At 63.1% G+C, this 54550-nt stretch carries 45 protein-coding genes, 1 tRNA gene and 1 pseudogene; 19 read left to right on the plus strand and 28 right to left on the minus strand.

The window, feature by feature from the left end:
• Positions 1 to 193 precede the first annotated feature (193 nt).
• The 3 genes from RIE53_02185 to RIE53_02195 all read left to right on the plus strand — a co-directional run bounded on the left by RIE53_02185 (position 194) and on the right by RIE53_02195 (position 2142).
• Positions 194 to 715 (plus strand): hypothetical protein, encoded by a 522-nt coding sequence (locus RIE53_02185; GenBank protein ID MEQ9103487.1) that lies wholly within the window; start codon positions 194 to 196, stop codon positions 713 to 715.
• A gap of 143 nt (positions 716 to 858) precedes the next feature.
• Positions 859 to 1038, plus strand: coding sequence for a hypothetical protein (locus RIE53_02190; GenBank protein ID MEQ9103488.1), 180 nt, complete (start codon positions 859 to 861; stop codon positions 1036 to 1038).
• 648 nt (positions 1039 to 1686) lie between these two features.
• Entirely contained in the window at positions 1687 to 2142 is a 456-nt protein-coding gene (locus RIE53_02195; protein ID MEQ9103489.1) for a hypothetical protein, read from the plus strand.
• Positions 2143 to 2183: 41 nt separating this feature from the next.
• On the opposite strand, the gene RIE53_02200 is transcribed toward RIE53_02195, so the two are convergent.
• The 5 genes from RIE53_02200 to atpD all read right to left on the minus strand — a co-directional run bounded on the left by RIE53_02200 (position 2184) and on the right by atpD (position 8988).
• Positions 2184 to 4601 carry an ABC transporter permease gene (locus RIE53_02200; GenBank protein ID MEQ9103490.1) on the minus strand — a complete coding sequence of 806 codons (2418 nt, stop codon included), beginning with the start codon at positions 4599 to 4601 and terminating at the stop codon, positions 2184 to 2186.
• Positions 4602 to 4689: 88 nt separating this feature from the next.
• Positions 4690 to 5943: an alanine racemase gene (locus tag RIE53_02205; GenBank protein ID MEQ9103491.1), complete on the minus strand. Its 1254-nt coding sequence runs from the start codon at positions 5941 to 5943 to the stop codon at positions 4690 to 4692.
• A gap of 7 nt (positions 5944 to 5950) precedes the next feature.
• Positions 5951 to 6931 carry a hypothetical protein gene (locus RIE53_02210; protein MEQ9103492.1) on the minus strand — a complete coding sequence of 327 codons (981 nt, stop codon included), beginning with the start codon at positions 6929 to 6931 and terminating at the stop codon, positions 5951 to 5953.
• A gap of 107 nt (positions 6932 to 7038) precedes the next feature.
• Positions 7039 to 7461, minus strand: a complete 423-nt coding sequence (gene atpC / locus RIE53_02215; GenBank protein MEQ9103493.1) for an ATP synthase F1 subunit epsilon — start codon at positions 7459 to 7461, stop codon at positions 7039 to 7041.
• Positions 7462 to 7494: 33 nt separating this feature from the next.
• Positions 7495 to 8988 carry a F0F1 ATP synthase subunit beta gene (atpD, locus tag RIE53_02220; GenBank protein MEQ9103494.1) on the minus strand — a complete coding sequence of 498 codons (1494 nt, stop codon included), beginning with the start codon at positions 8986 to 8988 and terminating at the stop codon, positions 7495 to 7497.
• Between the two features lie 185 nt (positions 8989 to 9173).
• On the opposite strand from atpD, the gene RIE53_02225 reads away from it, so the two are divergent.
• Positions 9174 to 11612, plus strand: coding sequence for a zinc-dependent metalloprotease (locus RIE53_02225; GenBank protein ID MEQ9103495.1), 2439 nt, complete (start codon positions 9174 to 9176; stop codon positions 11610 to 11612).
• Between the two features lie 3 nt (positions 11613 to 11615).
• Here the strand turns inward: RIE53_02225 and thiL are convergent, their stop codons facing one another.
• From thiL to miaB, 7 genes are read right to left on the minus strand one after another with little or no spacing between them, the layout of a single operon-like run.
• Positions 11616 to 12686 carry a thiamine-phosphate kinase gene (thiL, locus tag RIE53_02230; protein ID MEQ9103496.1) on the minus strand — a complete coding sequence of 357 codons (1071 nt, stop codon included), beginning with the start codon at positions 12684 to 12686 and terminating at the stop codon, positions 11616 to 11618.
• Positions 12683 to 13858, minus strand: a complete 1176-nt coding sequence (locus RIE53_02235; protein ID MEQ9103497.1) for an anhydro-N-acetylmuramic acid kinase — start codon at positions 13856 to 13858, stop codon at positions 12683 to 12685. The genes thiL and RIE53_02235 overlap by 4 nt, the downstream gene beginning before the upstream one ends.
• On the minus strand, positions 13855 to 14505 hold the full coding sequence (locus RIE53_02240) for a hypothetical protein (protein MEQ9103498.1): 651 nt from the start codon (positions 14503 to 14505) through the stop codon (positions 13855 to 13857). The genes RIE53_02235 and RIE53_02240 overlap by 4 nt, the downstream gene beginning before the upstream one ends.
• A complete protein-coding gene (locus RIE53_02245) occupies positions 14502 to 15956 on the minus strand; it encodes a glycosyltransferase (protein ID MEQ9103499.1) in 1455 nt (484 codons plus the stop codon). Before RIE53_02245 ends, RIE53_02240 begins: the two co-directional genes overlap by 4 nt.
• 23 nt (positions 15957 to 15979) lie before the next feature.
• A complete protein-coding gene (locus RIE53_02250) occupies positions 15980 to 16501 on the minus strand; it encodes an LptE family protein (protein ID MEQ9103500.1) in 522 nt (173 codons plus the stop codon).
• The gene (locus RIE53_02255) at positions 16498 to 17844 is read right to left on the minus strand and encodes a sigma-54 dependent transcriptional regulator (protein ID MEQ9103501.1); all 1347 of its coding nucleotides are present in this window, start codon (positions 17842 to 17844) and stop codon (positions 16498 to 16500) included. The genes RIE53_02250 and RIE53_02255 overlap by 4 nt, the downstream gene beginning before the upstream one ends.
• Positions 17845 to 17848: 4 nt before the next feature.
• Positions 17849 to 19267, minus strand: coding sequence for a tRNA (N6-isopentenyl adenosine(37)-C2)-methylthiotransferase MiaB (gene miaB / locus RIE53_02260; GenBank protein ID MEQ9103502.1), 1419 nt, complete (start codon positions 19265 to 19267; stop codon positions 17849 to 17851).
• Positions 19268 to 19396: 129 nt separating this feature from the next.
• Here miaB and RIE53_02265 point away from each other — a divergent pair, with 129 nt between their 5' ends.
• Positions 19397 to 20143, plus strand: coding sequence for a YebC/PmpR family DNA-binding transcriptional regulator (locus tag RIE53_02265; GenBank protein MEQ9103503.1), 747 nt, complete (start codon positions 19397 to 19399; stop codon positions 20141 to 20143).
• Positions 20140 to 20682, plus strand: a complete 543-nt coding sequence (gene ruvC, locus RIE53_02270; GenBank protein ID MEQ9103504.1) for a crossover junction endodeoxyribonuclease RuvC — start codon at positions 20140 to 20142, stop codon at positions 20680 to 20682. Before RIE53_02265 ends, ruvC begins: the two co-directional genes overlap by 4 nt.
• Positions 20683 to 20947: 265 nt before the next feature.
• Here the strand turns inward: ruvC and RIE53_02275 are convergent, their stop codons facing one another.
• A complete protein-coding gene (locus RIE53_02275; GenBank protein MEQ9103505.1) occupies positions 20948 to 21232 on the minus strand; it encodes a DUF4290 domain-containing protein in 285 nt (94 codons plus the stop codon).
• Between the two features lie 75 nt (positions 21233 to 21307).
• On the opposite strand from RIE53_02275, the gene RIE53_02280 reads away from it, so the two are divergent.
• The 7 genes from RIE53_02280 to clpP all read left to right on the plus strand — a co-directional run bounded on the left by RIE53_02280 (position 21308) and on the right by clpP (position 29931).
• Positions 21308 to 21580 (plus strand): hypothetical protein, encoded by a 273-nt coding sequence (locus RIE53_02280; protein ID MEQ9103506.1) that lies wholly within the window; start codon positions 21308 to 21310, stop codon positions 21578 to 21580.
• A 12-nt stretch (positions 21581 to 21592) separates the two neighbouring features.
• A complete protein-coding gene (locus tag RIE53_02285) occupies positions 21593 to 22207 on the plus strand; it encodes a CIA30 family protein (protein MEQ9103507.1) in 615 nt (204 codons plus the stop codon).
• A 31-nt stretch (positions 22208 to 22238) separates the two neighbouring features.
• The gene (locus RIE53_02290; GenBank protein MEQ9103508.1) at positions 22239 to 23198 is read left to right on the plus strand and encodes an ATP-binding cassette domain-containing protein; all 960 of its coding nucleotides are present in this window, start codon (positions 22239 to 22241) and stop codon (positions 23196 to 23198) included.
• On the plus strand, positions 23195 to 24475 hold the full coding sequence (locus RIE53_02295; GenBank protein MEQ9103509.1) for an ABC transporter permease: 1281 nt from the start codon (positions 23195 to 23197) through the stop codon (positions 24473 to 24475). Before RIE53_02290 ends, RIE53_02295 begins: the two co-directional genes overlap by 4 nt.
• Before the next feature lie 18 nt (positions 24476 to 24493).
• Complete coding sequence (locus tag RIE53_02300; protein MEQ9103510.1) at positions 24494 to 27700, plus strand: BamA/TamA family outer membrane protein; 3207 nt, start codon at positions 24494 to 24496, stop codon at positions 27698 to 27700.
• Positions 27701 to 27836: 136 nt separating this feature from the next.
• Positions 27837 to 29138, plus strand: a complete 1302-nt coding sequence (tig, locus tag RIE53_02305) for a trigger factor (GenBank protein ID MEQ9103511.1) — start codon at positions 27837 to 27839, stop codon at positions 29136 to 29138.
• Between the two features lie 97 nt (positions 29139 to 29235).
• Positions 29236 to 29931, plus strand: a complete 696-nt coding sequence (gene clpP, locus RIE53_02310; GenBank protein ID MEQ9103512.1) for an ATP-dependent Clp endopeptidase proteolytic subunit ClpP — start codon at positions 29236 to 29238, stop codon at positions 29929 to 29931.
• A gap of 33 nt (positions 29932 to 29964) precedes the next feature.
• Here the strand turns inward: clpP and RIE53_02315 are convergent, their stop codons facing one another.
• A complete protein-coding gene (locus tag RIE53_02315; GenBank protein ID MEQ9103513.1) occupies positions 29965 to 30438 on the minus strand; it encodes a DinB family protein in 474 nt (157 codons plus the stop codon).
• 25 nt (positions 30439 to 30463) lie between these two features.
• Positions 30464 to 31393, minus strand: coding sequence for an EamA family transporter (locus tag RIE53_02320; GenBank protein MEQ9103514.1), 930 nt, complete (start codon positions 31391 to 31393; stop codon positions 30464 to 30466).
• Between the two features lie 230 nt (positions 31394 to 31623).
• Between RIE53_02320 and RIE53_02325 the strand changes: the two genes are divergently transcribed.
• Positions 31624 to 32952 (plus strand): T9SS type A sorting domain-containing protein, encoded by a 1329-nt coding sequence (locus tag RIE53_02325; protein MEQ9103515.1) that lies wholly within the window; start codon positions 31624 to 31626, stop codon positions 32950 to 32952.
• 5 nt (positions 32953 to 32957) lie between these two features.
• On the opposite strand, the gene RIE53_02330 is transcribed toward RIE53_02325, so the two are convergent.
• The 5 genes from RIE53_02330 to RIE53_02350 all read right to left on the minus strand — a co-directional run bounded on the left by RIE53_02330 (position 32958) and on the right by RIE53_02350 (position 41391).
• Complete coding sequence (locus tag RIE53_02330) at positions 32958 to 35378, minus strand: choice-of-anchor B family protein (GenBank protein ID MEQ9103516.1); 2421 nt, start codon at positions 35376 to 35378, stop codon at positions 32958 to 32960.
• A gap of 93 nt (positions 35379 to 35471) precedes the next feature.
• A complete protein-coding gene (locus RIE53_02335) occupies positions 35472 to 37034 on the minus strand; it encodes a GNAT family N-acetyltransferase (protein MEQ9103517.1) in 1563 nt (520 codons plus the stop codon).
• Complete coding sequence (locus tag RIE53_02340) at positions 37031 to 39037, minus strand: heavy metal translocating P-type ATPase (GenBank protein MEQ9103518.1); 2007 nt, start codon at positions 39035 to 39037, stop codon at positions 37031 to 37033. The genes RIE53_02335 and RIE53_02340 overlap by 4 nt, the downstream gene beginning before the upstream one ends.
• Entirely contained in the window at positions 39034 to 39819 is a 786-nt protein-coding gene (locus RIE53_02345) for a tetratricopeptide repeat protein (protein MEQ9103519.1), read from the minus strand. The genes RIE53_02340 and RIE53_02345 overlap by 4 nt, the downstream gene beginning before the upstream one ends.
• 114 nt (positions 39820 to 39933) lie before the next feature.
• Entirely contained in the window at positions 39934 to 41391 is a 1458-nt protein-coding gene (locus tag RIE53_02350; GenBank protein MEQ9103520.1) for a hypothetical protein, read from the minus strand.
• Between the two features lie 188 nt (positions 41392 to 41579).
• Here RIE53_02350 and RIE53_02355 point away from each other — a divergent pair, with 188 nt between their 5' ends.
• Positions 41580 to 42923: a T9SS type A sorting domain-containing protein gene (locus tag RIE53_02355; protein ID MEQ9103521.1), complete on the plus strand. Its 1344-nt coding sequence runs from the start codon at positions 41580 to 41582 to the stop codon at positions 42921 to 42923.
• 5 nt (positions 42924 to 42928) lie between these two features.
• On the opposite strand, the gene RIE53_02360 is transcribed toward RIE53_02355, so the two are convergent.
• The 4 genes from RIE53_02360 to RIE53_02375 form a co-directional block, all read right to left on the minus strand.
• Positions 42929 to 44170 carry a hypothetical protein gene (locus RIE53_02360; GenBank protein ID MEQ9103522.1) on the minus strand — a complete coding sequence of 414 codons (1242 nt, stop codon included), beginning with the start codon at positions 44168 to 44170 and terminating at the stop codon, positions 42929 to 42931.
• Positions 44167 to 44385: a GDCCVxC domain-containing (seleno)protein gene (locus RIE53_02365; GenBank protein MEQ9103523.1), complete on the minus strand. Its 219-nt coding sequence runs from the start codon at positions 44383 to 44385 to the stop codon at positions 44167 to 44169. The genes RIE53_02360 and RIE53_02365 overlap by 4 nt, the downstream gene beginning before the upstream one ends.
• A 10-nt stretch (positions 44386 to 44395) precedes the next feature.
• Positions 44396 to 44468: transfer RNA gene (locus RIE53_02370), tRNA-Glu, on the minus strand.
• Positions 44469 to 44529: 61 nt separating this feature from the next.
• Complete coding sequence (locus RIE53_02375) at positions 44530 to 45600, minus strand: peptidase (GenBank protein MEQ9103524.1); 1071 nt, start codon at positions 45598 to 45600, stop codon at positions 44530 to 44532.
• A 185-nt stretch (positions 45601 to 45785) separates the two neighbouring features.
• Here RIE53_02375 and RIE53_02380 point away from each other — a divergent pair, with 185 nt between their 5' ends.
• Genes RIE53_02380 through RIE53_02395 form a run of 4 tightly spaced genes read left to right on the plus strand, consistent with a single transcriptional unit; the run spans position 45786 to position 51040 of the window.
• Positions 45786 to 48239, plus strand: a complete 2454-nt coding sequence (locus tag RIE53_02380) for a TonB-dependent receptor (GenBank protein ID MEQ9103525.1) — start codon at positions 45786 to 45788, stop codon at positions 48237 to 48239.
• Between the two features lie 53 nt (positions 48240 to 48292).
• On the plus strand, positions 48293 to 49396 hold the full coding sequence (locus RIE53_02385; protein ID MEQ9103526.1) for a cysteine desulfurase family protein: 1104 nt from the start codon (positions 48293 to 48295) through the stop codon (positions 49394 to 49396).
• A 17-nt stretch (positions 49397 to 49413) separates the two neighbouring features.
• Positions 49414 to 49923, plus strand: a complete 510-nt coding sequence (locus RIE53_02390; GenBank protein MEQ9103527.1) for a DUF2480 family protein — start codon at positions 49414 to 49416, stop codon at positions 49921 to 49923.
• Positions 49924 to 49951: 28 nt separating this feature from the next.
• On the plus strand, positions 49952 to 51040 hold the full coding sequence (locus RIE53_02395) for a DUF2914 domain-containing protein (GenBank protein MEQ9103528.1): 1089 nt from the start codon (positions 49952 to 49954) through the stop codon (positions 51038 to 51040).
• Positions 51041 to 51069: 29 nt separating this feature from the next.
• Here RIE53_02395 and RIE53_02400 read toward each other — a convergent pair whose 3' ends face one another.
• The 4 genes and pseudogenes from RIE53_02400 to RIE53_02415 all read right to left on the minus strand — a co-directional run.
• Positions 51070 to 52077 (minus strand): hypothetical protein, encoded by a 1008-nt coding sequence (locus tag RIE53_02400; GenBank protein ID MEQ9103529.1) that lies wholly within the window; start codon positions 52075 to 52077, stop codon positions 51070 to 51072.
• 546 nt (positions 52078 to 52623) lie between these two features.
• Positions 52624 to 53163 (minus strand): hypothetical protein, encoded by a 540-nt coding sequence (locus tag RIE53_02405; protein ID MEQ9103530.1) that lies wholly within the window; start codon positions 53161 to 53163, stop codon positions 52624 to 52626.
• A gap of 190 nt (positions 53164 to 53353) precedes the next feature.
• Positions 53354 to 54297: pseudogene (locus RIE53_02410) on the minus strand (IS3 family transposase).
• A gap of 29 nt (positions 54298 to 54326) precedes the next feature.
• Positions 54327 to 54550 (minus strand): hypothetical protein (locus RIE53_02415; GenBank protein MEQ9103531.1); only part of this gene is annotated, 224 nt, incomplete at its 5' end.

Genomic DNA, 54550 nt, shown 5'->3' on the forward strand with positions numbered 1-54550 from the left:
GGTGCTGTTCCGGATATTGGACATAACCCGTTGGGTGTTGCATGGAACTTGTTTGTTCGCACCATCAAGATACCAATTATATGCAACTTAGCCCAACGGGTTTTTTGTGTCCGTACGTCAGAATCGCACAGCTTAGGTGATAGTAATACCTACCCTGCTGCTTGCCGCATGCGGAGTCCCAGGCAAGGAGGCAGTGCTCATTGATGAAGCCACTCGTGCAGAGTTGATTCGTTTAATGCAGGTTGATCAGCAGATCAGGAACGAGATTCTCGAATCTGGCGCGTCGTTTGAGGAACGTGGGAAGGAGGTGATTGCCATTGATTCAGCCAGTACCGAGTATCTGAAAGGTGTTGTAGAACGCTATGGCTGGCCTGATAGCATGATTGCAGGGTCAGAAGCATCACATGCTGCATTTCTCTTGGTTCAGCATTCAAATGACAACGATTTTCAGAAGCATGCACTGACGCTCATGACTGAGGTGCTTGATCATGGCGGAATCGACCTGGAGGACTATGCGTTTTTGTATGACAGGGTCCAGGTGCGCGAAGGAAAACCTCAGAAGTATGGATCTCAAGCGTACTCGGACAGCCTGGGCGTCTACCATTTCTACCCTATAGCTGATTCAATCAACATCGACGCCCGGCGTGCAGAAATGGGAATGATGCCGTTTTCAGACTACATCAGGTTGATGAAGCAAGTTTATCAATTTGAGTAGATCTCGGGTTTGTCAGAATGCAGAGCAAGCGCATGTTGCTGACTCGCCTATCTGTTTTACTGATCTGAAACGGTTATTTTCTGGCAGGGGAGCGCTGGCTCGCCGCAAATCCGCCAACCGTTCGCCGTGGAAAAAATCCGCTCATGGACAAAAAACTCCTCGTCATCGCAATCGCAGTCGGCGCCATGGTGATAACGACGTTGATTCAGGTCTTCATGCAGGGTCGCGAGTGGACTCCGAAAGGAAAGTTGCTGGTATGGGTCACCTTCCTCGCAGGTCTTGCGGTCTTGATTGGGTTCTCGATCTTTTTCCTGATGCGTTAGCTGGTGACCGCCCGCTATGATTTCGAATTCCTCGTTGAGCGCTCTTGAAGGCAGACATCAGCGACATGACCGGGCTGCACCGTATTGGGCAGCGACCCTTGTTGTTTTAGGTGCTACAGGCGTTTCGACGACATTTTTATCGTTGGGAGCATTCTGGGATGGATATGTACTCGACATCACGGGTCCCGCGTGGAATTACATCCTGTTTCGACGACTCTTCCACGGGTATGCCGACGACGCATGGACTCGATTCTTCACTCCCACGCGAACGCTGCTCATTTTTCTGGTTGTTGCTTTCGGGATCGAGTTCATCCAGTATCTGGAGCTATACGATTCTACGTTTGACCCATGGGACCTTGTGGCGTACATCTTCCTCTTGCTTCCCCTCTACGTTGTTGATTCCATGGTCAGGAGGGGGTAGTCGGACGAATATGCGCATGTTGCGGACTCGCAGTTCTGGGCGTACTGACCGCTCTCGGTGCGGGGTCTTGGGTCCGATACAGTTTTGACAGGTCAGTTGAAGAGAGCTACCCGGAGCGATTCCTGGATGATGTCCAATACGACATCGCCGAGCTCGAGTTTGTGCTTGGCCAGCATGCTGTTGATGGACAACTCACGTCAACGGGTCCTGGGATCCTGGCGACACACGTGTTCGTGGCTTCCGGGGGCAGAGCTCCGGACCTTGGCAGAGGAACGTGGGACGAGGCACTTTCTTCCGGTCGTATCGCCCTGGTTCAGAACCTGGGTGTCCTGTCGGCACTGGCCAACCATGACAGAGCGATTCGTGAGTCGCAGGATGCATGGAAAAACAACCTGGAATTGCCCCTCTGGACAGCAACGATGCGTGCAATCGCAAGTGCCGTGCCAAGCCTGATGATGAGCGGCTGTTTGGAGGCCCCGGTAGCAGCCCGATGCACGGCAGAGATTCTGCCTTTTGAAGGCCGCCGAGTCATGGACATGATCTCGAATGAATCGTTTATCGGTGACTTGAATCGGGATTATGCCTTTCGCGGATTGGCCGGTGCCCTTATCATGCAGTCCGTTCTTCCCGCGGCCAGAAAGCTGGAAGCCGAACTCATGAATGAGTTGGGTTTCCAGGATTGATTCAAACTCTGTGACAAGCCCATGCCTGCCTTCCCCCCGCCCTAATCGTGCCGCAGGGCCGTGGCCGGGTTCAGGCGCGCGGCCGACCAGGTCTGGGAAAGCACCGTGACGACCGCAATCAGGAGCGCGATGACCGATGCGCCCACCAGGATGATCCAGTCCACGTCCACGCGGTAGGCGAATGAATCCAGCCACCGGTTCGATGCGAGCCACGCCAGCGGCCAGGCGAACACGTTCGCCAGCAGGACCCACTTGGCGAAATCCACCACCAGGAGCTGCATGATGGAGCCCGACGATGCGCCGAGCACCTTCCGCACGCCGATTTCCTTCGTCCGCTGCGTCGTGGCGTAGCTGGCCAGACCGAACAAACCAAGGCAGGCAATCAGAATGGCCAGCATGGAGAACACGTTCACGACCCGACCCGTCACCCGGTCGCGGGCGTAGATCTCGTCGAATTCGTCGTCCAGGAACGTGTAGGAGAACGGATAGTCCGGATACACCGATCGCCACGCCGCCTCGGCGGCACCCACGGCATCGGGCACCCGACCCGCCTGGACGCGGGCCACGACCGTGCCGCCGGGATTGGTCGCCAGCGGGAAAATGATGAGCGGCTCGATGGGCTGATGGATGCCGGAGAAGTTGAAGTCCCGGGCCACGCCAATGACCTGCGTCCCCACGGAGTCCTGTGTGCCGATGTAAATCCGGCGTCCGACGGGGTCGTCCCAGCCGAGCTGTCCGACGGCCGTCTCATTCACGATGACGACGCCCTGGTTGTCGGCCTCCCGGTTCCGGTCGAAATTCCGGCCCTGCGCCATCTCAATGCCGAGGGCCGGCAACGTCTCGGGGGCGGCGGCCATGTTGCTCCAGATCCAGATGTCCTCGTCGGGTACGCCCTCGGGCCGGACGCGCGTCCGCCCGAAACCCCGCCCCGGGACGTTGCCGGCCGTGGAAACCGATGTGAACGCCGCGTTCCGTTCGAGTTCATCCCGGAACAGGTCCTGTGTCTGGGCCATGCTGCCATCCACCATGTCCAGCAGCATGACCTGCTCCCGGTCGTAGCCCATGTCCCGCTCCTGGATGTAGCCGAGCTGTTTCTGCACCATGCCCGTCGTGCCAATGAGCGCAATGGACAGCGCGAACTGGAACACGACGAGCCCGACGCGGACGTACTGCCCGCTCCGGCTCGTCTTGAACCGCCCCTTGAGGACAGCGATGGGCTTGAACCGGGCGAGGACGAACGCCGGATACAGACCGGCCAGCACGCCGGCCACAAGCACCAGCAGCAGGGCCGACCCCACCAGCAACAGCGGATTGCCGGTGGCCAGGCGCAGGTTGGTCTCGGCAAGGGTATTCAAGGCCGGCAGGAGCGTCCAGGCCAGCACCAGGGCCAGTACGAGCGCCGTGAATGCCGTCAGCACGGATTCCACCATGAACTGGCGAACCAGCTGCCCCTCGGTCGAGCCGACCACCTTGCGCATGCCCACTTCGCGGGCCCGGTCGGTACTCCGGGCGGTCGACAGGTTCAGGTAGTTCACGACCGCAATCAGCAGGATGAGCAGTGCGATGGCCGCGAACACGATGACCGTATTCCGATCGCCCTTGTTCTGCACGGGGTCAAAAATCACGTCCGACGATCCGAGATGAACGTCGGTCAGTGGCTGCAAGGTGATGTCGAAGTTTTCGGCCACACCGTTGTCCCGGACGTGCTTCGTGAGCCGCGCATCGAACCCCTCGGCCGAGGCCCCGGGGGCGAAGCGCGCGTAGGTCGGCATGGCGACCGACCCCCATGTCTCGGTGAAAATGGGATTCGTGGAACCGGGCTGTTGGTTGGCCCGGGCCTGGGCACTGACCGTTTCCATGGAGCCGAGCGCATCGAACTCGAAATGCGTGTTCTCCGGGAGGTCGCGCAGGACGGCCGTCACGGTCAACTCCAGGCCACTGCCGGTCTGGACCGGCTGTCCGACGGCCGATTCGTTCCCGAACAGCGAGCGCGCCAGGGACTCCGTAAGCACGAGCGAATAGGGCTCCCGCAGAGCGGTTTCCGGATTGCCCTCCACGAACGCGAAGTCGAACACCTCGAATACGTTCGGATCGGCGTTTCGCAGCTGCTCGGCGTAGATGGGCATGTCGCTCCCCCGACGCAGCAACGTTTGGCCGCCGAACGTCATACGCACGGCCGCATCGATTTCCGGGAAGGCATCGGCAATCGTCCACCCCACCGCGGGCATGGTGATGCCCACCCGCTGATTGTTTGTTCCAAGCGCCTTGTCGACGGTCAGGACCCGATAGATCCGGTCCCGGTCCTGGTGCATGTCCTCGAACGAGACTTCCCGCTCAATGAACAGCACGATGAGCAGACAGGCGGCCATGCCGGCGGCGAGTCCGAAAATATTGATGAAGGCGTAGACGGGCTGGCGCCGGACGTGGCGCCAGAACAGGCGGGCTTGGTTCGAGAACATGTGCGTCTGAACGGATGATATGGTTCTGCGAGTGGGGGCCGCCGGGCTGCGTACGTATCATCCGGAAAGAAGGATGCACGGCGGCCCATCAAACCGTTCGGCTCTGTGCGTCCACGGTCCAGGTATCCACGACCTCGTCGCCGTCCACCACGTACACCTCGCGCTGCGTGTTCACGACGACACACGCGTGGTTGGGGATGATACGCACGGTGTCGCCCACGTCGAGGGTCGCCCCCCCGCGCACGCCGACCCAGCCGTGCTCTTCGGAGAGCCCCGTTATCCGGTGATGCGGCAGCGGCTCCATGGTCTGGTGGTTGTACAGGATGACCCCATATCCCTCGTGTCCGTAGGCGGAGTCGGAGGTGAAGACTTTCTTGCCGGCATCCAGGAAGAGGCGTTCGCCACCGTCCCGGTTCCGATGCTTCGAGATGACGGTGGCCTGGACGGTCAGGGCGCACTGGCGGTAGGAGGCCACGCCGAGGCCCACCTGCGTGGCATCGTGGAAGACGTAGTTTCCGGGGCGGATTTCGGTCACCCGAAATCCGCCCGTAACGGCGTTCTCGAAGTAGCGGAGGCTGGGGGTGGAGCCTATGCTTATCTCAAAGGCGGGGCGAACAGTATCTCCAGATTGCTTTCTGGCATCCTCTCGCGATGGTACAGCGAAACCGGCCTCGGTCGGCGCAACAGCCAAACCTGCCTTGGAAAGCCGGACGGCGGTCTCCAGCATGCGGTCGCGCTCGGCGTTGGAGGCCCGCCGCAGGGCCTGCTCCCGGGTTTCGCGGACGACGCCGTCGGCGTCGGGCTGCGGGCCGTAGTAGGCATCGCCCGCGTGGGTCAGGATGCCAATCAGGTCCAGGCCCGGCAGGTCCGCCATGGCGCGGGCCACCTCGGGCAAATCCGGATCGTCCCACTGCACACCGCATCGGTGGTAGCCGGCGTCGATTTCCAGGAGGACGCGGGCTCGGCGGTCGTGCGCGGCATACCAGTCCGAAACGGCGCGAGCACCTTCGGGCGTATCGACACAGAACGAAATCCGGGCTCCCGCATCTTCCAGTCGGACCAGGCGCGCCCACTTTTCGGCGCCGAGGGTGACGTAGGCCAGGCGGATATCGGTGAATCCCCGGGCCGCAAAGACTTCGGCCTCGCCCACCTTGGCCACGGTAAGACCCGTGGCGCCAGCGGTCCGCTGCAGGCCTGCCAGCGCCACCGACTTGTGTGTCTTGGTGTGCGGCCGGAGAGCCACGCCCTGCGTTTCGGCGCGTTCGGCCATGGCGTCCAGGTTGGTCTGGAGGCGCGTCCGGTCAATGAGGACGGCGGGCGTGGGGAGCTCGGAAATCAGCATGGCAATCCTATTCGTTCAACGCGTCGATGGCAGAAACCGGGATCCGGACCACGTCGGCCTGCCCGTCCTTGTGGGTGGTGAAGTGCAGGTAGGCGTCCGATGTGAACGGGTAGGGAATCCACGCCCCGTACTCGTACTCGGCGGTGTTCACGAGCGGCCCCAGATTGACCGGTTCGGACCAACCGCCCGCCGTGCGCCAGGAGACGTACAGGTCATCGCCGCCGAACGAGTCGTCGGCTGCGGTGCGGGAAAAGATGAGGAACCGCTCTGCCGGGTCCGCGAACACATCGGCTTCCGAAAACGCGGTATTGACCGGGCCCTCCAGCCGCGCGACGACGTATCCGCCGCTACCGAGCTCGGCGCGGTAGATGTCGGAACGTCCGGCACCACCCTCGCGGTCGGAGGCGAAGTAGATGACGCCGCCTTCGGTGACACTGGCGTGGAAATCATTGGCATCCGAATTCACGGCATCGAGCGGTTCGGGGGCCATCCAGTCCTCACCGTCGTGCATGGCAATCCAGATGTTGAAGTCCCGCATGCCTTCGTTCGCCTCTGCGGCTCCGTCGGCTGTGGAAGGAGCGACTTCCGCGCCGGCGTCGGCCGGATGCGGGCGGTCGGAGCTGAACAGGAAGGCGTCGAGCGCCGGATAGAAGCGGGGCGCGCGATCGTTGTAGGTGCCCGAAAACGGCATGACGGCCGGCGCGGACCACGTCCCGGTGGAATCCTGGATGGTTTCCCAGAGGGTGTGGCCGGACCAACCCTCGGCGTGGCGGCCGAAGACCATGCGGGTGCCCTCCCCGTTCATGCTCAGCCAGGCTTCCCCTTCCGGCGTGGAAATGTGGGGCACAGGCTCGGCGGTGGCGAAGGCGATGTCGTTCGCATCGGGAGCGTCGCCGCTGCAGCCCGCAAGCAGTACCAGAGACAGCAGGACGGCGGGCAAGAAGACGATGGCCAATGCGACGGCGGGAATTCGGTTGTGGAGCGGCATGAAGGTAATGCGTTCAGACGATGGACGATTGCCGGAAAAACACAGCGCACGAAAAAGGCCCGCCGACGATTGTCAGCGGGCCTTCAATATACGATGAGGGACGAGCCTCAGTTGTGCTGTCCGACGTGCCCCATGGATACGCGCAGGCGGTTGCGGGCCCGCTCCAGAGCGGCCGCGTACAGTGCGCGCTCTTCTTCGGACGTTGCCGCGTCCAGGACTTCCTGGGCGCGCTGCTCGGCCGAGCGGGCGCGTTCAACGTCGATCTTGCTGGCCATTTCAGCGGTTTCCGCCAGGATGGTCACCCGGTTGCCCGAGACCTCCAGGAAGCCGCCGCTCGTGGCGAACGGAATCCGGGTGTTCTTGGCGTCGGTCACCGTCAGCGTTCCCACGGCGATGGTCGCGACCATCGGGGCGTGATTGTACAGCACGGCGAACGATCCTTCGAGGCCCGGGGCCTGCACGGAAACGGCATCACCTTTGTAGATGGAGCCGGTCGGCGAAACGATGTCAACGTGGAGTGTGCCAGCCATGATGGGGTCCGTTTGGGTTGAAGTCCGTCAGGATCAGGCCTGCGCGAGCATTTTCTCGCCGTCGGCAATCACGTCCTCGATCACACCCTTGTAGGCGAAGGCCTGCTCCGGCAGGTGATCGAGTTCGCCGTTCAGGATCATGCGGAAGCCACGGATGGTGTCCTCCAGCTTGACGTAGACGCCAGGGTTGCCCGTGAACTGCTCGGCCACGAAGAACGGCTGCGACATGTAGCGCTGGGCACGACGGGCGCGGCCCACCACCAGCTTGTCTTCGTCCGAGAGTTCGTCCATGCCGAGGATGGCAATGATGTCCTGCAGTTCCTTGTAGCGCTGCAGCAGCTGCTTCACGTCCTGAGCCGTGTTGTAGTGCTCGTCACCGATGATGAGCGGATCGAGGATCCGGCTCGTGGAATCGAGCGGATCGATGGCCGGGTACAGACCGAGGGCCGCAATCTGGCGCGACAACACGGTCGTGGCGTCAAGGTGGGCAAAGGTCGTGGCCGGAGCCGGGTCGGTAAGGTCGTCCGCCGGGACGTACACGGCCTGGACCGACGTAATGGCGCCCTTCTTGGTCGATGCAATGCGTTCCTGCAGCTCACCCATTTCCGTGGCCAGCGTCGGCTGGTAACCCACGGCGGAGGGCATGCGGCCCAGGAGGGCCGATACTTCCGAACCGGCCTGCGTGAAGCGGAAAATGTTGTCCACGAACAGCAGCACGTCGCGGCCGCCGAGATCGCGGAAATGCTCGGCGATGGCCAGGCCGGAGAGGGCCACGCGGGCACGGGCTCCCGGAGGCTCGTTCATCTGACCGAACACCAGCGATAGCGTGGATTCCTTCATGGCTTCCAGGTCGACCTTCGACAGGTCCCAGTCGCCTTTTTCCATGCCTTCCATGAACGCATCGCCGTACTTGACCACGCCCGACTCCAGCATTTCGCGGAGCAGGTCGTTGCCTTCACGGGTCCGCTCACCCACACCGGCGAACACCGACAGACCGTCGTGCTCCTTGGCGATGTTGTTGATGAGCTCCTGGATGAGCACCGTCTTGCCCACACCGGCACCTCCGAAGAGACCGATCTTCCCACCACGGGAGTAGGGCTCGAGCAGGTCGATGACCTTGATGCCGGTCTCGAGGACTTCCACTTCCGTGGAGAGTTCGTCGAACGCAGGCGGCGCAGCGTGGATGGGGCGGCGCTCTCCGGACTTGGGCTGGGGCAGCCCGTCAATGGCGTCGCCGACCACGTTGAACAGACGGCCGCGGATGCCTTCGCCGGTGGGCATGGAAATCACCATGCCGGTGTTCCGTACCTCCGTGCCGCGGGTCAACCCGTCCGTGGAGTCCATGGCGATGGCCCGGATCCGGTTCTCACCGAGGTGCTGCTGCACTTCGAGAACGATCTTCTGGCCGTCCTTGCCGGTGATTTCGAGTGCGTCGAGGATGTCCGGTACGGAACCGGCAGGGAACTCGGCGTCGATGACGGGACCGACAATCTGAACAACTGTGCCCTTGGCCGTCTTTGCTTCCATTGGAATCTGAACTTGGGAATTGGTAAATGCTGCGCAGGCCCGCAAAAATACGGACACCTTTTCGTCCATGCGACGCGAAGAACCCCCGGATGGCCCTCGGGATCGCAAAGATACGGGGAATTTCCCCGCGTTCCTGCTATCTTCAACGTTCTGAACCCGAGTCATGCATCCAATTCCGGTACGCCATGCGTCATCTGCCTCTTCTAGCCCTGCTTCTCCTGGTCCCGACCACGCAGGCCCAGGACGTGCCCTCCATCGCCGAGAAAACCGCCGGTATGACCCACATTGACGGGTATCACGACGTCTATCTGGACAACACGACCGGCAAGATCTGGTGGGAAATCGGTTCATTCGGAGAAGAATTCCTGTACGCCACGGCCATGGCCACCGGCCTCGGCTCGAACGACATCGGCCTGGACCGCACGCAGCTGGGCGGCCAGTGGGTAGTCAAGTTCGAGCGATACGGCCCGAAGGTCATGCTCGCCGTTCCCAACCTGGACTACCGGGCCGATACGGACAACCCGCTCGAGCGCAAATCGGTGGAAGATGCGTTTGCCTCCGGCGTGCTGCACGGGTTCACGGTGGCGGCCGAATCGGACGGCCGGGTACTGGTCGATGCGACCGACTTTTTCCTGCGGGATGCGCGGAACGTCGTGCAGACCCTCCAGCGCTCGGGCGAGGGCAATTTCCGGCTGGATCCGTCGCGCAGCGCCCCCTGGCCGGACATGACCAAGGGCTTCCCGGAGAACACGGAGGTTGAAGTCATGCTCACCTTCACAGGCGACAACCCGGGCAGTGAAGTGCGATCGGTGGCCGCCGTCCCGGAAGCCTTCACCGTGCGCCAGCGCCACTCCATCATCAAGCTGCCGCCGCCCGGCTACGAGCCGCGCCTGGCCGATCCGCGTGCGGGCTATTACGGCGTAACGTATGCCGACTACACCACGCCCATCGGCGAGGACATGCGGGTCCGTTACATTTCACGGCATCGGCTGGAGAAAAAGGATCCGACGGCCGAGCGCAGCGAGGCCGTGGAGCCCATCATCTACTATCTGGATCCGGGTACGCCGGAGCCGGTCCGTTCCGCCCTGCTGGAAGGCGGTCGCTGGTGGAACGAGGCGTTCGAGGCCGCCGGCTTCATCAATGCCTTCCGCGTGGAAATGCTGCCCGCGGGCGCCGATCCGCTGGACGTGCGCTACAACGTCATCAACTGGCTGCACCGCTCGACGCGGGGCTGGAGCTACGGGTCGAGCATCACGGACCCCCGCACGGGTGAAATCCTGAAAGGGCACGTGCAGCTGGGCTCCCTGCGCGTGCGCCAGGACTACCTGATTGCCGAGGGGCTGCTGGCGCCCTATGACGCCGAGTCCATTGCCCGCCGCGAGGCATCGGGCGAAGATCCCATGCTGGAAATGGCCCTGGCGCGCATCCGTCAGCTTTCGGCCCATGAAATCGGGCACACCATCGGCATCATGCACAATTTTGCCGCATCCCCCACCGACCGCGCGAGCGTCATGGACTACCCGGCCCCGCTGCCCGTGCTGCGCCCGGACGGAACGGTCGATCTGGACCATGCCTACGACACCGGAATCGGCGAATGGGACGAATATGCGGTCCGCTACGGATACACGGAGTTCGCCCCGGGAGCTGACGAAAAAGCGGAACTCGAGGCCATCCTCAAGGAGATGCGGGACAAGGGGTTGATGTTCATTTCCGATTCCGATGCGCGCGCCCCCGGGGGTGCCCATCCACAGGCGCATCTGTGGGACAACGGGGCCAACCCCGTGACCACGCTCGATGACTTCATGGCCATCCGTCGCCAGGCCCTGGACCGTTTCGGCGTGGCGAACCTGCGTCCCGACCGCCCGCTGGCGCTGCTCGAGGAAGTCCTCGTGCCGCTGTACCTGGGGCACCGCTACCAGGTGGAAGCGGTCTCCAAGCTGGTGGGCGGCATGGACTATGCCTACGCCATGCGCGGAGACGGCCAGCCGCCGCCGACGCCCATTCCGGCCGACGTGCAGGAACGCGCGCTTGGCGCCTTGCTGGACGTGCTTTCGACCGAGAATCTGGCCCTGCCCGAGCACATCCGGACCGGCATCCCGCCCCGTCCGCCCGGTTTCGGGCGCAACCGGGAGCTGTTCCCCCGCGAAACGGGTCTCGTTTTTGACCCCTATGCGCCTCCGGCCGTCGTGGCCGACATGGTGTTCGACCTGCTGTTGCATCCGGAGCGGGCCGCTCGGTTGACGACGCAGAAGGATATCAACCCGCAGCTCCCCGACCTGCCGCAGGTCCTGACGGCGGTCACGGACCGGGTCTTCACGGGCAACGTGCCGCGGGGCGGGTACGAGGCCGAGCTCGAACGGATCGTGCAGCGGACCTGGGTGCATGCGCTGCTTTCTGCCGCCGCATCGGACCGCTATCCGGCTGCCGCTCGCTCGCGCGTGTCCTACCACCTGCGGGCCATCCATATCTGGCTCCAGGAGAACATGGACGAGCACGACGTGGAGACACGGGCGCACCGGACGGACCTGTTCGACGCCATTGACCGCTGGATTTTCCGCCCGTATCAGCCCGATGAACGACGCCCATCCGTGACTGCGCCTCCCGGCGCGCCCATCGGGGGGTGACCGTTACGCGTCTTCGTCCGCCGGACCGCCGTTGCCGCCGAAATTGTGCTGGTAGCCCTGCGGAAAGAGGGGCAGCAGGCCGGTTTCGGGACTGTAGGTGCGCAGGCCCTTCGTGGCTTCCTCGATGTTGCCGATGACGGAGACGCCGCCCATGGCATCGATGAGCGGGACGTCGTCCGGGTGGACGGTGAACAGCAGTTCGTAGTCCTCACCGCCGAACAACGCGAACGTATCGACATCTTCCATGAACTGGTCGGCCACGGCGCGGGTCTCCTCGTCAAACGGCAGGGCGGGGATGCGGATGGTGGCGCCCACCTGGCTGGCAGCGGCAATGTGATGGATTTCCGAGGCCACGCCATCGGATACATCAATCATGGACGTGGGCTTGACGCCGGCCTTGCGCAGGCCCTGCAACACATCCAGGCGGGCCTTGGGGCGGAGTTGGCGGCCGATGACGTACCGGTGGGCATCCAATTGCGGCTCGTAGGCATCGCCCAGGTCGTTCAGGGCCTGCCGCTGGTCCAGCAGGATTTTCAGCCCGGCGTAGGCCGCACCGATGTCGCCCGACACGCAGATCATGTCGCCCGGATTGGCGCCCCGCCGGAACGTGACCCGCTCCGGCGACACGTGCCCCACGACCGTGACCGACAGATACAGCGCGTGGGCCGTCGTGGTGTCGCCACCCACGATCTGCATGCCGTAGTGCTTGCAGGCATCGAGCATTCCGGTATACAGCCCGTCGACCATTTCGACCGAAAGGTTGCGGGGAATGCCCAGCGTCACGGTGGCGTAGAGGGGCTCGGCGTTCATGGCCACCACATCGCTGGCATTCACGGAAATGGCCTTCCAGCCCAGGTACGGCATGGGCGTGAACGCGCGGTCGAAGTGCACGCCTTCAATGAGCGCATCGGTCGTCATGACGTGCATGCGGTCGTCGCTCACGCGGTAGACGGCAGCGTCGTCCCCGATGCCCATGATGAGGTCTTCGGGGCCCGGAGCGGCGGCTACCTGCTCGCGGAGGCGATCGATGAGGCCGAATTCGCCGAGGTTCGAAACAGGTGTGAAGGTGCTCATGTCGTTGGGTGGGTTTGGGGATGCGATGGGCAAAGGACGCCCTGGAAGGCCACGCCGCGTGCGCCCGTGACGGACGGCATGCCGGTGGCCACGCCGTTCCAGGCTTCGTGGGCCAGTACGGCAAAACAGATGGCCTCTTTGGCGTCGACGTCGGCGCCGAGTTCGGAAAGGGGAGATACGGGGAGCGGGTGCGTGCCGGACGCGTCCAGGCCCTGCCGGAGTCCCGCCAGGAGGGTGCGGTTGTGGGCCCCGCCACCCGATACGTACAGGTGGTCCGCGCCGGGAGCGTACGTCCGGATGGCGTCGGTGATGCTCCGGACGGTCAGGGCGGTAAGGGTGGCAATCGTGTCCTCGGGCGAGAGGTTGGCGGCGCGGGCTTCGGCCAACCGTTTGTCCAGATAGGCGTCCGAGAACAACTCCCGCCCCGTGGACTTGGGCGGCGCGAGGTGGAACCAGGGATGGTCCAGCCAGGCGGCCAGGAGGGTTTCATCGGGTCGGCCGGATGCGGCCCTCGCGCCGCCCTCATCGAACGACTCGTTGAACAGCCGCTGCATGGCGCCGTCAATCAGACGGTTGGCCGGGCCGGTGTCGAACGCCCGGACGGCGCCGCGCTCCGCGTTCGGGGGAAGCAGGGTCATGTTGGCAATGCCGCCCAGGTTCAGCAGGATCCGGTATTCGGCGGGATGGGTGTACAGGCACCAGTCCACGTACGGCACGAGGGGCGCCCCCTGCCCACCCAGGGCCACGTCGCCTGTGCGAAAGTCGCCGACCACGGGTACGCTGAGGAGGTGGGCGAGCATGGACGGGTTGCCGGCCTGGAGGGTGTAGGGGGGATCGGCGTCGGGGGCATGCCACAGGGTCTGTCCATGCGAGCCCACCAGGCCGAGCCGCTCGGTTGGCAGTCCGGCTTCCCGCAGGGCGGCCCGGGTGCAGGCGGCGTAGAGGGCGGCCAGGCGGGCATCCAGCGAGCCGATCATGCTGGCGGGGGCCGGGTTTGTGCCGGGGGCTGCGCCCATGGCCGATTCCAGGTCGGCCTTCAGGTCAGACGGGAGCGGGAAAACCTGGTGGTGCAGGACCTCCAGGCGGAGCTCCCGGCCGGTGCCGGTCACGTCCACCAGGGCCACATCGACCCCGTCCAGGGACGTGCCCGTCATGATTCCCGCCGTGATCATGCCGTTCCCGTGGCCTTTTGACGCATTTCGTGGGCCTTGCGGGAAAAGTCCCCGGCCCGCTCCGGGTGTTTCAGGGCCAGCTTCTCGTACACCGCGGCCGCGTCCAGATAGTAGGCCTGGTTGGCATAGATGCGGGCGAGCGTTTCGCTGACCACTTCTTCCGGCTCGTTGGCGGCTTCGGCTTCCGCCAGTTCCTCTTCGGAGAGGGGCTGGACATCCGGATCGGGCACAATCCGGGCGGTTTCCAATTCTTCGATGAGGCGGTTCAGGTCTGCGAACCCCTGGGTGGAAGAATCACCGGGCGCACCGTCCGCTCCAGCGCCGGCGACGGAACCAGCAGCAGCACCCGCATCAGATCCGCCAACCGCGCCAGCCGCCTGGGCACCGTATTCGCGGCGCAGGACCGCCATCCGGAGGCCTTCCTGGACCACGGGGCTTCCCGGGCAGAGCCGCGCCGCGTGCTGCCAGTGGTGGCAGGCCGTTTCCAGGTCCTGTTCGCCTTCCGATGCGCGCGCCAGCAGGACGCGCGGCGCGGCGGCGAGGGGCGCCTGCCGGACCAGGTCATCGAGCATGCCGCGGGCGGCACTGAAATCTCCTTCTTCCAGGAGCAGCATGGCACGATGGATGTCTGGAGTCGCGGAAGTCATGGGCTTATGGGATGACGGCGTCGGATCGCCTGAAGCAGGTTGTACACGGTAACAAACAAAAAACCGGCGGCAAAAAGAAGCTGGAACGGCAGCCCGGCCCAGTGTCCGGCGTCCACCAGCCGGAACACCCAGTACACCGACCAGACGGCCAGGATTCCTTCCACCCAAACCAGCATCGGAATACCCATGGATGCATAGGGCAGCTGCCACCAGGCCCGGGGCGCGCGTCCACCGGCTGCGAATTTCGGGGTGCGGTGGAACGGGGTTTCCCGCCCTACCAGGACTTCGAGCGCCGCGACCGTGTTGTTCACGCACATCCCGACACTGCCCGCCATGAAGACCGGAAACAGCGCCATGCGTCGCATCCAATCGGGGTGGGCCGTCTGCTGCGACCGCACGTGCGCCAGGAGGAATCCCAGGAACCCCAGCAGCCCCACGGACATGACGGCAAAGTACAGGTCGCCCGGGCCGTCCCGCAAGAGCAGGACCGGCGCGTGCACGAGCGCCGCCAGCAACAGGAAGGGAAACACCAGGTTGGCCGTCAAATGCAGGAGGCCCTCAGCCTTCACGCGGCGCGGGAGCCGCGCCCGGAGCAGCCGGGGCAGCAACTTCACGGCCGTCTGCACCCCGCCTTTCGTCCAGCGGTGCTGTTGCATGCGGAACGCGTTCATGGATACCGGCAATTCGGCCGGGACCACGGTGTCCACGTCGTATTTCAATCGCCAACCCATCAATTGCGCGCGGTAGCTCAGGTCCAGATCCTCGGTCAGGGTGTTGGACTCCCACCCTCCGGCCGCCTCAATGGCTTCCCGCCGCCACACACCGGCCGTACCGTTGAAATTGATGAAGCACCCCAGCGCCTGCCGCATGGGCTGCTCGATGGTGAAGTGCGCATCGAGTCCGAACGCCTGGACCCGCGTGAGCAGCGATTCGTCCTCGTTCAGGTGCCCCCACCGGGCCTGCACCAGACCCACGTCCGGCGCATCGAGCTGCGGCACCAGCCGCCGCAGAAAATCGGCCCCCGGCAGGAAGTCGGCGTCCAAGATGGCAATCAGGCTGCCCGTGGCGGTGTCCAACCCGTTCTGCAGGGCGCCGGCCTTGTAGCCGTCACGCGATGAGCGTCGAACGTGTACGATGTCGACGCCGCGGGCCGTCCACTCGGCCACCCTCTCCGCCACCACCTGCACGGTTTCGTCGTCCGAATCATCGAGGACCTGGATCTGCAACCGGTCCCGGGGCCAGTCCAGGCGCGCGCACGCATCGGTTATCCGGGCGGCCACATGGCGCTCATTATAGAGCGGAATCTGGACGGTCACGCGCGGGAGCCCGGCGAGCGCATCTTCCGGAAATGCAGGATCTGCTGATTGGCCATCTGCATCGGCGTGGCCCCGCCGGATGTCCACCCATGCCAGCAACAGGAGATGCACGCCGAACACGAACAACACCAGCATGGCCAGTGCATATAGAACCGGGACTACCAATTCGACGTGGCCGCGGTAAAGATGTCGTCGGCGATTTTTTCCAGGGCGGCGCTCGCGGCCGCCTCCTCGAGCGAGGGGTCCAGGGGATCGTAGTCCTCGAACGCCGAGAACGACCGGTTCAGCAGTTCCTGCTCGCGGACGCGGTCGGTGTAGACGACCTGGACCGCGATGGACACCCGGTTGCGGCTGGCCTGCTCGTTGCCGGTGATGGATGTGGGCTGGTTGGTGTAGCGCAGAATCCGGGCGCGGAGCACGGCGTCGGCCCGATTCTCGTCCTGCTCGAGCGAGAGCCGCGTCTGCTGGACGAACCGGTCCAGGAGCAATTCTGTCATGGTATCCTCGAGCGAGGTCACCGTCGAGACGCTCTCATCGATCACGAGTGGCACGGCAATGGTCCCGAGGTGTTCGGGAATGCTGGCACCCGTGAAGGTATAGTATCCGCAGCCGCCCAGGGCGAGGACGGCGGCGACCAGCAGCACGGCGCGCGAACAGGCGGTATGCAGGCGGCGCATCATTCGTCGAGGACGTCCATGTCCTTCAGTTTCCGGTAGAGGGTGCGCTCGGAGATCCCGAGGGCCTCGGCGGTCTGCCGGCGGTTGCCTTCGAATCGTTCCAGGGCGGTGGCAATCAGGGTCCGTTCGGCTTCCTCCAGGGTCGGGAGCCGACTGGGGTCATCGTTCTCAACCGACGCCGCCCCTTCTTCGTCCAGCTCATAGGGCACGTCTTCGATATATCGATCTTCGTCGCCGCCGTGCAGCATGAGGTAGCGGGGCGCATCTTCCGGCTCGGCGGTGGCGCGGCCCGAGGGCGCGGGTCCGGCAGCGTGCCCATGCGAATGCCCGGCCGAATGCCCGTGTTCACCGCGCGCCACGCCCGCAGAACCGGACCCGGTACCGGAACCGGACGCGGCCATGAGGGCCATCTGCTCTTTCATTCCCCGCACTTCCTCGCGCAATTCAATCAGGGCCCGGTATATGATTTCGCGCTCCTTCCCGCTCTGCCCCGAATCGCTCGAAAAACTCTCCTGTCCGGCCGCGTGCCCCACCGGAACCAGGCCCACGCCGGAGCCACTCGCCGACACGCCCCGCAGATACGGCCGCACGTCCTCGGCGGTGACTTCATCGCGGCCCAGCAACACCACGGTCTGCTCGGCCACGTTGCGCAGCTCGCGGATGTTGCCCGGCCAGCGGTACTGCAGGAAAAGCGAGCGCGCATCGCTGGACAGCCGGGGCGCCGACGAATTGTATTTCTGCGCGAACCGGTGCTGGAAATGCTCGAAAATGGGCAGGATGTCCTCGCGCCGCTCCCGGAGCGGGGGCACGCGGATGATGACCGTGCTCAGCCGGTAGTACAGGTCCTCGCGGAACCGCCCGGCTTCCACTTCCCGCGCCAGGTCCTTGTTCGTGGCCGCAATCACGCGGACGTCGGATTTCAGGAGATTCGATGCGCCCACGCGGCTGAATTCGCCCGTCTCCAGCACGCGAAGCAGGCGGACCTGCGCCGTGAGGGGCATTTCGCCGATCTCATCCAGGAAAATGGTGGATGCGTTGGCCTCCTCGAAGTACCCCGTACGCCGCTCGACGGCCCCGGTGTAGGCGCCCTTCTCGGCCCCGAACAATTCGGATTCGATGAGCCCCTCCGGAATGGCCCCGCAGTTCACAATGAGCATGGTCTTGTGCCGGCGGGCACTGAGGTCATGGATGGCATGCGCCACCAGTTCCTTGCCGACCCCGCTCTCCCCCTCAATGAGCGCCGTTATGCCCGTTGCAGCAATCTGGCGTACGCGGTCAATGACGTGCCGGATGCCGGGCGACGTGCCGATGATCCCGAACCGTTCCTGGAGTGAGCTTCTGTCCATGGCGTCAGGCCGTGTGCGAGGACAGACCCAGGGCCGTGCCCAGCAGTGTCGCCGAGGTGCAATCGTCCACGCGGACGCGGACGTACTGGCCCTTCTCGTAGGACTCCCGGTCGAAGACGACCATCTTGTTGGTGTCCGTCCGGCCGGAGAGCTGCTCGTCGCTGCGGCGCGACGGGCCCTCGACGAGCACCACGTGTTCACGGCCGATTTCCGCCCGGTTGCTCTCCAGCGAGATCCCGGACTGCAATTCAATGATGTCGGTCAGGCGTCGCTTCTTGACGGCTTCCGGCACGTCGTCCGTGTATTTGCGGGCGGCGTACGTGTCCGGCCGCTCGGAATACATGAACATGTAGGCGTGTTCGTAGCGGACGGCTTCCATGAGCGACAGCGTATCCTGGTGCTCCTCCTCGGTCTCGCCGCAGAATCCGGTAATGATGTCCGTGGACAGCGAGACGCCGGGCACGATCTTCTTGGCCCGCTCGACGAGGTCCAGGTACTGGTCCCGCGTGTAGGTGCGCCGCATGCGGGCCAGCATGTCGGTGTTGCCGTGCTGGACGGGCAGATGGATGTAGTTGCACACGTTCGGCCGCTCGGCGTGTACGTGCAGCAATTCCTCGGAGCAGTCCTTGGGATGGCTCGTGGAATAGCGAATACGCAGCTCGGGCGAAATCAGGCTGATCCGGTACAGCAACTCGGCAAACGATACGCCCGGCGCGCTGTACGAATTCACGTTCTGTCCGAGCACCGTGACCTCCTTGAAGCCGGCCTCGACCAGGGCCTTGCACTCGTCCAGGATGCTCTCGGCGGATCGGCTGCGCTCGCGGCCCCGCGTGAACGGGACGACGCAGAACGAGCACATGTTGTCGCATCCCCGCATGATGGTCACGAACGAGGAAATCCCGTTCGTATCGTACCGGACGGGCAGGATGTCATCGTACGTCTCCTCCTTCGAGAGCTGCACGTTGACGGCCGCCTGGCCCGTATCCCAGGCCTGGGACAGCAGGTTCGGCAGGTCGCGGTAGGCATCCGGGCCGACCACCATGTCCACCAGCTTCTCCTGCTCCAGGAGCTTGTGGCGCAGCCGCTCGGCCATGCAGCCCAATACGCCCAGCCGGAGGTCGGGATTGCGCTTGGTCTTCTCGGAGCGGAGCTCATCCAGGCGGCGTCGCACCTTCTGCTCGGCGTTCTCGCGGATGGCGCAGGTGTTGATGAGCACCACGTCGGCCTCCGCGAGGTCGTGCGTGAGCCCGTACCCGCCCTCTTTCAGGACCGACGCAACGATTTCCGAATCCGATACGTTCATCTGGCACCCGTACGTCTCGATGTACACGTTGCGGTGCCCGGAGGCCGTGGCGGAAATCGACTTCGGGCGGTCCAGTTCGGCCGGATCGTCCAGGATGGGGATGTCGTCGGTAAGCTGCATGGTCCTCGTCGGTGAAGGACAGGTGGAATACCCGACAAAATGTCAGGTTCCGAATCCCGCCGGCATTTGTGGGCGTTACACCGGCCATTCACAATCGCAATCTCCTGACCGCGCACCGCGCAGACTCCCATGGCTGGCCACAATAAATGGTCAAAGATCAAGCGGCAGAAGGCCGTAACCGATGCCCGGCGCTCCAAGGCCTGGGCCCGCATTACCCGTGATATCATGGTGGCCGCCCGCGAAAGCGGTGGCGACATCGGCATGAATCCGCGCCTGGCGCTCGCCGTGGACAAGGCCAAGGGCGAAAACATGCCCAAGGACAACATTGAGCGGGCCATCAAACGCGGCACGGGCGAAATCCAGGGCGCCGACTACGTCGAAATGGCGTACGAGGGCTATGCGCCGGGCGGCATTGCGGTTTTTGTTGATGCGCTCACCGACAACACCAACCGTTCGGTGGCCGACATCCGGGCCGTGTTTTCGAAGGCCGGCGGCAGCCTCGGCCAGAGCGGCTCCGTCGCGTTCCAGTTTGAGCGGAAAGGAGTTTTCGAGGTCCCGGCTGACAAATACGCCGAGGACACCCTCTTCGAACTGGCGGTGGAAGCCGGCGCGGAAAACCTGGAGCTCGAGGACGACATGTTCGTGATCACGTCGCCCGTCGAAGCCTTCGGCGACGTCCAGCATGCGCTTGAGAAGGCCGACATCGAGATTGCCGAGTCGTCCCTGCAGCGGATTCCGACCACCACGACGGTCGTCGACGCCGAGACCGCGCGCAAAGTGGCCCGCCTGATAGAAAAACTGGAAGAACTGCAGGACGTGCAGTCCGTCTGGACCACCATGGAGTTCACGGAAGACACCCTGGAGGCCATTGCGTGATTATCCTGGGCATTGATCCGGGGTCGCACGTTACCGGGTTCGGCGTCGTGCTGGCCGAGGACGGCCGTGAGCGGCTGCTGGACTCGGGCATCATCCGCGTGGCGGGCACGCCGGACCACCAGCTCCGCCTGAAGCGGATTTACGAGGGTGTCTGCGAACTGATCGGCCTGCACAGACCGGATTGGTGCGCCATCGAAATGCCCATCTACGGCAACAACGCGCAGTCCATGCTGAAACTGGGCCGCGCCCAGGCCGCGGCCATGATGGCGGCCCTGAACCACGAAATTCCCGTCCTGGAATACACCCCGAAGCAGGTCAAGAAGTCCGTCACGGGCAACGGAAACGCCTCAAAGGAGCAGGTCCATTACATGATCCGCTCCATCCTGCACCTGGCCGACGACTTCGCCCTGACCATGGACACCACCGACGCCCTCGCCGTCGCCCTCTGCCACGCCCACCGCGACGAGCCCACCACCGGCGGCGGCAAAAAAGACTGGGCCGCCTTCATCCGGAACAACCCGGAGCGGTTGAAGGGTTAGGGCGTGTTCACACTACGCCAGAACCCGCTGTAGCTGTCAGAAATGGCGTTTATCACGGCGAGAGGAGTGAAGTATGGCAGCGTCATACGAGTGACGAACAACACAGAGAAACGCCATTTCCGACGCTACCCGAAGGGACGGGGCCAATTTGGCACCCACCGGCGTTGTCCTCACCTCGAGTAACGCTGCTACACTTCGGCTCGTCCGCCTTGGCGGACACCAAATTGGCCACCGTCAGCGGGTTCTGGCGTAGTGTGAACACGCCCTAGTTCTTCAGCGTCACGCCGCGCTCTTCGTCGCGGAGCTTGATGATTTCCTTGACCTCGTCCTGGTCCACGTCGCCGTGGCTCATGCGGTGGATGAGGTGCGCAATCTGATTGCCCTTGTGGGCAGCCTGGTTCCACTCGGGATGGGCCTGCTCGATGATGGCGACCAGGATCCGGATGTAGCCGTAGCGCTCCTCCTTGGTGGGGATGGCACCGATCTTGCGGGCGAAGAGCTCGGCGTTGCGGCCTACCTGGCGATCGGAGATTTTTTCGAGCTTGGTCATATCCGTTGGGAATCTGATGGGATGCGTTCGGACGTGTGCATTCGCGCGCGGTTCCCTAATTTGCCATGGTCCGCCATGAAAAAAGACCTCACAACATATCGCCTGGAGCTATTGCCCATCGTGCCGGCGTTCCATCGTCGCGCACGCAACAAGGGCCGGTTCGACGATGGACAACTGGTCTATTACGGCCCCATGCCCTCGTATTACGGCATTGGTGAGGTGCGCCGCATGGTGGACGGCTTCGTGAGCGTGGATTTCCGGGGAACCGGGCAGTTCGGCGTCCACGAGGATGTCTTCCGCCCCGAGTACCTGATTCCCATTCCCGCTTCCACCCTGAATCTCCTCTGATCCGGATTCGTCATGAACCTGCGGCACGTACTTCTGGTAACGCTCCTTCTGGCCGGGTGCAGCGACGCACCCACCATCCGCCCCATGATTGGCGGCGAAGTGGACGACTTCGAGGACGGCGATCCATACAGCCTCCTCGGCACGACGTGGACGGCTGTTGCGGACGGGGGCGAAACCACGGCCACCATTTTCGTTGACTCGCAGAATCCCCACCCGGGTTCCGTGTACCACCTGACGGTGGGCGGGCAGCGTCCCCTCGGCAGCGCGGGCAACCAGGTCTCCGGTGTACGCCTGCCCATGGGCGCCGAAGGGACGGCCGCCGATGTATCCACGTTCGATGGCCTGGAGCTGTCCATGCGCGGATCCATGGGTACCTTCATCGTCCAACTGGGTACCGCCTCCGTCTCGGACTTCGATTATTTCAACGCCTACATCGTGGCCTCCGACGAATGGACCACGTTCCAACTCCCTTTCTCCAAGTTCAATCAGGAAGGATTCGGCAAGCGCGTAACCTTCACGGGTGAGGACGTAACGCACATAGCCGTCTTCAGCGGAAATGAAGGACCCTACGACATCGCCATCGACGACATCCGCTTCTACCGAGCGGAAGACCCGGATCAGGACTGATCGCCCCCAACGAATCACCCCAGACTGAATCATGCACACCCTCGACGTCCAAGGCGTCCGCAAGCAGTACGACACCGTGCTGGCGGTCGACAATGTGAGCTTCAAGGCCGAGCCGGGGCGCATCCTCGGGCTCCTGGGGCCGAACGGCGCCGGAAAAAGCTCGACCATCCGGATGATCACCTACATCACCATTCCGGATGAAGGTCGCATCCTTTTCGGTAATGAACCGGTCAGCCCCCGCACGCAGGCCATCATGGGGTATCTGCCGGAAGAGCGTGGCCTGTATCCGAAGATGAAAGTGGCCGAGCAGCTGGTCTATTTCGGGGAGCTGAAGGGGCTTTCGCGGGCCGATGCCAAGCGGAAGGCGGCCTACTGGCTGGACCGGTTCGGCGCGCGCGACTGGGTGAACAAGCCCACGAGCGACCTGTCGAAGGGCATGCAGCAGAAAATCCAGTTCATTGCGACCATCCTGCATGACCCGAAACTGCTCATCCTGGACGAACCGTTCGGCGGCCTGGACCCCATCAACGCCGACCTGCTGCAGTCCATCATCATGGAATTGAAGGACGACGGGCGGACCATCCTGTTTGCCAGCCACCGCATGGAACAGGTGGAGCAGTTGTGCGACGACATCTGCCTGGTATCGAAGGGCCAGATCGTGCTGTCGGGGCCGCTGAACGAGGTCAAGCGCCGGTTCGGCCGGAACACCGTCGAGATCGATTTTGAAGGCACCCCTGATTTCGTGGATGCACTCCACGGCGTCCGGGTCACCCAGCGCAGTTCGCGCCACGTGCAACTGCAGCTCGGGGAAGGATCCGATCCTGCGGCCATCCTGCAGGCCGCCATTGCCGGGACGGACGAGCTCATCCGATTCGAGCGCATGGAACTCCCCATGCGGGAAATATTCGTCAAGGCCGTAACCGAGGAGCAGGGAGCGGCGGCCGCTGCCGAAGCCGGCGCGGACGTCCAAACCGTTGGAGGTGCCAAATGAACCGGATTTCTGTCATTGCCCGCAACGAATTCGTGACCCGGATCCGCACCAAGGGATTCATCATCACGACGCTCCTGGGTCCCATCATCCTGATCGGGTTCTTCGTGGTCATCGGCATTGTGTCGGTGAAATCGCTGACACCGGACCGCAGCGAAATTGCCGTACTGGATCCCGGCGCGCGGCTCGTGGACCGGCTTGAGAACGACATGATTTCCTTCATGCCCGTCGACGTGCCGGAGGATTCCGCGCGGGCGGCCGTCCTCGCGGGCCAGTGGGACGGGTACCTCGTGGTGCCGGAGGACGTGAGCACGGGCGGGACGCTCCGCTACTACACCACGTCCGGAGGCGGGTCCATCTTTTCGTCCGACCTGCGCAATACGGTCGTGGCGGCCGTTCGGGCGCTGCGCGTGGAAGAACAGCAGGTGGAGGCGGATGTGTACGAGTCCATCATGGCCAATGTGGCCTTTGACACGGTGCAGCTCACCGACACGGGCGAGGACCGGGGCAATACGGCGGCCTTCATGGTAGTCGGCTTTTTCATGGGCTTCCTCATCTACATGGCCATGCTCATCTATGGGTCGGTGGTCATGCAGGGGGTCATGCAGGAAAAGACCAACCGGGTCGTGGAAATCATCGTGTCCTCCGTCAAACCGTTCGACCTGCTGCTCGGCAAGGTCCTGGGCATCGGCGCGATGGGATTGCTGCAGATGACGTTCTGGGCCATCCTGATTGCCGCCGGCACGTTCTTCTCGGGAGCTGTCATCAGCCTGTTCGTGGATCCGGCGTCCTTGCAACTGCCCGCGACGGCATCGACCGACGAGGTCCTGGCCGCCATGGACTTCACCGTACCGGCCATCGGCGCCGACCTGTTCGTCTGGTTCGTGCTGTATTTCCTTGGAGGATACATGCTCTACGCCACGCTTTTCGCGGCCATCGGCTCGGCGGTCGAGTCGCAGCAGGATGCGCAGGGGCTGACCATTCCGGTGATGATGCCCATCATCATGTCCATCGTCTTCATCCAACCGGTCATTGAGGCGCCTGACTCCACGCTGGCGACGGTCCTCTCGCTCATTCCGCTGACGTCGCCCATCCCCATGGTCGTGCGGATAGCCGTGACCGATGTGCCGCTGTGGGAGATCGCCCTGTCGTACGGATTGCTCGTCGTAGCCATCCTGGGCGCGGTCTGGATTGGTGCCCGGATATACCGCGTGGGCATCCTGATGTACGGGAAGAAGGCCACTTATCGGGACATAGCGCGTTGGATACGGCAGTCGTAACGCCGTACCCTGTCGTACATGCTCCGCAACCTCTTTGCTTCCATCCCGCAGCAGGCCGCCATCCGTCTCGTGATGTTGACGGCCCTCGCGTGCGTGGTGGCGCTGCCGGCGGAAGCGCAGTATTTCCGGTACGGCAAGAACAAGGTGCACAGTGAGGACCGGACGTGGTTCTACCTGCAGAGCCGGCACTTCACGGTGTACTGGCACGACGGCAACGAGGACCTGGCCGATTTCACCATCCGGGCCGCCGAGGACGCCTATGTCCAGGTCTCCCGCCTCTTCGATTTCCGTCCGACGCGGACCATTCCCATCATCCTGTACGAGGACCACGGGGAGTTCGCCGTCACGAATGCCGTGGACCTGCCCACGTACACGGACGGCATTGGCGGCGTCACGGAACTCTTCAAGAACCGGATAGCCCTTCCCTTCACCGGCGACATGCGGGATTTCCGGCGGGTGCTGCACCACGAAATCGTGCACGCCATGCTGAACGAGTATTTCTACGACGGGACCATCCAGACGTTGATTTCGGGCGGGCCGACCGTCCGCCTTCCACTCTGGTTCAACGAAGGTCTGGCTGAATATGCCGCCCTCGGTTGGGATACCCAGTCGGACATGTTCGTCCGGGAAGCGGTGCTGTCCGGGCACCTCGCGGACATCCGCAGGCTGTCCGGGTACTTTGCCTACCGGGGTGGCCAGGGCGTCTGGGACTATGTGGCGGAGCAGTACGGCCAGGAGAAGATTGCCGAGATCCTGCGCCGCGTAAAGACACTGCGCAACGTGGACCAGGCCTTCGAGCGCTCCATCGGCATGAATCTCGATGAGCTCAGCGCACGCTGGCACCGGGCCCTCCGGGAAATCCATTTCCCTGAAGTCACGGCGCGCGAAAGCATGGCCGATCTCGGCCGCGCCCTCATCACGCGGGAGCACGGGTTCTACAATGTCAGTCCCGCACTGTCCCCGCTGGGCGACCGGATGGTCTACATCACCACCACGCAGGGACTGTTCGACATCTACCTGACGAACACCGGCGGCGAGGCCGAGCCCGTGCGACTGATTGCCGGACAGACGTCCCGGGACTTCGAGGCGCTGCCCGTACTCACGCCCGGATTGTCGTGGGCGCCCGATGCGCGGCGCGTGGCCGCCGCCGTACGCCGCGGCAGCGTCGAGAGCGTGGCCATCCTGGATGTGCGCACCGGCCAGCGCCGACACATCGACGTCCCGGCCGTGCAGCAAATCCTGAGCCTGGACTGGAGCCCGGACGGATCCCGCCTGGCCCTCAGCGCCAGTACCGGGCAGCAGAGTGACATTTTCGTGCTGGACCTGGCCACGGAAACCCTGTCGGCCGTCACCGACGACGTGTTCAGCGACCACGAACCGACGTGGCAGCCGGACAGCCGGGGCCTCGTGTTCCATTCAGACCGGGGAGAGCCCGCGTTCGACCGGTTCAACCTTTTCCTGATCGACCTCGACTCGACGGATCGCATCCGCCGGCTCACCGATCATCCGACCTGGGACAGTTGGAGCGCGCGGTTCGGCGCATCCGTCCACGAACTGTACTACCTGTCGGATGCGAACGGCATCCCCAACATCCACATCATGGACCTCGAAACCGGCCGGTCGCGGCCCGTCACGGACCTGGACGTGGGCGTCATGCAACTCGCCGTATCCGGGGATGGTCGTACGCTGGCCGCGGTAGCGCTGCGCGAGGGCGTGCCGTCCATCCATATCGTGCGGGACCTCGCGCCCCGACGCCTGGCCGCCCCCCGGCCGAATGTATGGGCGCAGCGGGTGGAGCCGCCGGCTCCACCCGTACCGGGAGCGCCTGTAATAAACGATTCCGCCCAGATGTCCCCGGCCCTTGCCCTCGCCAACGAGACCGCCCGCACCCAGAATCCATTCCTTCGGGATATCCTGGACGGGCGGCCGTACGTGCGCGGACGGGACCGGGTGGCCCTGCTCGCGGGAGGGGCGCTCCTGCCCGAAGAGGCACCCCGTACGCCGCCCCCGCCGCCGGATTCCCTGTTCGGCGGGGTCACGGTGGACTTCGAAACCCTGCGCAATCACGGCCGGATTCCGCCCTCGGCCGACGTGCAGGCGCTCGGCGAGCCGGCGGCCGACGGGGCCCACGTGGATTCGACCGGGCGCTATGTGCCGCGCCGGTACAAACTGCGTTTCACGCCGGACATCGTCTACGGCGCGGCCGGCTACGATCCGCTCTACGGCGTGCAGGGCGTCACCCAGATGATGTTCAGCGACATGCTGGGCGACCACCGGTTCATGGTGGCCACGAACCTGCTGCTGGACCTGCGCAATTCGGACTACCTGATTTCCTACGACTATCTGCCGCGGCGCCTGGACTGGTCCACGTCGCTCTTCCACGTGTCCCGGCTGCTGGCCGATTTCGAGCGCACGAATCCCACCTACTACCGGTACCGGCAGTACGGCGCGCGCCTGGCCGTGCGGTTTCCGTTCGACAAATTCCATCGGCTGGATGCCGAAGTCGGTGTGGTGGGCGTCAGTCAGGCGGATATCACGGACGTGGCGCGCCCCACCCGGTCCCGGACCCTCCTCATTCCGCGCATTACCTTCACGCGGGACAACGCCGTGCCCGGATTCCTGTATCCGGTGGGCGGGTCCCGGTTCGCCATGGCGCTCTCGGGCAGTCCCGTGGCCCTGTCCAGCGACCGGATCCGGTTCGGCACCGTCCTGATGGATGCCCGGACGTACCTGTCGGCCGCCGGCAACCGGCTGGTCTGGGCGTTCCGCGTATCGGGCGCTGCTTCGTTCGGCCCGCATCCCCAGGTGTTCTACACGTCCGGCGTCCAGAACTGGATAAACCGGGATTTCGATGACGTGAACGGCTTCCCGATTTCGGATGTATCGGACTTCGTGTTTGCCACGCCCATGTCCCCGCTCCGCGGATTCGACATCAACGCAGCCAACGGATCGTACTTCGCGCTGGCCAACGCAGAATTCCGCTTTCCGCTGGCGGGCGACGTGGTGCTGTTTCCGCGCATTGAAGGGTTGGTTTTTGTGGATGCGGGCTCCGTCTGGGGGGGACGGACCACCACCGCAGCCCTGGATGACATCCTGGCCGGGACCGGCTTCGGTGTGCGAACCCTGTTCCTGGGATGGCCCGTCCGGCTCGACTTCGCCTGGCCCTTCGACGGCACCGAGTTCGGCGATCGGCGGACCTACATATCGGTCGGGTTGGATTTCTGATCGGGGCCTGGGCGCCAAGTGAGGTCCTGTGGATTCAGTTTTGGTGAAAACACTGCAGGACGGGCAACAAGCCCTTCTCCCACAGGTATTTCAGCGATTACCGTCCACCGCCTCTTTTCCGAGCCACCCCACGCGCATGCAGACCGAAATCAAGAACCTGTCCGACGTCGAGCTCCAGCTCGAAATCACCGCCACCTTCGATGACATGAAGGAAGACCTGGAGAAGGCACTTCGGGCCCAGCGCACGCGGACGACCATGAAGGGCTTCCGGCCGGGCAAGGTCCCCACGTCCATGGTGCAGAAAATCTACGGAAAGGCCCTGGCCTACGGCGTGGCAGAGGATCTGGTGCAGCGAACGTTCCAGGAGGAAGTGCTCAAGGACGGCAAATACGATGTGCTCGGGCAGCCGACCATCACCGACCTGGAATTCGACTACGATACCAAAGGCAACCTGACGGCCACCGTCGGTTTCGGCATCCGCCCGACGTTCGAACTGCAGGACATGTCGAAGACGGAAATCCGCCGCCTGGTGCACACGGTCGAGGACGACGAAATCGAGAAGGAAGTCCAGGCCATGCTGGAGTCCCGCGCCGAGTTCTTCCCTGAGGAAGGTCCGGCCACCAAGACCTCCTACGTGGTCGTGGACCTGGAGCGCGTGGACGAGAAGGGCGAGACGGTCGAAGGCAGCCGCCAGGAATCGGTCCCCTTCCTGCTGTCGGACGAGAACCTCATGCCGGCCCTGCGCAAGGGCCTCACGGGCGCCAAGGAAGGCGAGACGGTGGACGTGAAATTCCCTGCCCACGACTCGGACGAGGAGCGCTCCTACAAGATGACCGTCAAGGAAGTCAAGCGCCGCGAACTTCCGGAGCTGACGGACGAACTGGCCAAGGAGCTCACCAACGAGCAGCTGGAAACGGCCGACGCGCTGCGTGCGGAAATCCGCAAACAGGTGGAAGGCGGCTGGAAGAAGCGCCAGACCGAGATGTTCGAATCGGACGTGGTCGAGGCCCTGATTGCCAAGCATGATTTCCTCATTCCGGCCTCGGTCGTGGAAATGTACCAGGATGCCTACGTCAAGGAGCTGAAGAGCCGGCAGAAGGACGACAAGCTGCCCGCCGGATTCGACGTGGATGCCTACAAGGAGTCGCGTCGCGAGGAAGCCGAGGATCAGGCCCGCTGGATGTTCATCCGCGATGCCATCATTGCGAAGCACAACCTCGAGGTCAGCGACGAGCAGATGGACGCCCACTACGCGCAGATGGCCGAAGAGGGCGGCTTCCCGGCCGAGATGATGAAGCAGTACTACCAGTCCATGCCGCAGATGCTGCAGAACGTGCAGGAGCGCATGCTGTCGGAGCAGGTGTTCAACACACTGGCTTCCGAAATGAAGGTCACGGAAGTGGATCTGGAAACGTACCGCAAGAAGGCGGAGAAGTAGCCACCGCGCACGCGCGTCGCGGCGCGGAACCCGCCCGGACCGGGAAGGGTTTGCAGGACACCTCACTTCGCAGGGCACTCCACAAATCCACGGTTCCATGGTCGACGATTTCCTGAAGTTCAGCCGCAGCCTCGGCAAACTCCCTTCCGACATTTACTCGGGCCCGTCCCGTGACGGCCAGATGAGCACGCTCGTGCCCATGGTCGTCGAGCAGTCCAGCCGTGGCGAGCGCGCGTACGACATCTTCAGCCGTTTGCTGAAGGAGCGGATTATCATGCTCGGATCGGGCATCAACGATGCCGTAGCCAACCTCATGGTCGCCCAGCTCCTGTACCTGACGAGCGAGGACCCGGACCGGGACATCAACATCTACATCAACTCGCCGGGTGGTTCCATAGACAGCGGTCTCGCCATCTACGACACCATGCAGTACATCCAGCCCAAAGTCTCGACCATCTGTGTCGGACTTGCGGCATCCATGGGCTCGGTCCTCCTGGCGGCCGGCGCGAACGGCAAGCGCGCGGCGCTGCCCAACTCGCGCATCATGATCCATCAGCCCTGGATGGGCGGCGTGCAGGGCCAGGCATCGGACATCGAAATCCATGCCCGCGAAATCCTGAAGATGAAGCAGGTACTCTACCAGATCCTGGCCGACCACTCGGGACAGACGCCCGAGCGGATTGAATCCGACGGCGACCGCGATCACTGGATGAGCGCAGCCGAAGCCAAGAACTACGGCCTCATTGACAACGTCCTGACGCCGGGTACCAACACCCAGAAGAAGGCGGAGTAGCCAGAGGGTGTCGCGCGCGTGAGCCCGGTCTGATCAGTCCCCGGCGGCGGTCAGAACGGCTTTCAAATGATGCTCCAGGTGGTCCGTGTAATCCACGACCAGCGCCAGCAACGTCATGGGCGGGTAGGTGCCTATCCGGCATTCCTTGTCGGCAGCGGCATCCGGAAGATGCGCCATGACGCGGGCGAGGGTCTGGTTGTACAGCGTCCACAGCGTCACCAGGTGGTCCCAGTCCATGTCCTGCCAGGCGGCCAGTTCCACGGACCGGTTCTGGTCGTACTGGGGAAACCGGAAGGGCCCATCGGCGAAGGGCGCCCGTACGAAGCGCTGATGATTGTTCGATGCGCTGTCCACGAGATGCCCCATGATCTCCAGTCGGGACCATTTTCCGGGAGCTGGCCGATGCGCCGCGGTCTCGTCATCGATGTCCCGGAGGAGCGGGGTGGTCTGGCGGATGACGGCGGAAAGCCGCTCGGATTGCTCGCGGAACGTGGTGGTTTCGGACATGGGTTTCCGGGATCGGGTTCGTTGATCAGGTTTCGGATTGGAGGAGCGGGTCTACGCGGGCTCGGCGGTCGCGCCCGAAATACACGATGAGGGCTACCGCCGAGGTCAGGATGCACATGGCCAGGCCAGTGCGGGGTGTCAATGTCTCCGACGCCAGCCACCAACCCAGCAGGACCGCGACGACCGGGTTAACGAAGGCATAGGATGCGACCTGCTTCGACGGCACGTGCTTCAGCAGCCAGACGTAGGCCGAGTAGCCCACGAGGGAGCCGAACACCACCAGATACGCCCAGCTCAGGAACGACCGGGCGGTGACGTCGGTGGGCGAGAATCCGCTCCATTCCCCCCAAGCGGCCGATACCACCGCCAGGAAGAGGCCGGCCCCGATCATCTGGGCGGCCGCGGACATGAGCGGATCCTGGGGCATGGTGCTGCGCTTGCTCTGCATGGACCCGATGGACCAGGACGCCGAGCCGAAGAGCACGGCCAGGACGCCGATACCGGCCGCCCCGGAGCGCAGATCGGGGCCGGCCAGGATGCCGATGCCGATGGCGCCCAGCACCAGGCCGAGCACCACCTGCCAGACGGGCGCGCCCCCGTTGAAAAACTTCCAGTCAATGAGCACCATCCAGAACGGGACGGTCGTGACGACGAGGGCTATCACCCCCGACGCCACATGCTGCTCGGCCCAGGCCACCGCGCCCGTACCCACGCCCAGGCTCAACGCCCCCACCCAGAAGGCATGCAGGACCGGCGCCCGGAGTGGCGGGGGCGTGCCCCTGAGCCGCAGCCCCCCATACAGGATGGCCCCCGCCACGCCGAACCGGAGGGCCAGCATCATGAACGGCGGCAAGGTCTCGATGGCGAACGCAATCGAAATGTAGGTGGACCCCCAGATGACGTAGACCGCCAGGAAGGCCAGGAGTTTTTTCATGAGCGACGGCGTGTCAAGCATGAAGGGAAAGCATGGATCGGGGTCCGGATGGGAGTTCAATGCCCATCATGACATTAGTTTCACTCACGATCCTGATGCACGTTTTCAGTCTGGCTCAGGGTGAAGTGTTCGTGGAGCCTTGTTGCGTCGAAACCCGGCATTTCCGTTTCCGTGTTTGTGTGGATTACGGACTCGCGCCGGGCTGCCATCGAGTCTACCCTTTCACCCCCGACCCTTCTGGTCATCCGCTCATGAACCGAATTCTCTTTTTCCTCGCCCTGTTGGCTGCTGCCTTCGTGCAGCACGTCCACGCCCAAGCCGTCGGCGTGGTTGACGACGTCACCTACTTCGCACAGTCCGAGCCTGGTGGATCGCTCGAGCTGCAATCGCGCTCTGTCTTCGAATACAATGGCCCGTACGTCACCCAGTCCACCGACGAAGTCTGGACCGGCCAGTCCTGGGCGCCTGAGTCCCGCACCACGTACTCCGGTAACCTCTTCAACATGGAGACCGGAAGCTCCGTGTGGAACGCCGTGTCGGCGTCATGGGAGCCCGTCGACCAGACGACCATCGAGTGGTTTTTCGACCTCTTCACGGGCGAAATCATGGCTCCTGCCTCTGAAGTCTACGCCATCTGGGACGGCACGGCGTTCGTGAACGATACCCGCACCGTCTACACCTACGACGACAACGCGGTCATCGAAGTGGAACAGACCGACACGTGGAATGGTGGGGCATGGATACCGACCGAACGCGAACTGTACACCGAGGAGAACGGCCAGGTCATGGTTACGACGCAGGAATATGACGGAGCCGCGTGGACCAACACGGCGCGCGTGACCTGGCCGTTTGCTACCCGCGCGGAGTTCCAGGAATTGGCACTTGAACTGGCCCAATCCAGCGTCCACTACGACGGAATCCTGCTTATCCTCGCCTCCCTCCCGGTCACAACGACCGACTATTGGACCGGATCGGACTGGATGCCCGCGGAACGGGGAAACGCGCTCTACGACTTGTTCACCGGCAGACGTCTCAGCGTGACCCAGGAGATGTTCGACGGTCAGACGTGGACGGCCGTCAGCCGCTTGTCCTTCGCGTACAATGAGTCGGGCCAGATGACCAACTTGACGTTCGAGTTGGCCGATGGACCCGAAAGCTGGTCTGCCTGGCAGTCCGATTCATATACCTGGAACGACAAGAACGACCTCGCCAGCATCTCGTCAGAAATTTTCCCGGGAACCGAATTTGCCATCCTTACACGGACGGACCTGACCTGGAGGTATTTCAGCGTGGACACGGAGCCCGATCCACAGCCGGTCTCGCATGAACTGCTGTCGACCTGGCCGAACCCGTTCAACCCGTCGGCGCAGATCGGCTACCGCGTGGCAACATCCGGTGACGTGACCGTGGCCGTGTACGACCAACTGGGCCGTCACATTGCCACGCTGCACGACGGATTCCAGTCCGCCGGGGAGCACCAAGTGACCTTCCGCGCCGACCACCTGCCCAGTGGCAATTATGTCGTACGAATGACCACGCCCGTCGGGCAATCGACGCGTATGATGACCCTGTTGAAGTAGGTCTTCTACAGGTCCACCTCCCGTTTGCGGAGCACGAACATTCCTTCCGCCTGGCTGCTGACCACGATCACGCCGCTCTTGAAGAAGGGGTAGTTGCTCCACGACCCGGCGAACCCGAACATATTCTCGGCCCAGGGAGCCGTGTCGAAGTGTCCGACTTCGACAGGGCTCTCGGGGTCGGAGATGTCGAGGATCCGCAGACCGGCGTTGTAATTGGACTGGTACATGAGGTTGCCCTTGACGTACAGGTTGTGGTCACTGGCGCCGTTCGAGTGGTAGAACTCGTTCACGAGGATGGGCTCGTCCAGATCACTCACGTCCCACACCAGCGTCCGCGTGCGGTCCACGATCTTGTTCATTTCGTCGAGCTCGTCGTTCATGTAGAAGTACCGGTGGTCCTCCGTCAGCCAGCCCTGGTGGGTATAGGCGGTGTTGGGGTAGCGGGCTACCGAAATGGTCTCCGGATTGGCCTTGTCGGTCACGTCGGCAATGATGAAGGCGTTTCCGTTGGAGTTCAGGCAGATTTCCTGGCCGTGGTGGTCGGTGTCGGGACCCCGGTAGACCACGCATTGCGCATCGTGCGTGCCGCCGAATTCCTGATGCGTGTAGCATCCCACGAATGTCGGATTGGCGGGGTCGCGCAGATCGATCATGTGCAGCTGACCGCCGCACCCCATGGCACCCGAACCGGATCCCGTGGCGTATCCGAACCCGGTTTCTTCGTTGATCACGATGTTGTGCGAGCTGGCCACGCCCCGGTAGGTGGTCGTCGGCTCGAAGTCGACCGGCATGTCGGCCGGATTCACATCGCGGAGCTGCGTCAGGTCGAACACCTGCATGCCGTGGTCGCCTGAACCGTCCGCCACGATGTAGGCGTGGTCCTTGTAGACCTTGACGTCACGCCACCAGGCGCCCGGCGAGCCTTCCGTACGCATGAGCTGGCCCACGTACACCGGCATTTCGGGATTGCGGATGTCGATGAACGACACACCGTCGGTGCGGGCAGCAAGTACGTATTCGGCACCCGTTTCGGGATCGGTCCAGCCCCAGATGTCATTCAGGTTGGCCCCGCGGTCATTCACCAGTTCAGCGGTCGACAGCATGGACAGCAAGTCGACCTGCTCGCACGGATAGAGGCCGGCGGCCAGGCCGTCCTCGCACTCAATCTTGCTGCCGGTGACCGACGACAACCCGACGACGTCGCCGAGCGCATCGGACGTCTCGGCCCAGGAGCCGTCCGGCTGCAGCGCGTAGATGATGGCGCGGCCGGAGCCGTAGTCCGCGCTGGGCGCGCCTACCGCAAGTGCATCACCCGAAACCGCGAGACCCACGCCGAAATTGCGGCCGCGTTGATCGCCCGGGGTTTCCAGACGGGTCGGTGGCGCATCCAATGCGTCCAGCGCCAATACGAATGCGCCGCTGCGCGCGCCCACCAGCAGATGCGTATCCGACAGCGCCAGGCCGTGGCCAAAGTCCCCGGCCGGACGTGCTTCTTCCGCTGTTTCCTGCTGCAGTACATGGGTTTGCGACCACGTGCCGTCCGACGCCAGGTCGTACACCACGACGGCTCCGCTGCCGCCGTGCTTGATGGCGCCCACGTACACGCGGTCGCCGTCGGCCGCGAGTGCGCGACCCAGCATGGCCCCGGCATCCAGCCCGTCCGCGCTCAGTGTGGCCGTCTGCATCCAGTGGTTGCCCATGTGGAGTTCATAGACCAGCACTTCGCCGCGGTTGTCGTTGGCCGTCGGCGCACCGATGAAGAGCCGGTTCCCGGACGCGGCGATGGCCCAGGCCGGGGCGTCCACCAGCGTCCGGAAGGACGAACCGTCCTCCGTCACGAGGACCGAGCCCTCGTTGGTGTCGCCATTGTAGGTGGTCACGGCCGTGAAGGGCGCGACACGGGCAATGGTCTGCGTGCGATACCCGCCGCGGGCGTAGGCGCCGCCCACTTCATGACCGGCCGGCACCAGGGCCGCCGCGGGAGACCATGCGCCGACTTCCTTCCAGTCCTTCGCGCCGCTGTAGTCCGCCACGCGCTCGAACACGTACACCGTCTGCATGGCCGGGGCGCCTACATACAGCCGGCCATCGGCGGCCAGGATGGAGCGGCCGAATTCATCGCCGTGTTCGCCGTTGGAAGCCATGATGCGACCGATTTCGGCCCACGATCCATCAGCCTGCCGGGCGTACCGGTAGATTTCGCCAGCCGGATCGGAACCGGACGGCCAATCGATAGGCGCCGAGCCCACCAGGATTTCGCCGTCGGCCATGGCAATGGTGGCCCCGAATCCGAGCATGGACGGGGTCTCGCCGGTCGGAATGGACTGGGCGGCGGCGGGCGGCGTGGTGACGAGTGCGAAGGCCAACGTCATGACAGCGAAAACGGCCAGACGCGCGGCGACAATAACGGAACGGAGCGTGTGCATGGTGGGGCGGGATGGGTTGCAGTAGAATCCCAATCTACACCCCGCACGCATTCCGGGCCAGCATCCTGCCAACGGCCGCCCGCCGTGCGGATTCTATGTGCTTTTCCCCTTCCACTCAATCCGGTACAGATCGCGGCGGCGGTCCAGGTAATTCCGGACGGACCCCTCGTTCTGGAGCACGTTCAGTTTCTCCAGGTCCAGGTCCACAATCAGCGTCATTTCCGTGTTCGGCGTGCTCTCGGCCATGATGGCATCGTGCGGAAACGCGAAATCGGACGGCGAGAACACGGCTGCCTGCGAGTACTGGATGTCGGCGCCGTCCACCTTGGGCAGGTTGCCCACACTGCCGGCAATGGCCACGTAGCATTCGTTCTCAACGGCCCGTGCCTGGGCACACAGGCGGACGCGCAGGTAGCCGTTCTTGGTGTCCGTCCAGAACGGCACGAACAGCATTTGCATGCCTTCCTCGGATTGCAGCCGGGCCAGCTCGGGAAACTCCACGTCGTAGCAGATGAGCACGCCGATTTTGCCGAAATCCGTGTCGAACACCTGCAGGCGGTCGCCGCCCTGCATGATCCACGCCCGCTTCTCGTGCGGCGTCGGGTGGATTTTGTATTGGGTATCGACCGATCCGTTGCGGTGGCAGAGGTACGCCACATTATACAGATCGCCCCCTTCCATGATGGGCATGGAGCCCGCAATCACATTGATGTTGTACGATACGGCCAGCTTCGAGACCGCCTCCACGATTTCGTCCGTGTAGGTGGCGAGCGCCTTGATGGAGTCCACCGAATCGTAGTGATGCGATATGCCCATGAGCGCGGCATTGAAGAACTCCGGAAAGAGCGCCAGGTCGCACTGGTAGTCCGAGAGCGCATCCACGAAGAACTCTACCTGTTGGATGAGCTCATCCACCGAGTGCACCGTGCGCATTTGCCACTGCACGCATCCTATGCGGGCCGACGTCCGCGGCGCCCCGATGAGCGGCGTCTTTTCGGGATCGTAGTAGAGGTTGGTCCACTCCAGGAGCGTGGCGTATCCCCTGGATTCCCTGTCCTCGGGGAGGTACCCCTTCATCACCCGCTTCACGTCGAAGTCGTTCGACAGCTGGAACGTCAGGATGGGGTCGTAGATCAGCTTCTTGCGGACCTTTTCGATGTACGCCTGGGGCGACATTTCGTGGGCATGATGCCGGTAGTTCGGAATGCGCCCACCGGCAACGATGGCGCGCAGGTTCAGGTTCTGGCACAGTTCCTTGCGCGCCTCGTAGAGCCGCCGGCCCAGCCGCATGCCCCGGTAGTCCGGGTCCACGAACACGTCGACGCCGTACAGCACATCGCCTTGCGGGTCGTGCGTCGTGAGGTAGGCGTTGCCCGTGATTTCGTCGTAGGTGTGCTGGTCCCCGAACTTGTCGTAATCCACGATCACGGAAAACGCCGCGGCCACCACCTTCCCGTGATCCTCAATACAGATCTGGCCCTCGGGAAAAACCGTGAGTTGCGCCTTGTACTTCCGGTCCGGCCACGCACCATCCAGGTTCGGATAGACCTTGTCCATGATGGCCTGCACGTCCGGATAGTCGTCCGGCGTGAGCTGGCGGAGCTGGATGTTGTGTTCCGGCTCCTGGGCGGGGTCGTCTTCGTGGGCGGGTGTCATGTGAGCGATTGGCGTTTCAGGAGTTGGGCGTTGATGGCCACGATGACCGTGCTGGCGGACATGAGTACCGCACCGACGGCAGGGGAAAGGGAAAGGCCCCAGGGGATGAGTACGCCGGCGGCCGCAGGGATGGCGAAAATGTTGTAACCGGCCGCCCACCACAGGTTCTGGATCATTTTCCGATGCGTTGCGCGTGACAGGGCCATGATCTTGGGGACATCCCGGGGATCGGACCGGACCAGTACGATATCTCCTGCTTCAACGGCCACGTCCGTACCGGTTCCGATGGCAATCCCCACGTCGGCGGCCGCGAGCGCCGGCGCATCGTTCACGCCGTCCCCCACCATGGCCACCGTGCGGCCCTCGCGCTGCAGGGCCTTCACCTTGTCGGCCTTGTCCTCGGGCAGGACCTCGGCGAGCACCTCGTCGATTTCGAGCTCAGCGGCGACGGCTTCGGCCACGGCCCGGGCATCGCCCGTCAGCAGCACGACCTGCATGCCCTGGTCGTGCAATGTCTTGATGGCCGCACGACTCTCTTCCCGGATGGCATCGGCCACGGCGAAGACCGCCACGACGTGCCCGTCCCGGAGGAGGTGGATGGCGGCCTGTCCACGTTCGGCGGCCTCGTCGGCCGCATGCTCGAGCCGCCCGTCCGGGGTCGCGCTCTCAGCCTCCAGCAAGGCCGGACCGCCGAGCATGAACGTCTTCCCGTCCACTTCGCCGGCCACCCCCTTGCCTGTGATGGAGCGGAAATCGGTGACATCGGGTATGGAGAGGTCCCGGTCCTTGGCCGTAGCTACAATACCGCGCGCAATGGGATGCTCCGAATCGCCCTCCACGGCGGCGGCGGCGGCAAGAAGCGCGTCCTCATCCTCGCCGTCGGCCACCGTCAGCTCCACCACCCGGAATTCCCCGAGGGTCAGCGTCCCGGTCTTGTCGAAAATCACGGTATCGACGGTGCGCGCCGTCTCCAGGCCCACGCGATTGCGGACCAGGAGTCCGTTCGTCGCGCCCATGGTGGTGGATATGGATACGACAAGCGGCACCGCCAGCCCCAGCGCGTGCGGACAGGCAATGACCAGCACCGTGACAACCCGTACGACCGCATCGTTGACCGATGCGCCGAGCAGCAACCACACCACCAGCGTTACGACGCCCGATCCAATGGCCACCCAGGTCAGCCACGCGGCCGCGCGGTCCGCCAGGTGCTGCGCCCTTGACTTCGAGGACTGGGCGTCCCTCACGAGCCGCATGATGCCGGAGAGTGCGGTTTGTTCGCCTGTTTTTGTGACTTCCACCTGCAGCGAGCCCTCCCCGTTCACAGACGCCGCCACAACGTCGTCGCCTTCTGCCTTGTCGACCGGGCGGGATTCGCCGGTCAACATGGACTCGTTCACCTTCGAGGTGCCCTTCCGGACCACGCCGTCGACGGGAATCCGCTCGCCGGGCCGTACGAGGACCACGTCCCCGACCTCCAGCTCATCCACGGCGACCTCTTCTTCCCCGTCGTCGGTCAGGCGGACGGCCGTGTCGGGCAGCAATTCGGCCAGCGCATCGAGTGCTCCTTCGGCGCGGGAAACGGATCGCATTTCCATCCAGTGGCCGAGCAGCATGATGGCCACGAGGGAGGCCAGCTCCCACCACAGGGGAATGGCCTGCAGCAGGCCCACCTGGACCACCCACGAGAACACGAAGGCCACCGATATGGCCAGCGAAATCAACGTCATCATCCCCGGCTGGCGCGCGCGGATTTCGGCGGCCGCACTCTTCAGGAAGACGAGCCCGCCGTACAGGAAAACGAGGGTGCCGAGCACCGGCGCTATCCACGCGGACCCCGGAAAAACCGGCGCGTCATACCCCAGCAGCTCCTGGATATGCCGGGACCACAGGACGATGGGCAGGGTCAGCGCCAGGGACCACCAGAATTTGTCGCGGAACATGCCGGGATCGTGGCCGGCGTGCTTATCGTGGTCGTGGTCGTGGTGGTGATGGTCGTGGTTCATGGTCGGTTCCGTATGATGGCAGCCCGTTCCTCGAGTTCGGCCGCCTCCTCGGCTCGGCCGGTCTTCCAGAGGACCCGGGCCAGGTTTTCAAGACTCTCGGCGACCGGCAATTGACCGGGACCCAGGAGTTCCTCCCGGATTTCCAGGGTCCGTGTCCAGGAGGCATGGGCGTCGGTCAGCCGATCCTGCATCCAATAGACGTGACCCAGGGCATTATGGACGCTGGCCACGGCCAGATGGGTGGGGCCGAGCTCCGATTCCCGGATGGCGAGAGCCCGGTGGAGCAAGTCGAGGGCTTGTTCCGAATTCGCCAATTCCATGTACGCGTCCGCCAGATTCATCTGGCTCTGCGCCACCACCAGGGCGCCCACGTCCGGCGCCCGTTCCTGGATATACAGGATGCGCTCCAGCAGCGGCACCGCCTGTTCCACGTGCCCGGTCGAGCGATACATCCGTGCCAGATTGCCGAGCTCCACGGCCACCGAGGGGTGATCCTCGCCCAGAACCTCCTCCAACAAGGTCACCGATGCCGCGAAGTGCCCCTCCGCCTCCGCGAGGTTGCCGAGACGTTCCTGGATGAGTCCGGCCGTGCGGTCCGACAGCGCCACGGAGGGATGCCGATCGCCGAGCTCCACTACGGCAAACGCCCGGGCCCGCTCGGCGAAGGTCAACGCTTCGGTGTACTTCTCCTGGCGGAAGAGCGCCAGCGCCTGCTCGTTCAGGATGGTCCAATCCTCCGACTGGGCTGCGGCGGGCAGCGCGACCAAACAAAGGGCGACCACGGCACCGGTCAACGCGCCGAGCCGACGTGTTCGACGGCAGGGCCGCGCAACGCAAGGAGGGATTTCCGGGGCATGGTCAGGTATCTCAGGCATGCCCCAAGATACCCAACGACCCTACTCCCATGCCGTGACGGGCATGAACATGGAAAACGCCTCCCGAACGTCCCACCCGGCCCGGTCCGCGGCCGTACGGATTTCCCACCGGGCATGCGACCCGGTCAGCGTCATTCCGGGTGGAAACAGCGTCGATCCGCCGTAGAGCAACGCGTACTCCGGAAACCATGCCAGCAGCGTCCCGCTGGTGCCAGGACCTTGCCCCGGCGTGACCTCCATCCGGTTCGGACCGCTTCCAATGGCGGTCGGCTGGCTCACGAACGTGACCTGCCAGTCGGGACGGCCCGTATGGGCCGAGACCAGCGCATCGAACACCTGCTCGCTCTGCGCGGACACATACACCGGAATCCCCGCCTCGGCCAGCGCCGCCACCCCGCCGAATTGTGTGAGCGCATCGGCTGCTACAACGGCCGCCTTCACCGGCACGCCCGGCCAGCGCTCTGCAATCCGCATCAACAGATGCTGCGTGGACGCCGGGGAAATGGGCGTCTCAACGAGCACGAGTCCATCCTCCTGCTCCACGACGACGGCCGGAAAGAATTCGGTCACGATCACGGTCACGCCGTCGGCAACCTTCGCGCGTTCCGTGAGCGGCGCCGGACCGGCCGACTCGCGCGCATCCCAGGCCTCGCGGATGCCTTCCGGGATGTCCAGCAGCCCGGCTTCCAATTCGGGGTTCACGCGCACACCGGTCACCATGCGGGACATGTACGGCATGCCGTTGCGCGAAATGTCCCACTGGAACGGAATCCGCACGCCGGATTCGTGCTCCACCCAATTGTACCACGTGGTGCGGACGCTCAGGTCCCCCCACATGGCCCACGAGAAGTCGTACGGACGCGCCCCACGGACCTCTGTCTCGTACGGCAGGTCGGTCGCGGCATCCAGATGGACGTGAACATCCAGCCCTTCCCAGCTGAAGGACAGATGATGCGTCGCCCGGCCATCCCGGACGGCATCGGCATGCCGCACCAGGTCCGGTGCCCCGAGCGCCGTCTGCATGAGCCGCAGCGGATGCAGTGCAAGCAGTTCGCGCGCATCCATCAGGTCCAGTTTGCGTGCGGGAAGGGTCCGCTCGTTTCCGTCCGGCATGGCGAACACCATCGCCGCCACGTCCGGCGCCGTCACGAAGGTCATCACCCGACCCGGGCGCTCCGACGCAATGAACACGGCCTTGCGGAGTCGCGTCCGTTCGCCGTCAAAGTCCAGGATGTGCCGGATTTCGTCGTATTCAACGGGTTTCGGGCCACCATCCTGTTCAAACGCGTCGAGAATGAACTCGTGGCCCCGGATGTCCATGTCCAGCACGTTGACAGCGGCGAGCGCCTCGGGGCCGCCGAGGGCCTGGATGGCGGCGTGGGCCAGGTCGCGGGCGGTATCGCCGTCGGCTTGGGATTGGGAGACGGCCGGCGCCGCAAACGCGAGGATAAGTAGAGCCGTACACAGAAATCGAAGCATGGTTACAAGGCGTTGGTCAGTGAAAATCCAAGCTTAGCGCGCGTTCAGACGGCCGTCCTGAGGGCGACCCGAGAACGGCCTGATGTTTTACCGATGACCGTAAATACCGGCCTCCGGGTATGCCCTCGCGCGTGCGCAACAGATAGGTTGTGCACCCACTCCTGTAAATCATTCCGAACCGACGCGTCATGTCCAAACGGCTACTCCTGTTCGTTCTCCTCATTACTGCTGCTGCCTCGCTCCTGATGGCGTCCAACGCAAGCGCCCAGTGGGTGAATATCTCCGAACCCGGCCGCAACTACACCGATTTCACGATTTCAGGGACGACCATCCTGGTCGGAAACGACGGTGGAAGCGGCGAGGCCACGCTCCGGTCACCCGACCTCGGGCAGACCTGGGCCATTACGCGAGCATCTGTTGCTTTCGAGGCACGCTCAGTTCAAGCGCTGCCGGATCGATTCATCATTCAGCACACCGGTAACCGCGACTTCATTTCCATGGATGATGGATTGACCTGGACAGGCATTGATGGACCGGGAAGCAACGTCACGGATACGTTCTTCGACGAAAGCACGGGAATCCTGTACGTCACCACGCAATCCCGCAACCTCCGCCGCAGCCTCGATCTGGGTGACACCTGGGAAGACATGGGAATCGCGAGCTCCGGCGATGAATTGACCTGGGTCCACGCCCGCGGCGATGTCATCATGTCGGGATACAACAATTATGGGGGCGGAACGTGGCTCTCGACCGACGGTGGGGCATCCTTCGCTGCCGTGGCCGGGCTGGGGCAGTCCTCCGCCGGATTCGTCGCCGAAAACGGCGATCTGTACGTTCTCAAGTCGGATGCCCTGCAATCCACGGTCAGCGGCACGCTCATGCGCAGCAGGGACAATGGGGCCACCTGGGCGTTGGTGGCCACCCCGCCGAATCGCGAAGGTGTTTTCGGCGGCCAGCAAACGCCGCTGCGACAGGAGGCCCTCCTGTTGGAAGCCGGTGGATCCATCATGTTCGGGCACAACGACCGACTGTATGTGACCCATGATGATGGAGCCACCTTGACCGAGTTCAGCGAGGGCTTGATTGACGCCGGCCCCCGCGCATCGGCCGTGAAGAACTGGGACATTGTCGGGGATGACCTCTACATCCTGCTCATCAACTCGAACGAAGTGGGACCCACGGACCAAGGATTCGGGCTGTACCGTCGACCGCTGGCCGAAATGGGTTTTGACCCGACGGCCGTGGCCGTTGAGCACCTTCCAGGCGCTGAAAAGCACCTCCTGCTGGACATCTACCCAAATCCGATAAACGGTCGGGCAATGGTACGGACGGAATTGTCGTCGACCGCATCCGTCCAGGTCAGCCTGTGGGATTTGCAGGGCCGGGAAGTCGCGCGCCGCGATTACGGCCATCTCCCGGCGGGTTCACAGACCGTTGGACTCTCGACGCTCGGCGTACCGGCCGGCATGTACCTCCTGCGCGTGGAGACCGGAAGCACGTCCACGACCCGAACCGTGGCGGTGGTGCGCTAGCGCATTCACTGCCGCGGAGTTCCGAACAATGCACCGTGAACGACCGCCTTGCCGGAGGCCCCGTGTGGCCACTCGGCACGGTCGAACGAGATGCTCGGACCGCCGGGCGCTATCGTGCCGGTGTTCGGGTCGAACGTCAGGATATCGACCCGCGACATCGACATGCCCGTCACGACCAACCGGTTCGACGTCCGGTCGGCAGCAACCCAGTGGGGCATGGTGTCCATGGGGTACCGGAAGGCCTCAACGGGCTCCAACGGATTGGACACGTCCAGCACGATGAGCCCGGGAAGCGCCGGAACCGTCTGGATGTACCAGTCGCCGACCACCACGGGCACCGCGCACTCCTGACCCGGCTCCAGCCCGCCGGGAAAGGTATGGACCAGCGTTGCCGTCGGTGCACGGGAGGCCACGTCATCGAGCCGGTAGAGTCCACAGCCGAACGTGTTCACGTACACCGTGCCATCGGCCAATACACGGGGTTCGTTGGGGGCAAAATGATGCTCTCCCGTCCCGGACTCGGGCAGCGGGACCGTAGCCACGAGCTCAAGCGGATCCAGTGACCACGTCTGGACATGATACGTGTAGTGGTAGCTCCATTCGTTGAATGGCACGCGTCCCATGTCCGAGTTGGTCGATACGACCCGGTTCAACCCGGGCACAACAGCCAGGCTGTAGGGCCACGTCAGGGAACTGTCCAGCTGGGCCGAGGCTGCCGACGCCACCCGACGCGTGTCACCGCGGGGTCCCATTTCGGCAAGGCCACCGATGGGCGCATAGTCGGGCCCGGCGGACTGCATGGTCGCCAGCACACCCCCATCCGGGAGCCGCGCGTAGGCGTGGGGATACCAGTAGCCGCCCACGGACTCGACGGACGCCACAAGCTCTGGACGAAGCGGATTGGACAGGTTCATCACGAACGTCTGTCCAGTCGTCCAGCCATTGGCAAAGAGCGTGTCGCCGACGGGAAATTCGTACTCGGTGTGGTGCGGTTCGGAAAGAAATGCGCCAACCGGAAGTGTTGCCACCACATCGCCGTAGGATGGCGCGTCGGCACGGGCATCAATGACCGCCAGGAAATCCGACTCCGCGCCATCCACATCGCCGGCCCACACGAACAGGTAATCGGCAGGATCGGCGTCAGGGACGGGTGTTGGTTCCGGCGTTCCACACGCCGCGAACACCAGCATGGTCACCATCAATGACGCCGATAGCCGTGCCGACGCATCCATGCGATTGGATATCATGTGCAGCACCCTTTGCCGTCCTGCTGGACCGGAGGACACGGTACCGATCCATGGGAGCAGAAAACGCAGCAGTCTCCGGGTAGCGTCCGGATGATCTCCCCACAGGCCGTGCAGTCGTAGAAACGGACGCACGCGTTCTCCGGCATGGTCTCGACGGATGCATGCCCGCAAGCGGGGCATGTGAGGGTACTTTCCAGGGTGACGGGTTCGCGCATGACCGTAATGTACCGCGTACGGGATTTGAACCCGTGTTACCGCCGTGAGAGGGCGGCGTCCTGGACCCCTAGACGAACGCGGCATGGGGCCGCCCTGAACCGGGCGGCGGCATGATACCGGCGCGTATCGAAAGGAGTTCCTGTTTATTGCGCGGCCAGTTCGAGAACGAACGTGCGGGCGCGGACCAGGCTGCCGGGCAGCAGCAGCGGGTTGTGCCCCGCGCCGGGTTCCGTGTAGATAAAGGCTTCGAACGAGGGCGCCGTGCGGCCGATGGCGGCCATGGCATCCATGAGATGCTCGGTCTGAGAAACAGGCACAATTGCGTCGGCGGTGCCGTGATGCACCTGCATCCGCGGCAAGTCACGCGCCCAGAGCGCCGGTGATCGCCGGACCAGCTCCAGTCGAACGTCGTCAATCGTCAATGCCCCGGCCGCCAGCGGGGCCACAAAGCGCTCGTTCAGCACATCCAGCCCCGGAAGGTCCCGCGGCGAGCCCAACAACGCTTCGGTGAACACCTCCTGGACGAACGGGCCGAAGAAATCCGTGGGACCGAAGAAGTCCACGACGCCGTCAATCCGGTCATCGCGCAGGGCCATGAGCATGCCGACGGCACCGCCCCGGCTGAAGCCCAATACACCTATTCGCGACGCATCCGCCGAAGGCTCGATGTCCAGGGCCGTGTTCAGCAGGGCGAGCGCATCATCCACATCCCGATCCCAGGGACTGGCGGGACCATCGGACATCCAGGTTTGCCCGCCGAAGCGCAGCGGTTCATCGCGGAACGAGGGCATGACGATCACGAAGTCCGACACGATCTGCGGAAACAGTTCGAAGACCGCCGCCGCTTCGTTCATGTCCAGTCCGCTGTCACCTCCGTGGGCGTACACCAAGACCGGGAGCTCCCCCGCGCCGAAGCCGGTGGGCGTCACGACGGCGCCATAGTGGCGAACGCCGTCCACCGCGTGCCCGACAATCTGCACCTGCACGGAGACCCCGGCAATGGTCGCAGGTGTGGTCTGGAGGACCTGAACGTCGGCCGGCGACACGTCACGGGTGGCCCATTCGGCCTCCACGGCCGCCATTTCAGCGGCGCTGGCCGGTTCGAACAGCACGTCCAGGTCCACGCCGGCCACGACGCGATCGGCATCGGGCGACGCGGCCAGTTCGCAGCCTGCGAGAAGTACGACCAGAAGAAACAGGAGCAGACGCGGCATGGGCGGATCCGTTAGAAGTTGAACAGCCGCTGGGACGACACCGACGATATGATGGTTTCTTGAAATTGCAGGAACGCGCTGGTTCTTGTTTGGACCGGGTCTAAATTACGCCCTGTTATCTGGACTGAATCCAAACAAGCAAGCTGAAGCAAACGCAAACGCCGACGCCAACGCCAACGCCCATCATGTCCCATCTGCTCTCCGCAACCACCCGGTTGCTCGCGCTCCTCGCCCTCCTGCTGCTCGCCGGTGCCCCGGCCCTTGCCCAGTCCCACGGCAGCATCTCCGGGTACGTCACCGACGCCGACACCGGGCAGCCGCTTGCCGGCGCGCACGTTTCGGTCCACGAGACCACCTTCGGCGCCGTGACGGACGTGTCCGGGCGGTTCCGGCTGGAAAAACTTCCGGCCGCACCCTACCGGCTGACCGTATCGTCCATCGGATTCGAGCCCATGACCATCGATGTGCGCGTATCGGCCGAGCGAGAGAGCACCGTCCGGCTGGAACTTCGCCCGGCCGTGCTGGAATTCCCGGAGTTGGTGGTTGAGCGGGCCAGCATGCTGACGCATCCCATGGGCATGGAGGGCATTCCCGGCTCGGCGCATCGGGTGACCACGCGGAGCCTCGCACAGTATCAACAGAATGACATCAGCCGGGCGCTGCGCAGCATCCCGGGCATGAACATCCAGGAGGAGGACGGCTATGGATTGCGTCCGAACATCGGCATCCGGGGTACGGGGGCAGAGCGGTCCTCGAAGATTTCCCTGATGGAGGACGGCATTCCGGTGGCGCCGGCGCCCTACGCCGCTCCGGCCGCCTACTACTTTCCGACGGTCGGCCGCATGGAGGAGATCGAGATCCGCACGGGATCGAGCCAGATCAAGTACGGCCCCTACACCACTGGAGGCGCCCTGAACCTGCTTTCCAAGTCCATTCCCCAGGTGTTTTCCGGCTCGGCCACCCTGAATCGGGGCGAGCGGGACAACATGACGCTCAAGGGACACGTGGGTACGTCATGGACCCATGGCGGCGTGCTGTTCCAGGCCTTCAACGCGCAGACGGACGGGTTCAAACAGCTCGACAACGGCGGCGCGACCGGTTTCAACAAGACGGATATCCTGGCCAAGGCGCGCGTGAACACGGGTCCCGACGCCCGCGTCCAGCAGGCGCTCTCCGTGAAATACCTGTACACGGATGAGCGCTCCGACGAAACGTACCTGGGGCTGACGAACGCGGATTTCCAGGCCAATCCCCTGCGCCGGTATGCGGGCTCCGCACAGGATGAGATGGATGCGGGCTACGAGCAGGTCATGATGCGCCACCTGGTGCAGCCGAACGATGCGCTGCGGGTGGTGACCACGGCCTACCGGTCCACCTTTGACCGGAACTGGTACAAGCTCGACAAGGTGGGATCGGTGGGCATTTCCTCGCTCCTGGAGGACCCGGCCGCCCATCCGACCGAGTTTGCCACGGTGTCCGGGCGGGCCACCGGGGCCGACGTGCCACTCCTGGTCAAGGCCAACAACCGCGCCTACCTGTCCCGCGGCATCCAGTCGGAAGTGGCGTGGACCCTGAACCGGACGGTGGACCTGGAGGCGGGCGTACGCATCCACCAGGATGAAATGGACCGCTTCCAGTGGGTGGACGAGTGGCGACTGACGGAAGCGGGCATGACGCTCGCGAATGCCGGGACGCCGGGAACGGAATCCAACCGGATTGAAACGGCACGGGCCAATGCGTTCTACATCCAGCCCCGCTACATGGACGGCCGGCTGACCGTCCAGCCCGGCCTGCGCCATGAAACCATCACCATCCGCCGCGAGGACTTCGGCAAGAACGACGTGGCGCGCACGGGAGCGAACCTGGCCACCCGGGAGAACGAGGTGTCGGTCTGGATTCCGGGGCTGGGCGCCAGCGTGCGCCTTGCGGACGGCACGACCGTGTTCGGCGGCGTCCACCGGGGATTCGCGCCTCCCGGATCTGCCGAAGGCACGCGGGCCGAAAAGAGCGTGAACTGGGAAGTGGGTGCGCGGCATGAGGCCGGGGCCTTTCGGGCCGGTGTTGCCCTGTACTACAACGACTTCTCGAATCTGCTCGGATCGGATCTGGCGGCCTCAGGAGGCACGGGCTCGGGCGACCAGTTCAACGGTGGCCAGGCCGACGTGAAGGGCGCCGAGCTGCAGCTGTCGCGCAACCTCGGGACGCTCCTCGATTGGCGATTCTCCGTCCCGCTGTCGGTAACCTATTCGTACACCCATGCCACGTTCGGCTCCTCGTTCGAGAGCGATTTCGATGCGTGGGGCACGGTCCAGGCGGGCGATGAACTGCCGTACATCCCCCGGCACCAGGGTTCCGTCGAGCTCGGCCTGGAAGGCAACGCGTTCGATGTGCAGCTGCAGGCGGTCCACGTAGGACGGATGCGTACCGTGGCCGGGCAGGGCGACTTCAATCCGACGGCGTCCACGGACCGGCACTTCCTGCTTGAGGCATCGGCCGGCTACACGTTCCGGGACCACGTCCGCGTGTTCGCCGTCATGCGCAACATCACGGACGAAGTCTACGTCGCGGCGCGGCGGCCGGCGGGGCTCCGCCCGGGACTGCCCCGGACCACCATCCTGGGCATGACGGTCTCGTTCTGACGGTGTTCTGAGCGCACCCGGAACGCCAACCGGCATTCCCGATTCAAGCAGGCATGATCTACTTCGACAACAATGCCACGACGGCCGTTGAACCGGCCGTGCTCGATCGGATGCTGCCGTTTTTCACGGAGCATTACGGAAATCCCTCCAACACGTCGCACGCGCTGGGATGGGCCGCCGATGAAGCGGTGAACCTGGCACGCGAGGATGTCGCCGGGCTGGTCGGCGGTTCGCCGGACGACGTGATTTTCACCGCCGGAGCCACCGAAGCCATCAATATGGCCATCCGGGGCGTGGCAGCCGCCGCGACGGGACGGCACATCGTGACCGTCGCCACAGAGCACAAGGCAGTGCTGGAAACCTGTCGCAGCCTGGAAGCCGACGGCTTCGAGATCACGGTCCTGCCGGTCAACGCGGACGGCGTGGTATCGGTGCGGGCGCTGGAGCGCGTGCTGCGACCGGATACCGTGCTGACCTGCGTGATGTGGGCCAACAACGAAACGGGCGCCGTCCAACCGGTGGAACGGATTGCCGCCGTTCTCGCCGACCACCCATCCCTGTTTTTCTGCGATGCGACGCAAGCGGTCGGCAAGCTTCCGATTTCCATGGACGGCGTGGATCTGCTGGCCCTTTCCGGCCACAAATTCTATGGTCCCAAGGGCGTTGGCGCGCTCCTGGCGAAGCCCTCGGTCCGCCTGGTACCCGTCGTGCGCGGTGGTGGACAGGAAAAGAGCCGCCGGGCCGGTACGCTGAATGTGCCGGGGATCGTGGGGTTGGGGGCGGCGGCAGCGGTGGCCGGCCAGCGGCTGGACGCTGACCGCCGCGCAATGCAGGACCGTCGGGATCGCTTCGAAAATGCCGTACTCCATCATTTCCCGGACGCCCGCGTGAACAGCGCCGGCGCAGAGCGCCTTCCGCAGACTTCCAGCATCATGTTTCCGGACATCAAGGCCGCCGACATGATGGCCCAGATCGGGACGGTGGCCGTGTCCACGGGCAGCGCCTGCTCTACGGGGTCAGGCAAGCCCAGCCACGTCCTGGCTGCAATGGGCCTCGACAAGCAAGCCGCCGCCGGAACGGTCCGCTTCTCCATGGGCCGCCACACGACGGATCAGGAGGTCGATGCCGTCGTACGAGCCCTTGCCGCCTTCAGTTGATCCCCCTGTCCCCGCCCATGGAACCCATCATCCGGAATCGTGTCGCCGAAAGTCCCATTGAAGTCTTCAATCTGGAAGATTTCCAGGAGGATGCGCGCGTCGTGGACGTCGACCTGGCCGCGTTCCTGGACGGCGGATTCATATTGCGCGAGAAGGCCTTCCGGGATCAGGTGAAGGCCCACGACTGGTCGTTCGCCGAAGGCAGGCACGTGGCCATCCACTGCACGACCGATGCCATCATCGCGCCCTGGGCCTACATGTTGATTGCCGCCCGCCTGTCGGACGTGGCCGCATCGGTGCAGGTGGGCCCGCTCGACACCGTCCGCAGCATGGTCTGGTCCCGCCTGCTGGCCGCCGCCGATTTCAGTCGGTTCGATGACCGGATTGTGGTCATCAAGGGATGCGGCAACCGGAACGTCCCCGAAACCGCCTACGCCGAAGCCACGCTCCACCTGCAGCGCGTGGCCCGCAAGATCATGTACGGCGAGCCCTGCTCCAGTGTCCCGGTCTGGCGACGCCCGGCTTGAGTAACCGCCCCACCTGCTCGCCACGGCCGTGCTGATTGCCCACCTCACCCAATTCTGGAACCGGCACGAGCGATGGCTCGGCATGCTGTTCTTCGTGTCCGGAATCATCTGGGACCTGCTCACGCTGCGCCGGATTGACAACTGGGTCGACAACACCATCCTGCTGTCGTACTACGTGGTCCTGGCCGCGGTCGTCGTGGCCCACGGTAATCTGGTGGGCGGGAAGCGGGTTGTGCCTTGGCTCATCCGGTTCCGCCATTGGATCCGCCCCGCCATCCAGTTCCTGCTCGGTGCCTTGCTGTCCGGGCTGGTCATTTTCTACGCCCGGTCCATCACGTGGACCACCGGCTCGGCGTACTGGGGAGCGCTGGTCATCGGACTCGTGGCCAACGAAATCCTGCTCCGTCGGCGCGTCTCCTACCAGGCGCTGGTGGTCATGATTTTCCTGGTCGGCGCCACGATTGCGGGCTACCTGGTGCCGGTCGTCGCGGGTCGCCTGGGCCTGGATCTGTATCGTGTGGCGCTGGTCATTGCCCTGTTACCGGCTGGACTGCTGGTGACGCTCGGCGTCCGGCTTCAGGCGTTCCGGTCCCACGGGCGAATGGTCTGGACCGTCATCCTGTTGGCGGTGCTGCCCGTCCTGCTCGACACGGCCTACCGCCACAACTGGATTCCGCCGGTCCCGCTCGCCGTACAGGCCGGTGGGATCTACGAATCGTCGCAGCGCGACGGGGATGAATTCGTGCTGACATGGCGCAGCGACGACTTCCACCTGTTCCGCCGCGACTATGATCGGGACGTCTACTGGACTCCGGGCGATACGGTGTATGCCTTCTCGGCCGTGTTCGCCCCGACGGGACTCACGGAGCGGATTTACCATGTGTGGCAGCAGCGGCAAAACGATGCGTGGGTCTCAACCGATCGGATTGGCTACGCCGTGAAAGGTGGTCGGGACGGCGGCTATCGGGGCGTGACCTTCAAATCGCAGGTCCGGCCGGGCGACTGGCGCGTGCTCGTGGAGACGTCCGACGGCCGAACCTTGACCCGGATTCCGTTCACCGTGATTGAGGCCACCCCCGAAAACCGCCCCAATCGGGTCCTGGAGCGCCGTTTCTAAATGTAACCTGGCAGGTTACATTTAACGATTTACGGTTTTTGGTATGATGGAGCCATCGCCCTGACACGTGGATAAAGATGGGAGTCAATGAGATAAAATAGCCCATCATGGTACGCTCCTACTTCAATCTGGCTCTGGACACTGGACAATCGGCCCGCCCCGTTCTCCCGAAAACGGGCCGAGGACAACAGCTCACCGTCAACTGAATACTCTTCCATCCTGATTACGAATTCACCCTCGTCGCTCTCTGAATCCAGTATGTAGAACAACGCTATAGTCTTGTCGCTGGTAAACAAGACGCCGATGGCTCTGGACAATATTTTTGCAGCATAATCACCCTCGACAACGGTCCTGATGAGTAGAGCATCTGTCGGGCGATCGTCAGGGTCATACACAGCTATCGGATCAGACAAAAAGGACGACGTTTCTACGAATCGAGCCTTCGACCACCGCGATCCATCATATTCGAAATAATATATCCTTCCTTCAAATACAGGAGGGACATATACGAGACTGGATTGATGAACATCAAAATAGCCTGGATTATAGTCCATGAAATTAGCGACGAACCCGGTTGTATCCACCTGCATATGTCTTGTCATTCCGAACTTGGAAATAACGCTGAACTCGCGATCGACGTGCGCGAACAGCGGCCGTGACTCTTCGACAGGCCTCCCGGATCGACCCACCAGGATCACATATTCGCCGCTATCTATTTGTCGTATTCTACGCGGAAAGCCTACGTTGTCAAACGCATGGGTTGCGTCCAGATCTCCAGAGGACGAGAACACCTTGAACCGTCTCGACCGATAATCCGACACAACCAAACTGCCATCCGAATTGACCGTGAACGTGGACATGGAGCTCAATTCCTCAGGTGCGAGACCTCTGCTTCCATATACATTGACGACTTTACCTGACGCGTTTACCTGCCTGACATGCATCGGCATATCATCCGCAATGTAAATACTGTCTGCCGACAATACGAAGATATCATCGATATCACCGAAAAGATCCATTTCATCCTCTGAATCCATTTTGCCAATCGAAAACGACTCCGTCCACCCCGTAGTCTGAGCAACAACATGATCACTCTGCACACTGTATGACAAAGCGATAACGATAATCAATATTTTTCGCATTACTTTATAGTATTTAATACGCATCAGTTTACCTTATGCTTTACGCGAATGAGCGGGGTACCCATAGAGGCACCCCGCTCTTTGATAAAAACACATTACAATGGAATATCTACCGCATCATTGCGTTGACAGCAGTCATCAACATTCCGAGTTCCATTCATTGCACATGTCTGGCCCGTCTTCACAGCTCCATGGATGTGTATCTTGCGTACAAGAAAAGTAGCCTGACACCGACTGTACACACACCAAGCCTTGACAATCTAGACAGCATTTTTCCGGGGCGGCCGTACTCGTAGCTTCAGCAAGACCACTTGGAAACATAAGTGCGGCTGCAAGTAATAAGCACGCTGCGATAGGTGCAATGTTGTTTTTGATATTCTCCATCATCGAATTACCCTCCGTGTTTTGATTATACCTCACCAAAAGATGGCGCGAGGTACCTCACGCCTCCAGCTTGGATCTTAGACGCTCGGCGAATTCAATTTTTAAGTCCAAAGGCGACACCGAATTAGCCCTCAGTTCATTGTTCCAGATTAGTCTACCCGACTTAATATCTATGATCATCATTCTCCTCGGACCTACGTCCGCAATTGGTAATTTAAATTCCTCTACCAATTCTGAGTAAGTCAAAGCATGTGTATCTACCTTGATGCCTGAAATACGAATGAATCTTTCGGCATTTCTTAATGTCGAATCGACCACAATAACAGCTTTGGAGCTTACAGTAATACTGCCAAAATCAAATTTATTGAGGAGGCTGTCAAATTGTTCAATCTCAAGCAGACACCCCGTGCACGAGCTTGGTACAATGATGTAATAGACCAGGTAATCAGCTTGACTGTTTGACGCCAGTGATGGGATTCCAATTTCTTGATTCAATAACGTTACCCAGTCTTCCCCAGCATCGTCTCCAATCCGACCGTCACCGGTATAAACGATCTTTGCGACAACAACTACGAATGCCATCAGAGCAACAATCATACTAAAAACTGTTTTCAGACGCTGTCTGCCCATTGGACGTAATGATTATCAGTTCTTTATTGGTCCACTGTCAGGACACTACAAAAAAAAAACTAGTATGTCAAGCAGTGTCCCGTATTAGTGCGTTCCACTCTACTTCCAACCGCCGAGGCCAACAGGCTGAACCGCCCCGGGAATACTGGAGACTTTTTCATGTGAGTACCGTCTCAGGAAGTATTTCCTCCGAACGGTCGTAGTAATTCTCCTCGTATTCAGCTTGCGGGATATCGCCGATGGGCTCGAGGAGGCGGTGGTTGTTGAACCACCAAACCCATTCCAAAGTAGCGATTTCGACGTCTTCCAGTCCGCGCCAAGGTCCGCGCTGCCGGATCACCTCGGTCTTGTAGAGTCCGATCATGGATTCGGCAAGAGCGTTGTCATACGAGTCACCTTTGCTTCCCACTGACGGCTCTATTCCGGCCTCGGCCAATCGCTCGCTGTACTTGATGGACAAGTATTGCACGCCACGGTCGGAGTGGTGAACCAGGCGGTCCTGTCTGGCTTGGTCACGGTCATGGATGGCCTGCTCCAGCGCATCAAGGGCCGGTCGCTCTTGAGAGAGTTTGATACGCGCCAACCGACAATGCGCCTGGCAAAGGCATCAATGACGAACGCAACGTAGACAAAGCCGCGCCAGGTGGCCACGTATGTAAGATCCGAGACCCATAGGCGATTCGGGCCCACCGGGGCAAAGTCACGCTCGACCAGGTCCATTGGGCGTTCGACTACATCCGCCGGAATCGTCGTCTTTATCCTCTTGCCACGGACAACGCCTCTGAGGCCCATGTCACGCATTAAACGCTCTACAGTGCATCTTGCAACCTGGATTCCTTCGCGGTTGAGCTGCTTCCAGACCTTTCTGGCACCGTAGACGCGGAAGTTGTCCTTCCAGACACGATCAATCTCTTCGCGCAGATATTCATCACGCCGAGAACGGGCGGACCGAAGATCTGGATCAGCCTGACGCTTCTTGAACGCATAGTAGGTCGACGGAGCGATCGGTATCACCTGACTGGCGATGGAACATCGCCTATTCGGCTCGACCCCGTACTCCACTTTATGATCATCGATGAACGCCACCATTACTTTTGTGGGTCTTCATTTGAGCGTGTGGGTGGCGTAGTTTAGCCAGCATGAGGGACAAAGACCTGTACGCCCGCATTTTGGGCCTCGAAGCGCCTTGGCACGTGACCGAGGTTGACCTCCGAAGAGAGCATGGAGAAGTCATTGTAACGGTTGAACATGAGCGTGGCGACACGCACGTTTGCCCCAAGTGTGGTTCGAGCGGGCCGGGCTACGACAGCCGCAAGCGGCGCTGGCGCCACCTTGACACGTGTCAATTCCGGAC

The organism is Rhodothermales bacterium, from assembly GCA_040221055.1.
Classification (GTDB): Bacteria; Bacteroidota; Rhodothermia; order Rhodothermales; family UBA10348; genus 1-14-0-65-60-17.

Excerpts from the sequence above, each read along its gene's own strand:
- RIE53_02405 (MEQ9103530.1), bottom strand. The coding sequence starts at position 53,163 with ATGATTGTTGCTCTGATGGCATTCGTAGTTGTTGTCGCAAAGATCGTT.
- RIE53_02225 (MEQ9103495.1), top strand. The coding sequence starts at position 9,174 with ATGCGTCATCTGCCTCTTCTAGCCCTGCTTCTCCTGGTCCCGACCACG.
- RIE53_02320 (MEQ9103514.1), bottom strand. The coding sequence starts at position 31,393 with ATGCTTGACACGCCGTCGCTCATGAAAAAACTCCTGGCCTTCCTGGCG.
- RIE53_02300 (MEQ9103510.1), top strand. The coding sequence starts at position 24,494 with ATGCTCCGCAACCTCTTTGCTTCCATCCCGCAGCAGGCCGCCATCCGT.
- RIE53_02280 (MEQ9103506.1), top strand. The coding sequence starts at position 21,308 with ATGAAAAAAGACCTCACAACATATCGCCTGGAGCTATTGCCCATCGTG.
- RIE53_02365 (MEQ9103523.1), bottom strand. The coding sequence starts at position 44,385 with ATGCGCGAACCCGTCACCCTGGAAAGTACCCTCACATGCCCCGCTTGC.
- RIE53_02385 (MEQ9103526.1), top strand. The coding sequence starts at position 48,293 with ATGATCTACTTCGACAACAATGCCACGACGGCCGTTGAACCGGCCGTG.
- RIE53_02360 (MEQ9103522.1), bottom strand. The coding sequence starts at position 44,170 with ATGATATCCAATCGCATGGATGCGTCGGCACGGCTATCGGCGTCATTG.
- clpP (MEQ9103512.1), top strand. The coding sequence starts at position 29,236 with ATGGTCGACGATTTCCTGAAGTTCAGCCGCAGCCTCGGCAAACTCCCT.
- RIE53_02375 (MEQ9103524.1), bottom strand. The coding sequence starts at position 45,600 with ATGCCGCGTCTGCTCCTGTTTCTTCTGGTCGTACTTCTCGCAGGCTGC.
- thiL (MEQ9103496.1), bottom strand. The coding sequence starts at position 12,686 with ATGAGCACCTTCACACCTGTTTCGAACCTCGGCGAATTCGGCCTCATC.
- RIE53_02285 (MEQ9103507.1), top strand. The coding sequence starts at position 21,593 with ATGAACCTGCGGCACGTACTTCTGGTAACGCTCCTTCTGGCCGGGTGC.
- RIE53_02275 (MEQ9103505.1), bottom strand. The coding sequence starts at position 21,232 with ATGACCAAGCTCGAAAAAATCTCCGATCGCCAGGTAGGCCGCAACGCC.
- atpD (MEQ9103494.1), bottom strand. The coding sequence starts at position 8,988 with ATGGAAGCAAAGACGGCCAAGGGCACAGTTGTTCAGATTGTCGGTCCC.
- RIE53_02210 (MEQ9103492.1), bottom strand. The coding sequence starts at position 6,931 with ATGCCGCTCCACAACCGAATTCCCGCCGTCGCATTGGCCATCGTCTTC.
- miaB (MEQ9103502.1), bottom strand. The coding sequence starts at position 19,267 with ATGCAGCTTACCGACGACATCCCCATCCTGGACGATCCGGCCGAACTG.
- RIE53_02190 (MEQ9103488.1), top strand. The coding sequence starts at position 859 with ATGGACAAAAAACTCCTCGTCATCGCAATCGCAGTCGGCGCCATGGTG.
- RIE53_02340 (MEQ9103518.1), bottom strand. The coding sequence starts at position 39,037 with ATGAACCACGACCATCACCACCACGACCACGACCACGATAAGCACGCC.
- RIE53_02290 (MEQ9103508.1), top strand. The coding sequence starts at position 22,239 with ATGCACACCCTCGACGTCCAAGGCGTCCGCAAGCAGTACGACACCGTG.
- atpC (MEQ9103493.1), bottom strand. The coding sequence starts at position 7,461 with ATGGCTGGCACACTCCACGTTGACATCGTTTCGCCGACCGGCTCCATC.
- RIE53_02355 (MEQ9103521.1), top strand. The coding sequence starts at position 41,580 with ATGTCCAAACGGCTACTCCTGTTCGTTCTCCTCATTACTGCTGCTGCC.
- RIE53_02315 (MEQ9103513.1), bottom strand. The coding sequence starts at position 30,438 with ATGTCCGAAACCACCACGTTCCGCGAGCAATCCGAGCGGCTTTCCGCC.
- RIE53_02250 (MEQ9103500.1), bottom strand. The coding sequence starts at position 16,501 with ATGATGCGCCGCCTGCATACCGCCTGTTCGCGCGCCGTGCTGCTGGTC.
- RIE53_02350 (MEQ9103520.1), bottom strand. The coding sequence starts at position 41,391 with ATGCTTCGATTTCTGTGTACGGCTCTACTTATCCTCGCGTTTGCGGCG.
- RIE53_02265 (MEQ9103503.1), top strand. The coding sequence starts at position 19,397 with ATGGCTGGCCACAATAAATGGTCAAAGATCAAGCGGCAGAAGGCCGTA.
- RIE53_02235 (MEQ9103497.1), bottom strand. The coding sequence starts at position 13,858 with ATGATCACGGCGGGAATCATGACGGGCACGTCCCTGGACGGGGTCGAT.
- RIE53_02325 (MEQ9103515.1), top strand. The coding sequence starts at position 31,624 with ATGAACCGAATTCTCTTTTTCCTCGCCCTGTTGGCTGCTGCCTTCGTG.
- RIE53_02245 (MEQ9103499.1), bottom strand. The coding sequence starts at position 15,956 with ATGCTGGTGTTGTTCGTGTTCGGCGTGCATCTCCTGTTGCTGGCATGG.
- RIE53_02380 (MEQ9103525.1), top strand. The coding sequence starts at position 45,786 with ATGTCCCATCTGCTCTCCGCAACCACCCGGTTGCTCGCGCTCCTCGCC.
- RIE53_02255 (MEQ9103501.1), bottom strand. The coding sequence starts at position 17,844 with ATGGACAGAAGCTCACTCCAGGAACGGTTCGGGATCATCGGCACGTCG.
- RIE53_02295 (MEQ9103509.1), top strand. The coding sequence starts at position 23,195 with ATGAACCGGATTTCTGTCATTGCCCGCAACGAATTCGTGACCCGGATC.
- RIE53_02200 (MEQ9103490.1), bottom strand. The coding sequence starts at position 4,601 with ATGTTCTCGAACCAAGCCCGCCTGTTCTGGCGCCACGTCCGGCGCCAG.
- tig (MEQ9103511.1), top strand. The coding sequence starts at position 27,837 with ATGCAGACCGAAATCAAGAACCTGTCCGACGTCGAGCTCCAGCTCGAA.
- RIE53_02335 (MEQ9103517.1), bottom strand. The coding sequence starts at position 37,034 with ATGACACCCGCCCACGAAGACGACCCCGCCCAGGAGCCGGAACACAAC.
- RIE53_02330 (MEQ9103516.1), bottom strand. The coding sequence starts at position 35,378 with ATGCACACGCTCCGTTCCGTTATTGTCGCCGCGCGTCTGGCCGTTTTC.
- RIE53_02400 (MEQ9103529.1), bottom strand. The coding sequence starts at position 52,077 with ATGGATTCAGAGGATGAAATGGATCTTTTCGGTGATATCGATGATATC.
- RIE53_02240 (MEQ9103498.1), bottom strand. The coding sequence starts at position 14,505 with ATGACTTCCGCGACTCCAGACATCCATCGTGCCATGCTGCTCCTGGAA.
- RIE53_02205 (MEQ9103491.1), bottom strand. The coding sequence starts at position 5,943 with ATGCTGATTTCCGAGCTCCCCACGCCCGCCGTCCTCATTGACCGGACG.
- RIE53_02390 (MEQ9103527.1), top strand. The coding sequence starts at position 49,414 with ATGGAACCCATCATCCGGAATCGTGTCGCCGAAAGTCCCATTGAAGTC.